Source organism: Kitasatospora sp. NPDC048715, from assembly GCF_043198905.1.
Lineage (GTDB): Bacteria > Actinomycetota > Actinomycetes > Streptomycetales > Streptomycetaceae > Kitasatospora > Kitasatospora lactacystinica.
In genome coordinates this window covers 1-54,358 of record NZ_JBICVH010000033.1, presented here as the reverse complement: position 1 = coordinate 54,358, position 54,358 = coordinate 1, and the positions used below count along the sequence as shown (strand labels likewise).

Genomic DNA, 54,358 nt, shown 5'->3' with positions numbered 1-54,358 from the left:
CTCTTCGCCGCCCGGAGGATGACGATGTCGAACTGGCGGGGGGTGAGCCTGCCGAGCTGCTCGAAGAGGCCGGTCTGGACGCGGCCCTCGTCGTCGACGGTGTAGAAGTCGGGCAGGGCGGCGCGCATCTGCGCGAGCATGACGCGCAGGCGTTCGAGACGGGCGAGGAGGTCGGGGTCGCTCTCGCGGCGGCGGACCTCGAAGCGCAGGGCGTGGCAGAGCAGACCCCAGGCGGTGACCACGACGTCGGGGCCGGCCAGGAGCTGGGGCCAGTGGGTCGCGATCTGGACGAGGACCTGGTGGACGACCTTCTCGGCGGCCGCCGGGTCGCCGAGGATCTCCTCGGCGACGCGCAGGTAGCGGCCGCGGTAGGTCAGGGCGAAGGCCTCGTAGTCGATGGGCAGGTTCACCGGCAGGTCCACGGCGGGCGTGGCCGACTGTCCGGCATCCGGGTCACGGGCGGGCTCCGGGCCTATGGCGCGCAGTTCCTCGCTCATCAGGCCCCCCACGGGCGGCCCGGGCCCGGGCGCCCGGAGCGGTGCCCGGTGGACGGAGGGGGGTGTTCCTCTCTGCGCTCGGGTGCGGGTCGAATGTAGGTGCGGTTCATAGGGAGTTGTCCTTGCTTGTCGCAATCTGGCGAGGTGTTGCTTCGCCGGCGCCACGTTGTGGCCTGCCGACAGTCAAGCGGCCGACGCCTCCCGTTCACGCACCCCGACCGAACTAATTTCACTCAAAGATCACTGGCAAACACGGAGAGCAACCGACGCGAGCGGCGCACCCCTCTCGGAAATACGTTCCGGCCGATCGCACCCCAGCGCCCCCTGCTGACAGTTGACTCACGGTCAACTACCCTCCGTCACGAAATGTGACGGAGGTCACTCCCCACTTCCGGTCAGGCGCTGCGTACCGGGACGACCCACGGGCGCGGAAGCGGTCAGACCCGATCCCCCACGCCCCACGCCCCGCGGCATGGCATCCCCGGCCGGCAACACCCCCCGGCCCGCCGTCGTCCCCGTCGGCGGGCCCCGTCCGTCGGCCCGCGGCCGGGCCGGGCTCCCTCCCGTCCTCTCCGTCAGTTGCTCCGCCGCCGCGAGGCCCTGACGCCGAGGTCGTAGGCCATGGAGCCGAGAGCGAGAACGACCAGCGGCCACACCAGCGGGGAGTCCGGCGGCACCGTGCCCGACAGCAGCGCGCCGGCGACCGAGCCGGTGCCGGCCATCGCGGTGCAGGTCGGCGCGGCGGGCACGCGCAGCAGCAGGCCGCGCTCTGCCTCCGGTGCGGGCGGGCGGCGGCTCATCGGGTCGCCGCCGCGGCGGCGAGGGCGCGCTCGGTGTGCCGGTCGCCGAGGTGGCCGAGCTTGCGGCGGACCCGGTCCCCGTAAGCGGCAGGCAGGCCGAGGTCGAGGGCGGCGTCGGCCCAGGTGGCCTTGCGGGAGGCCCAGAGGTTGGCGACGGCGGCCTCCGTCGCGTCCAGGCCGCGGAGCACGGCATCGACCCGGGGGTCCGTGAAGTCGTGGTCCAGGGCGAGAGCGCCGGGGGCGGGCTTGTCCGGGCACACGTCCCGGACCGTCACGCCGTCGCGGTTCGGCGTCTCCAGCAGCCACACCCGCTTGCCCCTGCTCGCGCGGACGGTGCCGTCGGGTGCTCGCCGGTGGAAGCCGCCGGACCGGTGCTCCCACAGCTCCGTCCATCGTCGGCGCTCGGCGGCGGTGTAGGCGCGCAGGATCCTCAGCAGCTCCGGGTCGGTCAGGCAGCCGCCCAGACGGTCGACCCAGTCGTCGAGCAGCCCGCTGATCACCGCATCCCGCCACTCCTCGGCCTTCCGGTGACCGAGCACGTTGCGGGTGAAGTCGTCGACGGCCGCGTGGTCGCCCACGATCGCGGCCCACCGGGCCGCGAGGGCCGCGAGGAGCATCTCCTTCGTCGGCGGCTCCACCTCGAACGCGGCGAATCTGAAGCCGGTGTACCTCAGCAGGTTCGGCTCGTTGAGGATGAACTCGACCTTCCGGTAGGTCCAGGTGATCTCGAAAGGGCCGGCCGGGATGAAGAACACGCCAGGGCCGCCCAACAGCAACACGGCGGCGATCTCGCCGAAAGCCCGGACCCTGGCCGCAGTTTCCGTCTCGGGCCACACGCACTTCACGGCTCGGCCGGTCCAGCCCGCGGGCTCGGCGAGCGCGGCAAGTCCGGCCGGAAGGGCACAGGACTGGCACGTCGTGGTCATCTATCCTCGTTCCTCCGTCTTCCGGGGAAGTTCCCCCACCCCCTGGGGACGGCGATGGGCGGATCCGGCAAAGATCTTGAAAATTCTTATGTGACCTGGATCACACATTGAGCTCGGTGTCGTCACCCCGTCCGCGGGTGCCCGCTGAACGTCCGGTGGGGTGCTGATGGTTCGTCCGGCACCCCCGCCCCGCGGCGACCGCCAACCCCCTTCTGCGCGACCCACGCGGCCACCATCCTGTTGTCCCGCCCGGCAGCCGTACGCCAACCGCCCAACAGCCTGCCTGTCCCGCCTCAGGAGCCGGTGGCGCCAGCCGTCGCTGGCAGCCATCCGACCGGACTGGAGGGCGCCGTGCTCGCCCCGCCGTCCCCGTCCGGCAACAGCAGGTGCGCCTCGCGCGGCCGCCCTGCTCGGCCGCGCCCCGTGCAACGGGCGGCAACCGCCCGGGACTCCAGGGCCCCGTGGCCGTCTCCGAGCCCGCTCCAGACCGATTCGCTCACCGTCAGGCGCAGCTGGGCGCTGCCGGGCCAGGGGAGGGGGGTGAGGAGGGTGGTGCCGGTGGTGCGCAGGCGTTGTTCGAGGCGGGCGAGCTGGCGCGGTGCGGGGGTGCTGATGGGCTTGAGGATGATCGTGTCGCAGGCGTCGGCGAGGACGGAGGCGATCTCGGCCCAGTGGTCGCCGGGTTCGTCGGCCAGCAGGGTGCGCTCCCATGGGAGGCCGTAGGCGCGGGCGGCGGCGAGTCCGAGGTCGGGCCAGCCGATGATCGCGGTCCAGAGGGTGTCGGACGCGGCGGCGGGGCCGGCCGCGGTCGCGAGGAGCAGGGCGGTGTCGAGGACCTCGACGACGGCGCCCTTGGGCAGGCGGCCGTCCGGCAGGAGCGGTTCCAGGGCGGGCAGGACCGGCCGGGTGGCGGCTTCGACGCGGGCGCGGCGGGCCTGCGGGCTGGTGTCCTCCAGCATGGCCGCCAGCCGCTCTCCGCGTTCCGGTGCGGCCGGTGCGGGCACCGCGGTGATCCGGGCGCTCACCGATGCCCTCGGGCGGCGGGGGCCTGTTCGGTGGGCTCGGGTGCGGCGGTCGCGGCCGGGGCGGCGTCCCGCGGTCGGCCCGTGATCGGGCGCACCGCGGCGGGGTCGGCGACCACCCAGCCGGCCTGGCGGTCCTCGCCCCAGCGCACGTGGGCGATCCACGGCAGGTCGGGCGCGGGTCGGCGCTGTTCGGTGAGTACCCCGGAGCGCCAGCGGCCGTCCGTGCGGATCCAGGCCAGGCGCCAGCAGCGGCCGGAGTCGTCCTCGGCGGGCGTGCCGGTCATCTCCTTCGGCACCATGACGGCGTCCGTCAGCGGGGCGGGGCCGGCGGGCTCGGGCAGCGGGCGGATCGTCGCCTCGTCGAACAGCAGCCAGGCCCATTCCTCCGCGCCCGGGCCCGGCCCGTCCGGGCCCCAGCGGACGTGGACGACCCAGCCGGTGCCGGCGGGCGGGCGCCGCCACACGCTCAGCAGCGCGGGCCGCCACCCGCCGCCGAGCCGGACCTCGACCAGGTGCCAGCGCCGTACGTCGCGGTGCAGGCCGGGCAGCGTCATCAGCTCCCGGGGCGCCCGTACGGCGTCGCCCGGCCGCGCCGTCGGGTACGGGCGGTGGGAGAACGGGACGGCTGCGGTCATACCCCCATTATTCGAGCACATGTTCGAGTGATCAAGCGTCAGCGAACCGGGCCGCTCCTGGCACCGGGTGTGCCGAAGCACGGTAGTTGTCACCAAGGCAGGCTTGCCGTCACCAAGATCGCCGGAGCATGGGACACACGCTCGCCAGCAGGACTCCGTTGCAGCTCAGACGACTGGCAGGGCGCCCCGGCCGGTGACAGGTGCAGTGCTTTCTGCGTCGCTGGTGACAAGCAGCGCGCCGACCTGGTGACAACTGCCGCGCCTCGCCGCACCGAGGTTGCAGGTGAGCGGTCGCCCCTGGTGACACCTATCGTGCTTCGGCACACCGGGGCCGGGTGGTGCCGCTACGGTGACGGGTACGGATCGAGGAGGCCTTCATGCGCAGTTCCGACACCGCCCGCCGCGTCCTGGCGGACCTGCCCACCGCGATGGGCCTGCTGTGCTGGAGCACGGCACCGGCCGCCTGGCGCGACGCCGTGGCGCGCGCGGCCCGGCTGCTCGGCCCGGGCTGGGAGCAGGCCCCCGACCGGGACCTCCTGGGCGCGCTCGCGCTCCTCTTCTACGTCGAGGCCGACGAGCGCGCGGTTGCGGTCGGGGACGTCCCGCTGGACGCGGTGCGGTCCGTGCTGGCCGTGGACGAGCGGGGGCTGGCGTGGCAGCTGGAGGCCCGCGTCCAGCGTGTTCTGCGCGGGCAGGGCCACAGCCCCTACCGGGACCTGCGCAGGGCGGAGCGGGACCGGCCGGAGAGTCCGCTGTGGCGCGTCCAGCACCGGCTGATCCACGTCCGGATGCCCGACGAGCCGACCACGATGGTCGAGCCGCGGCCCTCGGCGCTGGCGCGCCAGGTCGAACCGCTGCTCGCCCTGCTGGCCGGGACCACCGAGACCGCCGAGCGGCAGCTGCCCGAGGCGCCGCGCCCGGCCGGGCCGCTGACGGTCCGGATGGACGGCGGACGGGTGTACCGCTGGAGCGGCGGCATGGCCGTCGGCGCGGTCCCGGTCGCCTGCACGCCGTGCGGCACCCTGCCCGGCGGGACCGTCCTGGTCGACGGCCCGGACGCGACCTACATCTGCGTCAACGGGCACAGCGCCGACCGGGGACTGCTGAGCGCCCCGCACGTACGCGTCGCCGTCGCCCACGGCGTGGACGACGACGAACAGCCCGTACCCGTGGTGCTGCCGGACGGCACCGACATCGTCTGGCACGGCGACCTGAACGTCGCTGGCGCCGGCGAGGCGGAGGAGATCGACCCCACCGCCTACTTCATCGGCAGCAGCCGCGCCTGGCGCCACAGCTGACTGCCAGACTGGCGATCATGACGACTTCCGACCGGCGCCCACTGTGGCGCCCCTCCCCCGAAACCCCCGCCGAACCGCTCGCCGACCAGCCCACCCCGGAGGCCCGGCTCACGGCTGTCGAGCGGGCCGCCCCGCTTCCTGAGCCCCTCGCGGACCCGGCCCAGCAGTTCCCGCAGGCCGCCCGAACCCGCCGACCGCTTGGCCCCGGCGGCATCGCCGCCACCGACAGCTGACCGGCCCGCAGCACCGCGGTGACTCGGGTCCGGACACGAATCGGCGAACGCGCGCGCTGTGACGGCTGGGGGGTGCCCGGCGTTGGCTGGGCACCTCCTCGTTGATGTCGGTGGGCTCCGGTAGGGTGCCGCTTCGTACGCAAGAGGGCGCCCGGCCACCACATTTGGCCGGGTGCCCTCTCTGCTGTCCGCGCCCCTGGGGTCTGTGGCGGGGCGCCTGCTGTCAGCCGGCGTTGCTTCGCAGCCTCCGCAGTACCGCCTTGTAGACGGCCGGGTCGCTGCCGTCGATGAACGCCTCGGCGAGGACGCGCTGGACTTCTGCGGGTGTGAACCGGCCCCGGCCGAGGTCGTTGGCGAGGTCGATCGAGCGTCTGGCGACCGCCTGGCGCAGTTCGTGGGCGGTCATCGGTTCGATGACGATCTCGCCTTCGACGATTTCCTCGTCGTCGGCCTTCCCGGTGTCGCCGGTCGGCGCGATGCCGTCGCACGCGGGCCGCTCGCCATCGGCGGACGCGAGGGCCTTCTCCAGACGGGGCTGGGCCGGGATGAGGGAGAGCTCGTAGGCGTCGATGGCTTCCTTGAGCCGCTCGGCGGTGACCTTCCGGCTGGTCGCTTCGATCGAGCCGACGACCTGGAGGGCGGCGTCGCGGCCGCGGCTGCGCAGGAATCCGGCGACGGCCAGGGCCTGAGATTCGTTGGGCGCGGGCAGTACTTGCGCGTGCACGACCTCGGTGACGATCGGCGCGGCTTCGATCAGCTGCCGGGCCCGGCGGTAGCGGATACGGAAACGGTCCCACACGTACTGGGCGAAGGGGAGGCCGGTCGACGCGGCGAGGTCGGTGGCGTCGATGTACCCCAGGATGCTGCCGACCACGATGACGTAGCGGGTCTGGGCGGAGTGGATCGCGCCGTCCAAGCGCTCGCCGGCGGTGTGGACCATGTCCTCCAGCGTCTTGAGCTTCTCGGCGTCGGTACCGGTGAGCTTGCTGAAGTCGATTGCGGCGGGGGGCAGTCCGCCGATCCGGTTGGCCTCCAGCTCCTGCTTGAGCGCGGCCTGGTCGGCCGACATGCCGGTGGCGAGCTTGTCGACGCTCGCGCCCGCGCTGGTGTCGATGACGAACTTCTTGCGCTCTCGGGTCCGGCCGCTCACGCTGCGGCCTCCACGAATCCGAGGGAGACGATCATGTTGCGGAAGATCTTCGCGGCCTCGTCCCTGGGGGCGTACATGCACACGGGCTGCCCGCCGACCTCGCGCGCTTCGGCGATCTTCGAGCGCACCGGCACCTCGCCGCGCACCGGGATGGGCAGGGTGAACAGGGCGTCGTAGACGGACTGGTTGAAGTCGGAGAAGGGGCGGTCGATGCGGTTGATGACGATGCCGCGGTAGTCCATCGGCTTGCGGCCGAGGTCGTTCATCGTCTTGGCGGCCTGGGCCAGGAGCAGGTTGACGGCGCGGATGCTGAACGTGTCGACGTCGACCGGGACGACGGCGTCGGTCGCGGCGGCCAGGGCGGCGTCGGTGTCGTCGTCGATCGCGGGCCGGCAGTCGAGGAGGACGTGGTCGTACTCGCCCTCGATCTGGGCGAGGAGGCGCTTGAGGCGCAGCTCGCCCATCTTCTGCTCCCGCAGGCGGCCGGGCAGGAAGAACATGTCGAGAGAGGCCGGGATGAGGTCGATGCCCGGCAGGGGCCGGATGATGGCGTCGCGGATGTCGCCGCCGCCGATCATCAGCTTCGGGAGGCTGTTGGGCGCGTCCTCGTCCAGGTGCTCGACCTTGAGCGCGGTGGAGAGGTTGCCCTGCGGGTCAAAATCGATCAGCAGGACGCGGCGCCCGTACTCGGCGAGCGCGCCGCCCAGGTTGAGGGTGTCGGTCGTCTTCCCGACGCCGCCCTTCTGGTTGATCATCGCGGTTACTGTCATCGCCGCGGACGGTGTGATTGCCATAGTCCGTGACCCTAACCGGGCCCCCCTCCGGGATCGACAACCACGTCCCCGAGCCGCCCGGTGGGGTGCAAAATTTTTGCACCCCACCTTCTGGCCCGAAATCAGGCCTTCCATGGGACCCGGAAACGCAAAAAGGGCCCACCTCCCCTCGGCATCGAAGCCGGGAGAGAGGGGCCCTTTACTGTGCTGGGGATCAGGCCGGAACGGGGACACCCGCGCGGTCGAGGCCGATCGCGTGGCTGACGGTGGCGAGGGTGTCGTCCCAGTCGCCGGCGTGGTGGACCGCGCGGTCGTCGATGTAGCAGGCCGCACCGAGCTTGTTGTTGGTCACAAGTACCGGCCCGCGGGGAGTCCAGTAGGCCCTGCCTTCAAAGGGATCGACGAAGGCCTCCAGCCCGCTGTACCAGGTGACCCAGTCTGCGATCTCCAGCAGCCAGCGACGCGGTCGAGCGGTGAACACGAACACGGCACGCTGTCGAGCGATGGTGCGCAGTGCCTCGATGGCGCCGGGCTGGGGGAGGCCGATGCGGCCGCCCTGCCACCCCTGGTCGATCGCGAGGGTTCCGTCCAGGTCGAAGCCGACGGCCTGGCTGGCGGGGCTGTCGGGGCGGGGGGCGATGACGGGTCGGTGCATGTGGTCCTCCTTCGGGTGGGCCGGGGTCTACAGGAGGGGGAGCTGGTTTTCGTCCGGCTGCTCGGGGGTGTCCTCGGCGCGGGCGTGGGCGCGGGCGGTGTCGTGGGCGTCGTCGGTGCGGTCGCAGACCAGTCGGCCGTCGGGAAGCTGGGCCCACTCCCGGCTGCCGACGGCGTCGTCTGCGGCGTCCTCGGGGCTGGGGTGGTGGGGGATGAACTCGTCCTCGACCTCGTCGCCGCACACCGAACACACGGCGGTCCAGCACAACGACGGGACGGCGATGCCGGCACCCGATCCCGCCGCACCCCGGCGCCGCCAGGCGTAGCCGTGCTGGAGGACGACGGCGTGGCTGACGGGCTGGAGCGGGGAGCCGTCGTCCAGGTCGGCGGCTGCGGCGTTGTGTTCGGCGGCGGCCATCAGCGCGGTGGCGAGGTCGGGCATCTCCAGCAGGGTGTCGGGGCCGGTGAGCCAGAGCTCCCAGGGCCGGTCCGGGGTGCCGGGGCGCAGCCGGTCGGTGGGGTCGGTGGTGAAGAGGCCGCGGCGGGCGGCCGGGGTCGGGGTGGGGGTGGTCATCTGTGGTGTCTCCTTCGACGGGTCGGCCCCGGTCCGCTGGGGTGCGGGCCGGGGCCGGGTTGGTGGCGGGATGTCGGGTGCGGTGGGTGGCGGGCTGGTGCTCGGGGAGGGGCGGTCCGCCGTCGGGGGCGGTCGGCTACAGCAGGCCGGCGGCGTGGGCCTCGGCCTGCTGGTCGTCGTCGTCCTGGTCGGCCTGGTCCTCGTCGTCGTCGGCGGCCGCGGTGGGGTGGAGTTCGGCGATGGCGAGGTCCTTGCCGAGGACGGCCCACGGGTCGTCGTCCTCCTGCTCGCCGTCGGCGGGCTGTGCCGTGTCGGCGGGTCCGTCCAGGAGCGCGGTCAGGTCGGCGATGGTGTGGATCGGCACCGGCCGCTCGCCGTCCCGGGCGAGCAGGTAGGTGCGGCTGGCGTAGCCGTCGCGGTCGGTCGGGCGGGGGACGGCCAGCAGGCGCGCGGTGGAGGTGATCTCGCACGTCGCACTGCCGTCCGGGTTGCCGGCCCAGTTCTCCGCCTTGGTGAGGGCGCCGTGGCCGTGGTCGAGGCGGGCGGCGCCGGAGGCGGCCCGGCGCGCGGCGTCGGCGCGGACGTCGGCGGTCAGCTGCTCTCGGGTCGGCGTCGGGACCGCCTCGCGGACCGGGCCGTGGTGCTCGGCGCCGAGGCGACGGCGCAGCGGGGCGAGGGCCTTGTAGGCGTGGTGGTCGGTGAGGACGGCGGCGAGGGCGCCGGCGGCGAGGGCGAGGGTGATGCGGATTTCGGTCGGGCGGGCGGTGAGGGTGCGGTAGGTGGTGAGGCCGGTGGCGGCGCCGGCGGTGACGATGGCGAGGCTGTCGGCGGTGTCGATGGCGGTGCGGGCCAGGCGGGTGCGCAGGGTGTCGGTCACGGGTGCCTCCGAGGGGGCGTGGGTGGGTGTCGGCCGGGCGGCCGCGCCGCTCACCACGGCGCCCCGCCTGCCGGACCTGGGTGGCCGGGCGGGCGGGGCGCGGTGGTGGGCAGCGTCAGTGCCCGGTGCGGTGGTGGTGAATCTCGCGGAGCGGGCCGTGCGGGGGGCGTCGGTCAGGACCGCGACCGCGCGGCGCTCGTGGGCGAGGTCGACCGGCTGGCGGTCGGGCTCACGGCTCGGTGGGCGTCTCCAGGGGGATCACGTAGATCTCCACGACGTCCTGGACGTTGTTCCACGTTCCCGCGGCGTGGCGGATGTAGACGACGTGCTCCTTGGCGCCGCTGCGGTCGGTGGTGTCGTACTCGTGGACCGTGTGGTGCTTGCGGGCGCGGCCGGCGGCGGCGCGTACGGTGCCGGTGCGGGCCTGGTTGGGGAACGGCAGGAAGTGGCGGCCGTCCATGAGGGTGAACACCAGGGCGTGGTCGGGGCGCGGTCCGTTGGTGACGAGCCGGGCACCGTGGTCGCGCAGGTCCTGGATGTGGTTGGCGTAGTACTGCTCGGCGATCTGGGTGGTCATGGTGGCTGTCCTTCCTTCTCGGCCTCGGCGGCCGGGCGGTTGTGTCGGGGCGTCAGTGCTGGATGCGGATCGAGATTGCGGCGTCAGCGCCCGGAGCGGCTCACCGCCGGGTAGAGGCGGACCTCGTCGAAGCCCTCGGTGGTCAGGCCGGGGAGGGCGTCGACCGCGAGCCGGTGCTGCCGGCGCAGCACGTCCTCCGGAACCCGTCGGTTCGCCGGCCGTTGCGAGTTCCGCCGCAGGCACACGTCGAGCGGGGTGGTGAAGACGATCGCCAGCAGGGGGCGCCCGTGGTGGCGGGCCCGCTCGACGTGCCGGGCCCTGACTGCGGGCTCCACGTTCGTCGAGTCGAGGTAGAGCGTCCGGGATCGGCGCAGCCGGGCGTCGAGCAGCAGGTTCTGCAGCTGGACGGCCTCGGCGGTGGCCGACTGGTCTCCCGGGTCGCCGCCGTTCACCAGGGCGCGCAGCTCGTCGAGGGAGATGACCTCGCGGGAGGGCACGCCGTGGGTGAACTGGGTCTTGCCGCTGCCGGCGGGTCCGATCAGGGCCACGAGCGTGCCCGGTGCGATCGGCGCGCGGGCGGCGATCATCGTGTGGTCGTCGGGGGTCATTCGGTTTCGCCAGTCGGCCATGCGTTGTTCCTTCCGGTGCGGGGTGGTGGGTGGTCAGGCCGCGGCGGACAGGACGGCTGCGGCGGAGATGGTGAGGACGGCGACGACACTGAGCTGGGCCGCCCGGATCAGCAGGCGCATCTTGCGTTCGCACAGCAGGGACAGCTCGTGAAGGCGGCGGGGGCGGACGTCGTCGGCGAGGGCCTGGAGCAGGTGGTCCGGGTCGCAGGCGGCCCAGCGGGAGAAGCCGTTGGACTTGGTGGGGTCCAGGCGCGGCTTGACGACGAGGACGGCGAGGACGGCGGCCGCGACCATCGCGACGGCGCCGATGGCGACCAGGGCGAGCGCGTAGCCGGAGGCCTTGCCGAGTGAGGCGACGGCGGCGACGAGTACGCCGTCCAGGGCGAGCAGCAGGCTGGCCTTCGAATCGGTTCGGCCGATCTCGTTGACGACTGCGGCGAGTTCGCGGTCGAGGGCCTGGTCGGCCGTGGTGGTGGTGTCCATCTCGGGTGTTCCCCTCCCTGGTGGGTGTCGGCCGGGTGGCCGCGCCGCGCACCACCGGGCCCGCCGTCCCGGCCTGGGTGGCGGGGGCGGCGGGGGCGGTGGTGGGCAGCGTCAGCGCCCGGAGGCCAGCAGGTTCCAGAGGACGAGCGCGGTGATACCGACGACGATCAGCAGCATCTGCGGGGAGATGCTGCGGGAACTCTCCAGCCGCTGGATCTCTGCCCAGGTGGCGTCGGCCTTGGCCTGGAGGCCGATGCGGGACGGGCTGCCCGGGTCGAGGCCGGCGATGGTCGCGGACAGGGTGTGCAACTTCTCGTAGGCGGCGGCGAGCTGTGCTTCTCGGGATATCGCCCAGGACAAGGGGGCTCCTTCGGTCGGTCGTGCTCGGCGGGTACGGAGGGTGGTTGGGGCCGGGGCGGCGGCCGGGTGGGACCGTCGCCCCGGGGGAGGGTCAGTGCTGGTCGTCGGGGCGGCTGGTGCGGCGCCCGTCCCGGTCGACGACCAGGACCGTCTCGATGCGCGGCTCGGGCACGGTCACCTCGACGGTGACCGGCACCGGTTCGGGCGCGGCCACCGTGACGGTCGGCGCCTTGGGCGCCTCGTTGATGACGGTCGTGTGGGCGGTGATCCACGACCCGGTGAGGGCCAGGGCCGCCAGCGCGCCCCACAGCACCACGACCAGGCCCACCGCGACCGACCGCCCGGCACCCGGGGTGCCGTCCCAGACCATCGCCGCGGTCACCGCACCCCACGCCAGCGCGCCGAGCTGCGCCCCGGCGGACCCCTTGGTGCGCAGGGCCCGCCACAAAATGAGCAGGCCGGTGGCGGCCCAGGCGCCGTGGAGGGTGGCGGGCCCGGCGGGCAGGCCGGCGCCGCGTTCGGTGAGGGTGCGGTGGATCGGGTCGTTGACGGTGTGCCAGACCTGGGTGGCGGGGTGGGCGACGTTGGCCGGGTCGAGCAGCCAGTGTCCTGCGGCGAGGACGTAGGGGCCGACGGCGAGGGCCAGGACGACGAGGACGGCCAGGGCGCCGAAGCAGGCCAGGAGCACCTGGGTGTCGGCGTGGCGGCCGGGCAGGCGCGGCCGGCGGTGCGGCTGGGGGCGGTGCCAGATCACGTCCGGGTGCTCGTCCTCCTGCGGGCTGAGCGGGGGCAGCTGGCCGAGTGCGGGGAAGACCAGGTCGTCGTCCTGGTCGTCCTCGTCGTCGTGGTCGGGCCGGTCGGGGGTGCGGTGCTGGGGCACGGAGGCGGCTCCTGGGCTGTGGTGGCGCGCAGCAGGTCGGGAGTGCGGCTCGGGCCGCCGCCGGGGTGCGGCGGCGGCCCGGCGGTGGTTCAGGCGGGCAGGCGGACCGGCATGACGACGTAGCGGTAGGGCAGGTCGGCGATGTCCTGGTCGTCGTCGCCGGTGCGGGCGGTCAGGACGGCGGGCTTGTGCTTGTCGCCGACGTGCAGGACCACCTCGGAGGAGCCGCAGGCCTTGATGCCGTCGCCGAGGTAGGTGGGGTTGAAACAGATGGTGTAGTCGTCGGGCAGGTCGCCGGTGACGGTGACCTCGATGAGGTCGCGGCCGTGGGCGTCGTCGCCGACGCCGGCCTCGATGCGCAGCAGGCCCCGGTCGAGGGTGAGCCGTACGGGGGCGTTCTCCCGGGCGACCAGGGCGACGCGCTGGACGGCGGCGGTCAGCTCGGTGGCCGGGGCGCTGATGGTGCCGACGGCCTTGGGGATCATCGCGCCGAGCTTGGGGAACTCGGCGGAGATGAGGCGGGTCATGAACGACGAGCCGGTGGAGGACCAGCCCCACAGTTCGCCGTCGCTGTGGAGGGTGAGGGGCCGGTCGGTGTCGTAGGCGCGGGCGAGGTCGCCGAACGTCTTCGCCGGGATCAGCACCTGCAGCGGCCCGGACCCGGCGCCGCCGGTCTTCTTCCGGCTGCTCTTGGCCTCCGGGACGGAGGCGGCCGCGGGCTGGACGGCGGTGCGGCGGTGGCTGATCCGGTAGCGGTTGGTGGCCGTCATCGTCAGCTCGTCGCCGTCCAGGGTGACGTGGACGCCGGTCAGCGCCGCGAGGGCCTCCTCGGTGGAGGCGGCGAAGGCGACCTGGGCGACGGCCTCGGCCCAGCTCTCGCCGTGCACGGTGGCGACGGCGGGCGGCAGAGCGGGCAGCGACGGGTACTCGTCGGCCGGCAGCAGCGGCAGCTCGAACCGCGAGCGGCGGCAGCTGAGGGTCAGCCGGGTGTCGTCGGCGTCCAGGTCGACGTCGGCTCCCTTCGGCAGGCGGGCGCAGATGTCGTTCAGGAGCCGGCCGGGCACGAGGATGCGGCCGTCGTCGGCGATCTCGGCGTGGCAGGTGTCGGTCGCGTAGACCTCGTAGTCGCTCGCGGCCAGGTGCAGGCCTCGGGCGTCGGTGTGCAGGAGGATGCCGGCCATCACCGGGACGACCGGGCGGGTGGAGACGGCGCGCACGGTGTGGGCGACAGCGGCGGCGAACTGCTGGACGGACAGGCGCAGTTTCATCGTGGTGTTTCCCCTTCGGGACGTCAGGCGGCGGTGGTGAGGGCGGCGAGCAGGTCCCGCTCGGCGTCGGTCAGCTCCGAGCACGGCACGCAGCAGCCGAGGGTCTTGAGCGGCAGGCAGGCGTCGTAGCGGACCTGGCAGAGCGGGCAGGTCTGCCGCTTGGCCATGGCCCGGTCGAGGGCGGTGGCCCGGCCCGGCGTCATCGGCCGCACCGGCTTCGCGGCGGCGAGCCGGTAGAGGTAGGCGATCCGGCGGCCGCGGCGGCAGACGACCTGCGCGGCGGGCTCCTGGCCGCCGGGGCGCAGGCCCATCGCGCGCAGCTGGCGGCGGGTGTGCAGGCCGGGGTCGGCGTAGCGCCAGGGCCAGGTCGGGAGGCCGCCGTGGTGTTCTCCGGTCGGGTCGAGATCGGGTACGCGCACGGCGGCTTCTCCTTCTTTGCGGGCGGGCGGGGGTGGCGGGTTGTTCAGCTGCTCGGGGTCAGGCGGGTGCGGCCGCGGTTGTAGTGCGGCACCGGGTCCGGCCCGGGCAGCAGAACGGTGTCGTGCCGCTCCAGCTCCCGGCCCTCGCTGTCGCGGTAGCGGGCCTCACCGTCCGGGTCGTCGCCGGTCTCGGTGTGGATGCTGGCCGCGCGCAGCTGGGCCTCGGTCAGGTCGCCGACCTCGTGCGCGGTGCCGGGGGTCACGTCGTACGCCTCGGCCTGCGGCACGTGGGCGAAGGCGGTGTCGAGGTCGCGCAGGCAGGCGACCAGGCGCTGCTGCCACGCGGCGGGCATCGACTGCAGCAGGGTGCGCGGCAGCACGAGGTAGGCGGCGTAGGAGAGGCCGAACCACTCGTGCACCGGCTCGTCGGCCGGGATGCCCGGCAGCGTCTCCTGTTCCTGGATCCGCACGATCGGGGCGGTGCCGGACAGGCCGGTGCGGGCGGCGTGGTGGGCCCGGTCGTCCTCGTCGCACACCAGCCAGCCGCCGCCCGGCTCGCTCCAGCCGCCGTCGACGGCCTGCTCGACCGCCGCGTCGACCGTGCGGTGGTAGCCGTACTCCTCGTCGAACTCGGCCCCGCACACGGAGCAGCGGGCCGACCAGGACAGCGACGGCTGGACCGTGCCGGAGGCGGCGTAGGCGTCCGCGCTCCAGACGCGGCCGCGGTGGAGGACCACCGCGTGCCCGGCCGGGTGGTCGGTGGTGGTCTGGGCGGTGCGGGCGGTGTGCTGGGCAGCGGTGATCAGCGCGGTGATGTGGTCGGGCATCGGCCGCTGTTCACCGGTGCCGGTCGACCAGAGCGCCCATTCGATCGACTCGTCTCCGACCGGAGCCGGGTCGGGGGCCGGGCCGAACAGGCCGGTGCCGGTGGTGGTGGTCATCGGGTGCTCCCTGAGGGGGTGTCGAAGGTCGGCCGGTCGGCCGGCCCCGTCCCCGGAAGCGCCGCGCCCACCCGGCCGCAGTGTGCGGCTGGGTGGGCGGAGGCGGGCCGGGGGCGAGACCGGTCGGCCGGTCAGCGAACGTTGTTGTTGACCGTGCCCTTCCACCCGGCGGACTGGCGGCCGATGGTGACCTCGGTGTGCCGGTGGAACATCGCGAGGACGGGGCCGGTCGCGGTGGCACCGTCACTGCCGGTCGTCGCGGACAGGCCGGACGCCGCTCCGGCGACGGAGCGGAGCTTGCCGAGCAGCGCGGCGACGCCGATCACCACGGTGGCGACGGTGGCGGCCGCCCACATGAGGATCGTGCCGATCTGGTCGGCGTACGGGGCGACCTCGCCGACTCCGGCGCCGACCATCCACGTGACGCCGCCGACGGCGAGCAGGCCGGCGCAGCCGTAGAGGACGCCCTGGCGCAGCGCCAGCGGCAGGCCCGGGTCGGCGGCGGGCTGCGCCGCAGTGACAGGGGCGGCCGGTGCCAGGGCTGCGGGCCGGGCGGGGGCGGCGAGCGGGTCGTACACCGGGACGGCGGCGACCTGGCCGTCGATGATGGCGGGCACGTATGTGTCGTCGGTGGTGCCGGGGCGCAGCGGGACGGCGAGGATCTGGCCGTCGAGGACGGCCGGGCTGTAGCCGGTGGCGAGGAGGGTGATCTGCGGGTCGATCGTCTCCGGGGTGGCGGTGTGCGGGGTGTTGGCGGGGGTGGTCACCGGGGCTCCTTCGGGGGGGGTGTGGGGGCGGGCTGGGAAGCGGCGCGGCGCCGGGCGCCTTCTGGGGCCGCCGGACCCGCCCACCGGGGTGGTGGGCGGGTCCGGCGGCCCTCGGAGAGGCCGGGAGACGGGCGTTCAGGGTTGCCGGTCAGTCCTCGTCGGTCTGGCGGCGGTCGGGGAGGATCTCGGTGCGTTCGGGCTGGTCGAAGTGCTGGCGCACGCCGTCGGGCCAGGCGTCCAGGTGGGTGGTGGAGGCGGTGAGGACGGTGTCGACGGCGGCCTTGCGGCCGGTGACGGCCAGGCGGTGGAGCAGGTGGCCGAACTTGGCGTCGCCCAGCTGCTCGTGGACGAGTTCGACCCGGTCGACGATCAGGCGGATGTGCGGCTCGGCCTGGGTGGGGGTGTGCTCGTGGCCGCGGGCGTGGCGCCTGTCGACCTCGGCGAGCAGTTCGGTGAGCAGCTGCTCGGCGCCGTCGGGGTCGGTGTGCCGGTCGGCGCCGGCCAGCTCGGGGGTGGGGGTGATGGCCCAGACGGTGGTGGTCGGGTCGGCGGCGTGGGCGTCGATGAGCTCCTGGAGGCGGTGGGTCTTGCCGGAGCCGGTGCGGCCGATGATGAGGCGGTTGGTCATGGGGGGCTTCCTTTCGGAGAGGTGCGCCCGCACCCCGGAAGTGGGTGCGGGCGCGTTGTGGTGGGAATCGGCCCCGGTGGGGCCTGGTGGTGCGTCAGGCTGGTGCGGATCGAGGGAGGGTGCGGTGGGCTGGTTGTTCCGGGACGAGCCGGAGACGGTGGAGTTCGAGGCGGTGGTCGGGGACGACGGCACGATCTGGCCGGCGTGGACGGACGACGACGGCGTGCTGTGGATCGACTCCGAGGACGACGTCTACGCGGTCGTCGAGGGCGTGATCATCGACGGTCGGATCTACGCGGCGTGGGTGCTGGAGGACGGCACACTGTGGATCCCGGACTGACCGGTGCTCAGGGCTTCACGGAGCCGGTGACCTGGGCGGTGCCGTCGAGGGCGGACTGGATCGAGGTGGCCAGGCCGGTGGAGGCGAGCAGGAAGCCGAAGACCGCCGCCACGATCGCGGCGCCGACGGTGGAGCGGCGGGAACGGACCATGAGGAACGAGGCGATGCCGGCCAGGACGACGCCGGAGACGGACACGATCACGAGGGGTTCTCCTTCGGGGATACGGGAGCGGGCCCGGCCGGTCGGCCGGGCCCGCTGTGTGGGGTGACGGGTCAGGCGTCGGCGGGCTCGGTGACGAGCTGGTAGGCGCCGCGGCCGACCGACTCGAGCCAGCCGTCCCGCTTGAGTTCGCCGACCTCGGTGTTCACGGAGCCGGTCTTGTACTCCGGGCAGAGCACCTTGCGCATCTCCGGCAGGCTCATGGGCCCGTCGGCCAGGAGGTCGAGGATCCGCTCGCGCAGCGTCGGCCCGCTCTCGAACTCCTTCGTCAGGTCCACCGCGCTGTCGGCGGCGGGCGGGTCGAAGGACGGCACCGCGGGCAGCTCGGGCATGGCCGCCGGGTCCGTGTCCGGCACCGGGCCGTGGTCGGCGTCGGCCACCGGCACGCCGTCCGGTGCCGGAGCGGCGGGCGGCTCGTTGCGCAGCGCGTACGCCTTCCCGGCCGCGTCGGCCTCGCCGTCGGTGATGGTCGCCGGCGGCTCCTCGCCGTACAGCTCGATGAGGTCCGGGTAGATGCCGTTCTTCTTCTCGGCGTAGAAGGTGCGCATGAAGGAGGCCCGGCCGTCGAGGAACATGTACGCCATGCCGGCGGTCGACTGGCCTTCGTCGTCGTCGGTGCCGTGGAACAGGGCCTCGATCTGCCCGGTCTCGTAGATGCGGGCGGGGATGTTCTCCAGCTGGAATCCGGGCGGGGCGACGCCGTCCAGGCCCATGTCCCGGGTGGAGGAGCTCGCGGTGCGCATGAGGAAGAGGACGCCGACCTTGCCCTGCTGGCGGATCGCTTCCTCGTCGCCCAGGTCCTTGAGGTGCAGGGACTGGACGGCCAGGCGGATGCCGATGCCGACCTTGCGGCCGGTCTTCTGGATGTCGGCGATCAGGTAGGCGGCGAGCTTCTTCTTCTTCTCGTCCGGGTGGCTGAGCAGCCGGTTGATCTCGTCCAGGGTGATGTTGATCAGCGGCCAGGGGCAGCCGATCGCGAAGTCCCCACGGCCCATCTCGTTCGAGATCTTCTCGCGGTACTTCATCACCTTGTGGGCGGTGACGAGCATCGTCAGGGCTTCGTCCTCGCCCTTGGCGAACCAGTCGACGCGGCCGTCGGCCTCCGGCAGGCTCATGCCGCCCTGGATGTCGGCCACCCAGGAGACGACCCCCGAGCGTTTCTCGGCGGCGAGGATCAGGTTCAGCAGCACGGACTTGCCGGCGCCGGTGACGCCGGCGACGATGCCGCGCAGCGCGCCCTGCCCGGGGTCCCACAGCCGCATGACGGCAGGGCGCCCGTCGTGGCAGACGCCGACCGCGACGCGGCCGCGCTCGTCCATCGTCAGGTCGGCGACGGTGGCCTTGCGGACGTTCATCAGCGGGTTGGTCCGGTAGACGCTGACGACGGCCTGGCGCAGCCCGTCGGTCTCGATGACGAGGCGGGTGGGGTCGTCGACGCCGAGGGCGGAGCAGACCTCGCTGTGGGGCAGGCGGATCTTCTTGCCGCGCGGGGCGGCGGCGAGGATGACGATGCGGTCGTTCTCGATGCGGGCCCGCACGAACTTCACGCCGGGGGCGGCGCCGCCGGGGTCGGTGACCGCGCTCTCCCACAGCGCCTCCAGGCTGTTGAACGCCCGGGTGGTCTCGCCGACGGTGGGGGTGACGGACAGGACCATCCGGCCCGGGCCGGAGCCGAGCAGCGAGGTGAAGGTGACCGCTTCCTCCGGCACGTCGAACGCCGCCGCCAGGTTGCGCAGCGACAGCTGCGGGACGGCCTTGCCCGGTTGGGCGACGATGACCGCCCTGAAGTCGGGCAGGCCGGGCTGGAAGTGCTCGACCGCGGTGAGCTTGGTGCCGGGCGCGAGCTCGGCCTGGTCCCACAACCGCGCCAGGAACGACGGGTAGTCGTGCGGCGCGTCCTGGGCCGGGACGTCCTGCGGGGGGAGGGCGGCGACCAGGTCCGGCAGTGCCTCCTCGGTCAGGCCGGCGGAGCGGGTGAACGGTGCGGCGGCCGCGGCCGCCGCACCCCACAGCGCGGGGCCCGCGATCTCCCACCAGGCGGTGCCCGGGGCGGCGAGGGCCGCGGCGTAGAGGGCGGAGCCGGTCAGGGCGGGCAGGGCGCGCAGGGCGGAGCGCAGCAGGCCCATGCCCGGGGCGGCGCCGTCCTTGGGGGTGGCCTTGCAGTACAGCCACAGGCCGGTGCCCGCGGCGGTGCCGATCGCGCCGAGGTAGGACAGGGGGCCCTGGTCGCACTGCGGGCCGATCGCGATGCCGGCGGCGCAGGCGGCGTAGGCGAGCCGTTCGGCGTTCGCGCGGCGGCGGATCGTGCCGGCGGGCACGGTCGTGGTGGTGGCGCCGGTGGCCGGTGCCTGGGGCTGGTCGGCGGTGGTCACCGTCGCCGTCCTCTCTTCGGGGGTGCGGGACGGGGCCGCACCCGGTCGTTCGGGTGCGGCCCCGTCGGGGTCGGTGCTGGTGGGGTGTGCGGGGCGGTCAGCGGACCTTGTAGAAGCCGGGCTTGGCCATCGGCACGTCGGCGGCCTGGGCGGCCTCGTAGACGCCCCGGTACTCGCGGTCGTGCTCGGACTCGAAGGACCGTGCGGCCGTCTCCGTGTCGTCGGCGGCGTTCGCCATCTCCCCGGACGCGGTGGCCACCTTCGTGAGCGCGGCCGAGACCTCCAGGATCTGCGCGGTGAACTGCGCGGCGACCTCGGCCTGCCCGCACATCTCCGACAGGTCCCTTGCCTGGCCGGCGTTCTTCTCCATGTGCCGCTGCAGGGACCACATGCCCTCCTTGAGCTTGAGGGCGCTGGCGGTCAGCATCGCGGTGCGGGCCGCCAGCCCGAGGAACCCGAGCACCCCGCCGCCGCCGCGTTCGACCTCACCGCCGCCGTCGTACAACTCGATGTCGCTCATCAGCCGCTCCTTCCTTCTCAGTTCTCGTTGTGGACGCGGGCGGACGGGGTGTTCAGGCCCGCGTCGGCGGTGGCCCGCTGGATGGGCTTGTAGTGGTCGTTCATCGCCTGGTCGGCGCTCTCGGACTGCTCGGCCGCCTCCAACGAGCTGATCTTCATCTCGTCGGCCTTGCGGGCCAGCAGGTCCATCGACTCCGCCAGGCGGGACATCGCGGTCGAGGTGAGGCGGCCGATGACGTTGTGCCGGGTGCGCAGCTCGGCCGCCAGGTCCTCCAGGTCGTAGCGCAGCTTGCGGGCCCGCTCGGCCAGGGTCACGCAGGTGTCGTGCGCGGCGAAGCCCTCCTGGGTGAGCCGGGACAGCTCGTCCAGGACGTCGTCGATGGTGATCTCGGTGGCGTGCTCGGCGGACATGCCGGGCACGGCGCCGCCCGTGGCGGGCAGGGACACGCTGCTGCTCCTTCTGCTCGGCCCGCTCTGCGCGGGGACGGAGGCCGCCACGACCGCGGCGCCCTGCTGGTCGGACGGCCCGGCGGCCGGCACCACCTCGGCCTCGGCCGGAGCCGGGGAGGGGACGGGCGGCATCGGGCGCGGACGGCGGGTGCCGGGCCGCCGGGTGTGCTTCACCGGGGCGGGGCCGAGCGCGGCCGGCCCGGTGGCGGGCAGTCCCTGCTCGGCGCCGTGCTCGGGCGGCCGGTTGCGCGAGGCCCCGGCGTCACCGACCCGGTCCTCCCGGACCACCGTGATGGTCTCGCCGCCCGCGCTCGCCATCCCGGCCGCCCCGAACGGGGTGCTGCGCCCGGTCGTGGTGGTCCCGCCGGGTCCGGGCGGTGGGGCGGTCGCCTTCTTCGCGCGGCCCCAGGCGCGGTGGAAGGCGGCGCCCCAGCCGCCGCGGGCCTTCTTCCCCGCCTTCTTCGCGCCGGGCCCGGTGGACGAGCCGGTGCGCGTGCTTCCGGCCGTGGCGGCGCTGCCCGCCGCGGCGGAGGCCGGCCCGCCCTTCCCCTTCTTCCTCCTCTTCTTCGCGGGGGGCTTCCAGGCCGGGATGAAGTTCTTGCGGCGGGCCTTGAGCCGGGCGGCCGCCGTGCGGTGGATCGCCTCGCCCAGCGAGACCCGACCGTCCAGCCTGCGCTTGAGGAACCGCCGGCACCGACGGCACCCGCAGTTGTACCCCACCCCGTCCCACGTGCCGTGGTCCACACCGGGCACCCGCTTCTTCGACGGGCGGCGCTGCCCCGGACCGGGCCGCCCACCTGCGGGTGCCCCGTTCGGGCCGCCGGCCTTCTTTCCCTTCCCCTTGCCCTTGCCCTTGCGCAGGGTGCCCGAGGAGGAGCCGGTGCCGGACGCGCCGGTCGGCGCCTTCACCCGGCCGCCCTTCCCACGGCCCGGCGTGCCCGGCGAGGTCCCGTCGGCCGAACCGGCCCCGGACCTGCCGGGTCCGCTCTTCGAGGCCGGCTTGTCCGGGGTCCGAACGGTCCCGCCGTTCTTGCCGCTCCGGCCGCCACCGCTCTGCCCGCCGCCGCTCTGCCCGGCGGCGGTGTTCTTCCCGGACTTTCCGTTCGTCCCGCCGCCACCGGAGCCGGTGTTCTTGCCACCGCCCTTGCCCCGGGCGGCGGGGCCGCCGCCCTGCGAGGTGCGGTGCACCGGCCCGCCGGTCGACCCGGCCGGGCCCTTGTCGGAGCCGGACCGGCCCTTGCCCGAACCGGAGGGACCACCCTTGCCAGTGTCCTTGCCCTTCGGGGACATGCCGCTCGAAGCGCCCGCCCCCGGGCCGCCGTCCTTGCCGGTGCCGGACACCTTGCGGGCTCCCGACGTGCCGCCGCCGGGGGAGGCGGCCGGGCCGGGTGCCGGAGCGGATCCTGCGCCCCGGAGACCGCCAGGTCCACCCGGACCGCCGCCGCTCCTACCGCCGCCGGGCCCCCCGACGGGACCGCCGCCCCGGCCGCCCTGGTGGCGGTCGAGGGAACGGCGGCCCCACTCGTGGGAGGGGGTGAGCGTGTCCCGGCCGCCCTTCTTCCCACCCTCCTTGCTCTCCTGACCGGCCTTCTCCGCGACCTCGGCGACGGCCTTGCGCTGCTCCCGGCTCGCCCGGAACGCGGTCACCGCGGAGTGGATGCCGCGCATCGCCGCGACCGACACCGCGAGCATCGCCGCCAGCGACAGCGAGCCCAGCCCCGGCCCGGGGGCCGCCTCGCCAGCGGCCTCGGAACGGAACGCCGCGGGCACCTCGCCGGGCACCGGAGCGGGCACCGGATCCGCCGGCGCCGGCAGCGCCGGAGCCTCGGCGGGCACCATCTCGGCCGGGCCGGACAGGCTCGCCAGGGTCTCCAGCGGAGAGCGCCGACCGGCGGCCGGTGGCATCTCCAGGACGGGCGGAACGGCCGGTTCGGCGGGCCGTGGAGGCGGGGCCTCCGGCAGCGGCGGGGGTGCGAATCCGACCCCTCCACCGGCTCCTCCGGGGAACGGGATGACCGTGCCGGAGCCCTCGTCGTCGCTCATTCCTCCTCCTCTCTCAGTTGACAGACAGTCACGGATACGGCAACCTCGCGCGCGCGCGACGCGCGCGCACCTTAGGGGGCCGCCGCGGCGGCCCCCTGCCGGTTGTGGTTGTGGTTGTTGATTACGTGTTGTGACGCTGCATGAAGTCGTGCAGCCCGCTCGCCAGCTCGTTCCACAGCGGCGGCTTGCCCTCCCGATCGGCCTCCACCGCGATCGACCGGGCGACGTCCCACCAGTAGGCGGCGTACGCGGCCGACCCCTTCGCGCGGGCCTTCTCGCCGCCGTCGCGCCAGTGCTGCTGGCGGTTGCGGCGGCGCCTCGCGTCGGCCTCCGCCTTGCTCATCCGGGCCATCAGCCGACCCCCCGCTTCGGCGCCGGGAAGAAGTCCCCGATCCCGCCGATCGGCGCCGGGGCCGGGGCCTCGGCCGGCGCGGCGACGGGCGGCTGTGCGGGCAGGTACAGCGGCTCGTTCCCGGCCTCGTCGGCCGGCGCAGCGGGGGCGTTCACCCCGGACAGCTGCGCCGCGCTCTTGCCCAGCGAGGCGGCCACCGCGCCCCGCAGCTGGGTGCCGCGCCGGGCCCGGCGCGCGGCCTTGCGGGCCGCCGCCGTCTCCCGGCGCTGCGGCAGTTCCAGCACCTGGTGGACGTAGGCGGCGTACAGGGCCTCCGCCGACGCGGCGGCCCGGCGCGACGCCTTCTCCATCCGGCGCAGCTTGGCGGCGACCTTGCGGGCGCGGCCGTTCTCGGACCGCCAGCGGTCGCCCTCGATCGGCGTGTTCAGCAGGCGCTGCTCCACGATGTCGGCGAGCAGGCCGTACTGGCGGGCGTCCTCCTTGTGCTGGTCGCGCTGGGTCGCGCTGAACTTCCGCATTCCCTCGTCGGTGAACAGGGTGTTCAGGTCCATGGTTCGGCTCTCCCTTCGAGAGCGCGCGGTCAGGCGGCAGCATCCGCCTGACCTGGGGTGATGGGTTTCTCGGACCCGGGCTCCGGCCGGACGGCCGGGTCGATGGTGGTACTCGGCGCGTCGGCGCCTTCGGCGATCACCAGGACGCTGCGGGCGTCCTGGTGACCACCGGAGAGGCCGTGCACTGGTGCGGTTGGCCGGGCTGGTCAGGGCTGGTAGCCCTGGGCGAGCAGCTCCGCGGCCTCCGTGCGGTACTCGGAGGCGGTGGCGGGCGAGGAGACCTCCAGCGCGGCCTGGATGTCCGCGAGCGGCAGCTGCTCGGGCATCCGGTCGGGGGTGGCGAGGATCATCCGGGCGACCTTGCGAATCGCCCGCTCGCGGGGCTTCAGCTTGGCGGCGTCCTCGATTTCGACCGCGCGCCGCTCGATTTCGGCGGCGGCCCGGCGCGTTTCGGCGGCGGCCTTCTCCGTTTCGGCGGCGGCCAGCTTGGCCTTCTCGGCGTTCGCGATGGCGGTCTGCTCGCGCTCGCGTTCTTCAGCGGCCAGGCGGTCCTTTTCGGCGGCGGCCCGGCGCGTTTCGGCGGCGGCCTTCTCCGTTTCGGCGGCGGCCTCGTCGGCTTCGGCTGCGGCCTTGCGGGCGATCGCGATGGTCTGCGTGTCGATCGCCGCCGACTCGGCCGCGGCAACCTTGTCTGCCTCCTCGATCGCGCGCCGCGTAGCCGCTGCCCGCTGCTCCAGCTCGGCCGCCTCCAGGTCGACCTTCGCCGTCGCCTTGCGCTGCTCCGCCTCCTCGCACTCGGCGGCGGCGGTGCGGGCGCGGGCCTCGGCCGTCGCCGCGGTCTCCAGCGCCTCCTTCTCCCTCGCGGCCACCTGCTCGGCGGCCTCGACCTGGGCCCGGGCGTGGGCGCGGGCCTGCCCGGTGGCGCCCTCGACCTCGGCCTTCACCTGCTCCACCTCGCCGTCCGCGCGCAGCCGGTCGGCCTCGGCCTTGGCGGTGTCCTGCTTGCGGCGGGTCTCGGCCTCCAGGCGCCGGCGCTCGGCCTCTTCCTGGCGGGCCTCGGCGGCCTGATCCTGCTCGTCCGGCATCGCGAGGGCCCGGGCGACGGTGTAGCCGTGGGGGGCCATCGTCATCGGCAGGAGCTCGTCCTCGCTGGCCTGCGTCAGGTCGCCCTTGTGCTTGCGCTTGAGCCACAGCTGATAGGCGATGAGCTCCTGGTCGCGGCGGACCATCTCGGGGTAGGAGTGCACGTCGTACAGCCGCATCCGCCGGTAGATGCGGGGCGTGGCGACGGGGGCGAGGATCCAGCGGATCAGCGGGATGGAGTCGCGGTCGGGCCGGTCGGGGCGCACGACGCGGTCGATGGAGTCACGGCCGATGTCGACGACCGCGATGAACAGCACGGGGACGAGGCCGTGCGCAAACGCGGCGACATAGTCGAGCGGCTGCCAGGCCCGGCCCTGCGGGGCGGCCGAGGCGGCGTTGAGGACGACGGTGGCGGCCGTGAGCAGCCACACCGGGTAGCGGATCCAGCTGATGGGACGCTTGAGCCAGGCCATCAGCAGGTCGACCGCGATCAGGACCATGATCCCGGTGTCGACGCCGACCGCGAACAGCTTGCCCTGGTCCAGGGTGGGGAAGTGCAGGTGCAGGTGGGCGAAGGAGGCGACGTTCCCGAAGCTGAGGTAGAGGCCGATGCCGGCCAGGGCGAGCGCGGCCGTCACGATCCCGGCGGCCGCCAGTTTCTGCGGGGTGGTCAGCACCCCGGACGCGGGCGGGGGCGAAACGGGTTCGGTCGTCTCCGAAACCGCCCGGGGCGCGGGCGAAACGCTCCGGGGTGTTCCCGAAACGGGTACGGGCGGTGCCGAAACGGGGCCCGGCATGAGGGACGCCGGGCGGTGCGGGGCCGCCGTCGGCGGCATGTCGGTGATCGTCACAGGGGCCTCCGGAAGGCTCGGTTCAGGTGGGTCCGAAACGGCGGCCGGTGCTCCCGAAACGCGATCACGCGTATCCGAAACCGGCCGCCGCTGAGGCGAAGGAGGGGCGGCCGGGCCCGAAACGCGGACTCGGTCAGCTGCGGGCGCCGGCCTTCCCGGCGTCGGCGGTGTCGCCGGTGGCGGCCGGGAGCGCCCGGCACTCGCCGGCGTGCCGGTTGGCCAGGTGGCGCATGCGGTCCACCAGGTGGTCGGTGTCGAAGCCGCTGTCGTCGCCGCAGGCCAGGCAGCGCCAGGAGTACTCGGCGATCCTGCGGTCGGTTCCGGGCGTGCCGATCACCGCCCCGCGCCCGGTGGTCCGGGGCGGGGCGCGGCGGCGGCCGACGGCGGCTGGTCAGCCGCGGGTGGAGGCGGTCTGGACGACGGCGAGGGCGAACTCGACCTCCTCGGCCCAGGTACTCAGGACGGCGGGCTCGCCGGTGGCCTCCGCCGCCAGGCGGCAGTGAGTGAGCCGGGCGAGCGCGGCCTCCGCGCCGCGGTGGACCTCGTCGGGGTAGACGAAGTCGGCCGCCAACTCGGCGAGCAGCTCGCGGGTGCCGACGCTGATCCGCGTCGCCAGCAGGCGCAGCGTCTGCGCGTCGACGTCCTGCTGCTGGCCGGGGCGCAGGACCGTGGCGGTGACCCGCAACCGGCTCTGTTCGGCGAATTCCTCGACCAGGACGAGCAGGCCGGCGCGGCCCTGGGCCAGCTCCAGCTGCTCGTGGGCGTCGGCAATGCGGGCGGCGGGGATCCGCTGGCTGGGGCGCCGGGCCTCGTCGTAGGCGCGGACGGCGTCGGTGACGGCCGCCTGCCGCTCCTTACGGGCGGCGCGCAAGGCGAAGCGGCGGGCGGGGTCGTCCAGCCAGCGGCCCAGCTCCACGAGCTGCGCCAGCGGCTGGGGGGCGTGCTTGATGCCGAGGCGCGAGGCCATCCAGGTCGGCTTGCTCACGGGGTCCTCCTGTATAGGGGAGAAGGGGCGGGTGCGTCGGGCACCGTCGTTCGCCGCCGTGCCCCACACCCCGGGTGGGCCCGGGGGCGGGGCACGGCGGCGAACGACAGCAACCGGCGGTCAGGCCAGGGCGGCGAGGCGCCGCAGCGCCTCGACCTGCTCCGGGTGCGCGGCCTCGTACAGGGCGTGCCGCTGCTCCAGGAGCGCCCCGCCGGTGGCCGGCTGCTCCAGGAGCGGGTCGACCCAGCGCGCGACGTCGCGGGCGTCGAGCCCGTCCATGTAGGCGGCGTACTCGGCCTGGTCGGCCTCCTCGTACGCGGCGTTCATCGCGGCCAGCTCGGCCTGCCAGGCGTCGTACTCCTCGTCCGTCCTCACGGGCGGTCTCCTCTCGTGTCGTGTCGTGGGTGCTGGCTACTGCTGCTGTCCGCAGGCCTTCTCGGCCTGCGCCTTCGCGTGCATCTCGCGGGCCCGGCGCAGCAACTCGTCCATCTGCTGGCCGGTCCAGGCCTGGTCCTCGGGGCTGCTCACTTGCTCTTCTTCGAGGTGATCGGGGGGTGGGGGTCGGGAGCGGGCTTGCCCTTGCCGTCGCTGCCGCCGTAGGAGCGGTCGGTGCGGATCACTTGCTGCCTCCCTTGGTCTTCTTGAGCGCTGCGGCGGCGGCCTTGGCGGCCTGGGCGGCGGCCTTGTTGGCCGCCTTGGCGATGAGCAGCTGGATCAGCGCGTCGGAGGCCACGAGGTCACCCGGCCAGGGGGAGCGTGCGGAGGGCAGCGACGGAGGCGGAGAGGGTGGCCGGGAACGGCCGGGGGGTCGGGATCGTGGCGACCGGCGCGGTGTCCGCGAGGTCGTCCAGGTCGATGACGACCTCGCGGATCGCGAGGGAGGCGGCGGCCGCGCGGGCGCGGACCCGGCGGACCTTGGTGCGCAGCAGGACGAGCAGGCCGTCCAGGCCGCGGGCGTCCTCGGGGTAGAGGCCGGCGGCGACGTCGTCCCAAACGGCGTCGGCGAGGTCCTCGTCCAGGTCGGTGGCGGCCGGGCTGATCCCGGCGAGCTGCTCGGCGGCCGCCACCAGGAGTCGGCCGGCGTACCGGGTGTAGAGGTCGTCGAGGTCCGGGGTGGCCTGGTGGGCGGCGGGTGCCATGATGGTGTCCACGGTCGTTCCTCTTCTCTGCTTGGGGTTGATGGCGACCGACAACGGCCTCGGGGGTACCGCCCCGGGGCCGTTCTTGTGTTGGCTGCACGAGCAACCACTGCGTTGCCCACCCCGACCGGCGGGGTGGGCAACGCAGTGACGGTTCGTACGTTGTGGTGGGTCAGGCGGATCGACGCGCCGACCGGGTCCCGTCCGGCTCGGGCGCGGCGCCGAGGTACTGCCCGACGAGGTAGCCGGGGACGACGGCCGCGCACTCGTGCCACGAAGGCCGGCCCTGGTTCGACGGGACGCGGGCCACGCCGTGCTCCGCGCCGTCGCTGGTGCGGGCCAGGTAGGCGACCAGGTGGGTGCGCATCAGGCCGCTGCGCGCTGAGGGTGGCGGCGCTCGGTGGCATGCTGGCGGGGGCGGGGGAGCGGCTGGCGGCCGGCCCTGTCCGCAGCGGCGAGGGCGAGCTCGGCGGTGTCGGCCGGGTCGGCGGCGGTGTCGAGCCGGCCGCTGAGGGTCACTGCCGGACTGTTGTGGAGGCGGCTCACGAAGATCTCGGCGTTGACGTCCAGCGTGTCCAGGAGCTCGCCGAAGGAGCGTCCGGTGCGGGCGAGCTCCGCCGCGTGCAGCCACAGGTCACCGCACAGGTCGTCGACGGTGTCGCCGGCGGTGTCCAGGCCGGCCTCGTCCAGCAGTTCCCGCACCAGGTCGCGCAGGCCGGTCGAGTACCAGGTGTAGGCGTCGGCGAGCGGCGTGGCGGCGGCGGGGGTTTCGGGCATCGCGGTCTCCTCGGGGGCGGTCTCGGTGGGCGGGGTTCTGTGCGAGCAAGGCGACGGCCGCCGCCGACCCCGGCAGGGGGTCGGCGGCGGCCGTGGTCGTTCGTACGGACGGTGTGGCTCAGGCGGCGAGGCGGCCCTTCGGCTTGCGGTGCTTCCGGGGCGGCTCGGTGGCCACGCCGTCGGGCAGGCCGAGCGAGAAGAGCGGGCTCCGCGCGCCGTACAGCGGCTGCTGCCGCACCGCGTCGGTGACGAGCACGTCGATGCGGGCGGCTTCCCAGCCCTTGGTGCGCTTCCGCGCGGCCTGCCTGGCGGACTCGGTGGGCTCGGCCGGACGGCCCTGCGCGATGTGGAGCACCGCCGGGGCAACGGGCGTCTTGACCTTGCGCAGGACGGTGGTGGGCCGGCGGGCCGCGGTCTCGGTGGTGCCCTCCTCGATGTCCCGTGCCCAACGCGCCAGCAGGACGTCGATCTCGACGATCCGGCGGGCGGAGGGGCAGCGGGCGTCCCGCTGACCAGCCGCCAGTTCGGCGCCGGACAGGTCGGTGGAGTAGTGGTCGCGGATGGTGCGCGTCCCGCCCTCGATACCCATGATCCGCTGCCAGGTCCGGCAGTCGGGGCAGACCATGGTGGCGACCTCGTCCGGGCGCAGGTTGTAGAGGTGGGGGCGCAGGGTCGAAAGCTTCAGCGGGGGGAGAGCGGAGCGGCGCTTGGTGCGAGTCCTGGCGGGCATCGGGGCCTCCTGGCAGGGAGAAGGGGGAGTCCGGGGAGCGGAACTTGCTGCTCTCTCCGCCCGCCAGGCCCGACCCGAAGGTCGACGTCCTGGCGGACAGGCAGCGCAGCACGCTGCTCAAAAATCGGTTCTGGTGTTGCTATGTAGGCGTCCGACGCGGGGGAGCTAAGGGCTCAACCCCTTGTCACCGAGGTGACCGCCACCGCCCGAAGGCGGGTGACACCGCTGTTACTCAGTGCTGGTATCCGACGCCCACAAGGACGGCTACCACCTGCGGTTCCGTGCTGCTCGACGCTGCCGACAGCACATCGACACCCGGGTGGTGCTTACGGCCCAGCCCATCCATCGCGGACCGTAACCGGCCCGATGCAATCGAAGATAGGGGCCTATCTCCCAAGTGTCAAGATAGTTCAAATCTGTCTTGACGAATGTCAAGATGGTGACGTTCGCTGCTTGACGCGATAGCCTGTAGCCCGGCAGCCGCTCGATAGGAGACTGAACCTTGAACGCCAGCACCATCGCGGCCGAGATTCGGGAGGGGATTTCGGCCGGGCGCTACCGCCACGGGACGCGCCTCCCCGCCGTACGCAAGTTGGCTGATGAACGCGGCGTGAGTCAGCAGACCGTCGCGGCGGCCTACGCGCAGCTAGCGGCCCTAGGCCTGGTCCGCACCGAGGCTGGCAGCGGCACTGTCGTCACCGCTGGCCGAACCGCCGAGGCCCACCTCGGCACGTTCGGCCCCCCTGACTTGAACGTGCCGATCTGGAAGCCGGCATCCGGTGGTGAGGCCAACGAGGTCACCACCCTTGTCCGTCAACTGCCCGCACCTCCGTATATGGCTGCGTGGGGGATCGCTGACACCGATGTCGTGGAGCGCACGCGGGTCCGCTCGGTAGATGGTGTTCCGGTTCAACACAAACTGACCATCGTGCCCTACGAGCTGGCCTCTCGTCAGCCTGAGGGCCACGAAGGCGTCCCGCCCCTGCTGGCCCCGGTTGGTGCCACTCGCATGTCTCCCCCTGCCGGAGTTCGTTTCGCTGACTGGCTCGGCTGGAACGTGCTGCGCACCGACACCATGATCTCTGCCGAACCCATGGATCAGGCCGCGGCAGCAGCGCTCGGTGTGACAGAGGGAACCCCCGGCTTCCGAATCCTGAGCATTGCTCGCGATCCACAGGAGTCCACGGTCTTTGTGACAGTCAGCACCACGCCCCTGCACCATTTGCTGACACTGAGCATTGCTGGCTGACACAGGAAGACACGCTGCGGCAGAGCATGCTGGTCGAGGTTCCTCCCCACATCGTTGGCCTGGACCAATTCCTCCGCCGCGTTCCGCTCATCAGTACGCATCTGTTGTCCTCCCGGTTTGGCTGTCCATGGAGACCAATCACAGCTGAACCGGAGCTGACAAAGAATCACTTAGAGCTACAGCACTTTCTCAACCCGGTTCAACATCCAGCTACACATGGATTTCGACGGGCCGCCCATAGGCTCCGAAGCATGGCGATGACAGAGGTGGTGGGGGACATGGCGAAGAAGTCGGAGCACCCCGGCTGGAAGCCGTACAAGCTGCGTGACCAGCGGGAGGCACACGGTCTGACCCAGGAGCAGGCCGGTGAGGAACTGCGTAAGGTCGCGGAGCAGGCCAAGCTCAGGGGCGTGCCGGCGGGGAATCCGCAGACCATCAGCCAGCACGAGCTCGGTGAGGTGTATCCGGGGCCGCACTACCGGCGGGCCTACGCGCTGCTCTACCGCGCTACCGACGTGCAACTCGGCTTCCGTGACCCGCTGCCAGGCGAACAGGAGGCGGCGTTCTCGCTGACCCCGATGGAGCACAGGCACAACGGTGGCCATGTCCTCGCGGTGGAGCGGGCGCTGACGCACATGGCTCCCGGCACTGCCGGTGTCGACGCCGTCGGCTTCCAGCAGCGGGTGATGGACGCCTGGAAGCGCAGGCACACGGGCGGCGACTCGAACTCGCCGACGCTGGTGCTGGTCGGTGGGTACGCCGGGACGGGGAAGACCGAGCTCGCGAGGTTCCTGTCTGAGCTGACCGGATGGCCGCTGCTGGACAAAGACCCGATGTCGAGGGCACTGGTGGAGGCCCTGTTGGTGGAGCTGGGATCGGAGCCGAACGACCGCCAGTCAGAGTTGTACCGGTCTCGGGTCCGGCCGCTCGAGTACGAGTGCCTGCTGAAGGCCGCCTACGCCAATGTGGACTGCGGGATCAGCACGGTGCTGACCGCGCCGTTCATCGCCGAGATGGTCGATGAGGCGTGGATGCGGCGGCTGGAGAACCGGTGCGCGGCGCGCGGGGTGACCGTCGCTCCCGTCTGGGTGCAGTGCGATGCCGACTCGATGCGGGAGTACATCGGTCAGCGGTCGGCCGCGCGGGACACCTGGAAGCTCCAGAACTGGTCCGACTACATGGCCGGCGTCGACATGGAGCTGCGCCCGGTCGTGCCGCACCTGGTCGTGGACAACCGGTACGGCACCGCGGTCTCCCTCGCGGACCGGGCACGCCTGGCGCTGGGGATGGTGGGCTAGTGGGTAGCCAGGCCAGCCGTTCGGGCGTTCTTCTGTACGGGCCGCCCGCCTCCGGCAAGGACACCGTCACTGCGGCGCTGACGAAGTACAACCAGCGGCACCGGCAGTTCGAGCGGCTGAAGGTGGGCTCGGGTAAGTCCGCCGGCTACCGGATGGGCAGCGCGGAGCAGCTGGCCGAGCTGGAGGCAGCGGGCGATGTCGTCTACTCGAACTCGCGCTACGGCAACACCTACGTTGTCGACCGGCCCGGGTTGGACGCCGCCTTCGAGGTTGGGGTGCCGGTGGCACACCTCGGTCAGGTCGACGGGGTTCGCGCACTGTTGGACGACTACCAGGCCGACTGGCTGAGCGTCCTTCTGTGGTGTCCCCGGGAGGTGACCGCCGAGCGGTCGGCGGGGCGCGGCGACGAGGACACCCTGGCCCGCCTGTCCGCGTGGGATGCGACCCAGGCGGACCTGGACACCAACCAGGGGTTCCGGTTCGACCTGGTGATCCAGACCGACACCGTTTCCCCGGAACGGGCTGCCGAGCTGATCGCGAGGGCGCTCGCTTTTCGTGCTCAGCTGCTGATGGTCGACTTCGACGACACCTTGATCGATCGTCGCGCGGCGGTCTCCGCCTGGATCACCTCCTACTGCGCCGGGGCCAACCTGGTGCCCGCCGCCGAACGTCGGATGCTCGAGGCCATGGGGATCCGCGCCGACCTGGCCACGTTCGAGGCGTTGCAGTCCGAGCTCGGCCTGGCCGAGCCGGCCGCGGACCTCTGGGCCCGCTACAGCGCCGAACTCGCCGCTGCGGTCGCCCCCTTCCCGGGGGTCCTCGACGCACTGGATGCCGTTCGGGCCGAGGGCTGGCAGGTCGTCATCGTGACCAACGGTGGCGGCCAGATCCAGCGCGCCAAGCTCAAGTCGAGCGGTATCTCGGACCGGGTCGACGCAATCTGTATCTCCGAGGAAGTCGGCGCTCGGAAGCCCGACCCGGTCGTCTTCGAGGCCGCGGCCGCCAGCGTCGGCCGGGCCCTCGACCAGGGCGGCTGGATGATCGGCGACAACGCGGAGCTGGACATCATTGGCGGGCGCGGCGCCGGGCTGCACACGATCTGGATCTCGCACGGCCGCCCCTGGCCGGGCGGGGCCGAGCCGGACGTCATCGCCGAGACCGCCGTGGACGCCTTCGCACACGTCCGCGGTCGTGGAGATGCCCGATGACCGAAGGACAGCCGGTTCTCGGAGTGCTCCACCCCGGCAGCATGGGCGCGGCCGTCGCGGCCTGCGCGGTGTCAGCCGGTGCCCAGGTGCTGTGGTGCTCGGCCGAACGTAGCCCCGCGACTGTACGGCGCGCGGGGCACGCCGGGCTGGAGCCGGTGGCCGAGCTCGGCGAGTTGCTCGAGCGGGCCGAGGTCGTGCTGAGCCTGTGCCCGCCGGCCGCTGCCGAGAATGTCGCCCGCGATGTCGCTGAGCTTGGGTTCGCCGGGGTCTACGTCGAGGGCAACGCGATCAGCCCGGCCAGGGCGCGGCGGATCGCCGACCTGGTGGGTCGGAGCGCTCGGTCGGTGGTCGACGGCTCGGTGATTGGCTCCCCGCCGGTCGGTGGCAAGCGCACGAAGCTGTTCCTCTCCGGCCCGTCCGACGCCGCCGCGCTGGTGGCGGCGCTGTTCTCGGACACCGCGGTGTCGACGCCGGTCTTGGGCGAGGAGATCGGGCAGGCCTCCGCGCTGAAGGTCTCCTACACGGCCTATCAGAAGGCCAGCCGCGTGCTTGCCGCGCTCTCCTACGGACTGGCTCAGGACCACGGTGTCGACCAGGCACTGTTGGAGGTGGCCGGCAAGCGGGCCGGCAGCTACCTGACCGAGACTGACTACATCGCCAAGACGGCCGCACGGGCGTGGAGGTGGGCACCGGAGATGGAAGAGGCCGCCGACACGCTGCGCGAGGCGGGCCTGCCGGACGAGGTTCTGCGTGCTGTGGCCGAGACGCTCCGGCATTGGACGGACGCGAAGGACAACTGCGAGCTCTCGGCTGAGGGCGCCCTCAAGCTCCTGCGGGAGTCCAAGTGATCGGGGACTTGTCGGCCTGTCTGGCCGTTGGCTCGTCAGATCGACACGGTGCGCTCGCCGCTACTCCGAGTGTTGTCCACAGCGGTAGGCTTGCCCCGTCAGTGATCCAAAATGAACTTTGCCGCCCGGACCTTGAGCAAGTCCGGACGGCATCAGAGTGGATCGGCGCCCCTTGCCGGGGGCCCGTCCCGGTCAACCACACGGAAGGTGGTGACGCAGTGAAGGGTACCCGTACCCAAATCCAGGCACACATGCGGCACCCCGCCGTGGAGGCGACCGGTTCGAGGTCGCTCCGGCGGGGTGCCGTCGTCGTATGCGGATACACCTCTCCCCCGAAGGGGGTCAGTGTGACTTAGTTGTGTTGGGGGCGCCGGCCTTTGGCGAGGCCAGCAACCCCGGACCGCTTCCAGTGGGGCCAACCACTGGACTGCGGTCTTACGTGATTCGTCCGATTTGGCGATCGGACGAGGCCCGGAACGGGCTCCGACTTGGCGGCCGGGGTCCGGGAAGGGCGGTACTTCGGTTCTCGGCGAACCACACCCCCGAGGGGGCGCTTCTGCGTTCCCGCGTGTGAGAGCAGGAGGCTCTGCCATTTTGCAGCAGGTCAGGACCCCTTTCCAGTCCTCTCCGCCCATGTTTGTTGATCTTGGTGTTCCCGGCGCGGGCCTTGACGCCGATCCCGCAGGGCGGGATCCAGGCGCCTCACCCTCCGTTTCCAGGGGATTCGCTGGGGGACCGGTTGTCGGACCGGTTGTCGGACAGGCCACCCGCAATCCCGGTACTGTGACAGACATCACTCATTTGGGTGAGGGTGTTGGTGTCGCCGTAGACGCCTCGTCGGGTGTAATCCCGGCCGCTCCGCGCGTTCCCAGCCAGCGCCAGAAGTCGGCCGACGTCGCCGCGGTGGCCGACTCCGCAGTGTCGAAGGCGGCGCGGCGGTTCGTGCCGTGCGTGCCGGTGCTGCCCCGGGTGCTGGTGCCGGTGGCGGAGCAGTGGGTGGCCACGACGCGGGGCCGTGTCGCGTTGGACCCGTACGGCTGGATGCAGGCGGTGCACTGGGTCGTCGCTTCGGGATGCTACCGCCCGTCACGCTCCCACGGGCCGCGCGAAATGGGCCGTACGGCGATCCGGACCGCGCAGCTGCTCATGGAGCTGTCGCCGTGCCGTCCGGGCGTGGACTACCTGGCGCGGCGCCTGGGCGTGACCGAGCGGACCGCGCAGTACCAGCTGGACATGCTGCGCGAGGCCGGCCTTCTCGCCTACGTGGCGAAGGGCACCCGGGTCCGCGGTGAGAAGGCGAAGGCCAGCGAGTTCGTCCGGGTGATCCCGGCCGAGTTCGACGTCGCGCTGGGCGTGCGGACCGTGGGGGAGAGCACCGGACGGCGGGTGGTCGGGATCGCGGAGGCCGGGCGGGCGGCGATGGCGCTGCTCGGCAAGCGGGCCTCCCGCAAAGTCCGGGCGGCCCGGGCGAAGGCATCCGCGAAGACCTCGGTGACGACTGCTCAGACCCCGTCGTCCGACTCCTCGTCTCAGGTGTCACAGGCCGCTGACGACACCTCAGCGGCCAACAGCCGTTGCACCCCAATGGGGGGTGGTTGCTGTACTACTCCTGCCGACGGATGTACTCACCTGCCCTCTGAGACGGACGTCGCGAGCGGGAAGCCGAAGTCCACCGCCGCGAAGAAGTCCACGAAGGGCCGGGGCAAGCGCACCGTCAACCGCGTCGGCCGCCGCTACCAGCTGGCCGCCGAACTGGTCCGCCAGGTGCCGTGGCTGCGCCGCGCCCTGGTGCCCCGGATCGCCTGGGTCGTGCAGGAGGTCGCGGACGCGGGCTGGACCGCGGAGGAGGTCGTCGCCTGGCTGTCCACGCTGGAGGAGCCGCAGCGCGGCAGCTACCGGCCCTCCGGCCTGCTCGCCCACCGGCTGCGCGGCATGACCCAGATGCCCGGCTGGCGAACCCCGAAGGAGCGCGCCGCCCAGGTCGAGCACTGGCGCGAGTCCCGCTCCGCCGCGCAGGCCCGCCACAGCCGGAACTCGGACGAGTGGCGCCTCACCGACTGGCAGGACCCGGCCACCCGCGCCGTGGGCCGCCTGGTCGACCAGGCCTTCGCCCAGGTGCGGAAGGCCGACGGCCAGGGCGCCCAGGAACTGGCGCTCTTCGCCCAGGACCAGAACGGCCTGACCGACCTGCACCGGCTCACCCGCGAGGACGTCATCGAGCTGCGCACCCTCGGCCAGCGCGACCCGGAGATGGTCCTGATGGCCATCCGGGACTGCGGCGAGGCATACGCCCGCCAGCTCTACACCCACGGCCTGGTCGACCAGGTCCTGCGCCTGCGGCACACCCACCGCATGACCATCCACCAGCCCTGGAGGTCCGCGTGACCGACACGTCCGGCGTCGACCTCGCCCGCGTCGCCCTCAAGGCCGCCCGCGAGGCCGCCCGCACCCGCGGCGCCGACGCCCCCGGCGGCCGCAGCTCCACCACCCGCCCGACCCGCCGCACCATGGTCCGCACCGGCGGCCGCGACCCGATCGGGCTCGGCGACGCCCTGGCCGGCCTGGTCGCCGAACGGGCCTGGGACACACCGACCGCCGGCGGCGGCGTCATCGACCAGTGGACCGAGATCGCGCCCGAGCTCGTCGGCAAGGTCCAGCCCGTGCACTTCGACGCGCGCACCGGCCGCCTCGACCTCCAGCCCACCTCCCCGGCCTACGCCACCCAGCTGCGCCTGCTCGGCCGCCAGCTGGTCGCCCGAATCAACGGCAAGGTCGGTCAGGCGGTGGTGCGGGACCTGCGGGTCCTGGCGCCCCGCGCCATCGCCGCCACCGGATCCGATCAGCGGACCGAACACCACCAGACCGTCGAGCAGCCCGAGGCCCCGGTCCGCACCCGCAACGATGCGAGCGCCGGCTACCACCGCGCGCTCGCTGAGATCCGCCGCCGCACCACCACCGTCATCGACCCGGCCATCGTCGCCGCCATCGCCCGCCAGGAGCAGGCCATCCTCAACCGGCGCGAACCCGAGGACCACTTCGCCCAGGGCCTCGCCGAGAAAGCCGACCAGGAGGAGGAGACCGCCGCCCGCACTGCGGCCGCCACCAGCAGCCAGGTTCTCGCCGAGCGCCGTGCCCGTGCGGACAAGGCGGCGCGCGGAACAATCCCGCTGCGCCCGGCCCGCCCGCCGATGACCCTCAGCGGTGCCGCGTAGCGAAGACGCCTGCGAGAACGGTCTGATCGCCGCTACTGTCGTCTGCGAGCCGTCGTCAGATGTACGCTCACGAGATTGGATTCTTGAGGAAATGGAGACACCGCGACCGCCAAGGCGGATCGTCTACGCGATGGGTAGCGGCAACGCCTCACCGCTTGTGAAAATTGGCATCACGAAGAATCTTTCTCGACGACTGCTGCAGATTCGCACAATGTCCCCGCTTCCTCTCTCGATCATCTGGCAGCATGAGACGGAAGATTTACAGCTCGAAAGCAAACTGCACCGGCATTTCTCCGACCGCAGGCAACATGGTGAATGGTTCGACTTCAGTGGCCTCGTAGCAGATCAGGTGCTGGACAGTGCCGTCCTCCGCCTAGAGTCCAGCGTACCGACACAGTGCTCAAGCGAGCCGCCGGAGCCCCAGAAGGCATCGGGCCTTGATAGCAATTCGCCTGACTGCAACTGCGAACATTCCGTCTTGCGACATTCAGGGCCGAACGTCACAAGCGATCCGCCATATCCGTGCTCCGCAGATGGCGCTTACGGATTCGACTGCATCTGCCTAGGATACGACCCGGAACCGATGACAATCGAGAAGTGGTTCGGCCTCGGCTTGCCGCCGGACGCCATGAGCTTTCACCCAGCCTTCCAAGCCCAAAGCATCCGGTTCACCTCACCACTCCGCCCTGTCCTGGCTCGTGCCTTCCTGAGCGACCCGAGCGCCCACCCCGAGGGCCGCAGGCTCTCCCTCCGCGATGTCAGCCTCTACCTCACCGTCCTCGACCTGATCGAAAGGAACGGCTCGACGGACGCGGCCGAGATCGTCGAGGCGATCGAAGGTCGGCTGTCCATCAAGGCCGTTCAAGCAGAACTGGAGATCCTCCTGGAGCAGGACTTCCTGTGCCCAGTCCCAGAGCAGAAGACCATCTCGAAATGCCGTCCGATCTCATCGTGGAATCGCGACACGTCCGGCGATCACCAGGGTCCACGAATTGACGGTCACCGAGACCACCCGCCTGCGGTCCCAGATGACCAGACCTCCTAACAGGCCCGCAGGCAACGGCGAGCTGACGATGCCCGCCACCCACATCACCGTCCCGCTGCGCCACGTGGACCACTCCACTCGGCACTGGCCGGACCGCGGCGGCGGCCCGCCGCCACCGGCCTCACCATCAGCCCCGGGCAGGGACCTGGCCAGTGGACCGCTCGCCGGGCACTGGCCGTACGGCACCCGGCCAGCAGACTTCGCACCCGCGACCGCCGATCCGGGTACCACCAGGAGGAGAACCCCTCTATGCCGCAAACAGTCCGTCTGAACATGAAGATCGGCAGCCTCGACCTGCCCTCGGTCGGCTTCGCGTTCGGCGTCGTCCCGTCCGACCCCAGCCGCCGACGGATGGTCCGGGACGGCCAGCACTTCGCCGTGGAGATCCCCGCCGTCCTCGACATCCTCGCGGCCATCGAGGCCGGCACCGTCCCAGCCGCACGGGCCCGCACGGTGCTCCAGCGCGCCATCGCCGTCGCCTACGACGAGTGCGACGGCTTCGCCCACGAGTCCAGGGCCGACAAGGACACGCTGTGCCAGGACAACCAAGACGCCTGCCCAGGCTGCACCACGGCACGCGCGGACTTCGATGCCGCCCTCGCCGCATCGCTGCGCCACTGGCAGCTGGCGCAACGCTCCGACGAATACCCCTTCGCCGTCGGCCAGCGCGGACTCCACACCATCGACTGCCCCGTCACCCGCCGCTACATCCCCGAGCAGTACAACCAGCCCGTCCCCGGCACCGCCGAGTACGCACAGGAACTTCGCGCCGTCGCCCACAGCCGGCCCCACTGGGGCGAGGACCTGTACATCGACGTGGCCGACTGGGCAATCAACTTCCGCCCCCTCACACCCGAGGACGCCCGGGCCTGGATCGCCGAGCGCACCGGTCCCAAGGGCGGCCGCAACTACAACCGGTGCCGGCGTTGCGCCCCGACCCCGTGACAGCGCTCGTACTGCGGCCATCCACGCTGGCCTCCCCGATTCCGCGGCCCCGTACCGGTCTTCCGGCTGTGTTGCGACCAGGCGGTGTTCGAGCAAGTGCCGCACCGGTGTCCGGCCGGCCGGCAACGAGGGCCAGATCCGTGTCTCCCTGCTGGACGGTGTCCGAGTGGCCCCGCCGGACCGTTGACGAGAGTCCGGGCGAAGCCCGGATGCTGTTGGCGCTTGCCCTGTTCCCGTGCTGCGGGCGGCCTCCTCGGGAGGCGGCGGTCGGACGGGGAGCGGGCACGCGTGTAATTCAAACGGAATGTCGAATCCCGTAAATTGTGGGAAAGGGTCCATTCGAAAGTCCTGCCTGTCGATTCTAAACATTCGCACCGGTGTTTAAATTGTCAGTCCTTGTTTCTATTCTCCGGATATGGCGAATGGCGTTTTCCACACCGCGTACGGCATCGAGATCAACCTGACCATGCCCGACTTCGGCCATCCGGACCGGCCCGGCCTGCTGGAGGAGGTCACCACCCCGATCGACCAGCGCGAGCGCGAGCTCCTGGAGTGCCTGGAGCACCACCGTGACGGCGCCTGCCAGGCCGAGGAGGACGGCCGGTCCCCCTGGATGACGATCCGCCGCCGGACGGTCGGCGGTCGCACGGTCTGGGTGGCCGCCCACCTGCCAGTGCGCCACACCCCCACCGTCGAGGAGAGCGCGAAGCACCAGGCGATGAAGGAGCGGATCGCCCGGGCCGCCGAACGCCACGGCCTGCGCGCCGAGGTCGAGGCCCGCGCGACCGACGGGCGGATCCGCACCGATGTCCTCGTCACCGGCGACGACGGCCGGCGGATCGGCTGGGAGGCCCAGTACTCGCCGATCACCGCCGACACCGTCCGCCGCCGCTCCCGCGCGGCCGCCGAGCACGGGATCGTCCCGCTGTGGGTGACCGACACCGACCGCTCCGCAGTGGTCGAGCGAGCACCGTGGGCCCGGGTCGACGACTTCAGCTGGAAGGAGATCGCCTCCCCGCTCGCCATGGTGGTACGCGCCGGGGTGCGGCACCTGCAGCAGTGGAAGTGCCTGCCGAGCAGCGTGCGGCCCTGCCCGGTCAACGGCAGCTCCTGCGGCCGCTTCCACGCCGAGTGGTTCCTGCCCGCGCTGTGCCTGCCCGTGAAGGCGCCCACCGAGGTCGACCGGCTCGTCGTCGCCAGCGCCGACGGCGAGTTCGTGCCGATGCGCATCCCCGGCCAGCGCGACCCGCGCTCCGTCTCCCGGATGTGGGTGCCCGCGGCCGACCGGAACCGCTGGCACGACATGTTCGGCCCCGGCGAGGACGAGGACTCCCCGGCCGAACCCGGGGCCGCGGACGCCGGCATCACCTACACCCGCCAGGAACTCGATGCGACCTGCCGCTACGGCGAGGAGACCTTCACCTTCAACGACCCCCGGCCCCGGCGCGGCAACTCCGCCGGCACCGGCCTGCACACCTTCGACGAGGTCCCCAAGCGGCTGTTCACGGTGCCCCGGCAGGACCGCCGGCTCGACGCCACCGAGACCCAGCGCCGCCAGGCTGCCCTCGCCCACGGCTGCGAGCCCTGGCAGATCGGCCCGTGCGCCGGCTGCGGATCGCCGATCCGCCGCTACGGCGACGCCGGCTTCCACGCCTGCGAGGCCTGCCGAGCGAGGACTACCCGACGGTAAAGGCTCGACTGGGCACCGCTGGTGCCCGGTCAGGCTCGCCATGCCGGCGCGGCGTCGACCGGCCCACTCGCGGCAGTCCGTTGTCAGCCGTTCCTGCCTCGGAAGGCTCTGACGCCGAGGGCGAGAACGACGAGCGGCCACACCAGCGGGGAGTCGGGCGGCACCGTGCCGGGCAGCAGTGCGCCGCCGACCGAGCCGGCGCTGGCCATGGCGGTGCAGTTCGGCGCGGCTGGTCCATGCACCAGCTGGCCGCTCTCCGTCCTGGGGGCAGCCGGCCGCAGGCTCATCGGGTCACCGCCGCGGCGAGGGCGCGCTCGGTGTGCCTGTCGCCGCGGCGGGAGAGTTTGCGGCGAACTCGGTCGCCGACCTCGGCCGCCAGGCCGAAGTCGAGGGCGGCGTCGGCCCAGCTGCCCGCCGTCCACGTCGCCGCCCTGCTGCGCCACGTCGCCGAGACCGTGCGGATGTGGCGCGCGGGGCGAGGTGCCGCCGGACCTGATGACCACCACCCGGATCTACGACTCCGTAGTGCGCTACGCCGCCGACCTCGACACCGCGATCGCCGCGGCCGACACGGGCGGTCTACCCGGCCAGGGCGCGGACCGCCGCGGTGGACGAGCTCGCGCGGGACCTGGCCGACCTCGCCGCCGGCTACCTCGCCGACGGCGAGCCCGTCGCGCCGGGTCTGCCCGGTCCTCCCGCAGCGCACCGGGACCCGGAGCCGGTCGTGTGACGGCGCCCTACGTGGAGGTCGCGTCCCGCGCCCCGGGCGTGGACCCGGACGCTGCTGCTGTCGGCCGTCCCGGCCAACCGGATCCGTGCCACCCTCACCGCGCTGGCGCGGACCTGGCCGGTGACCGCACGCCGTTCCGGGCGCCCCGCCCGCCGCCGGCGGATCACCCCGCCCACCTGTGCCCCCAGCGCGATCAGACCGGCGGCCGCCAGGCCGCCGAGGCAGTCGGCACCGGCCGACAGCAGGAACTCGCTCACCGGACCTCACCATCACGGGCCGGAGTCCACAGCCGGGGGCCGTCGGCGCGTTGCTCGTCGCGCCGGCGCAGCTCACGGACCGCGCGGCGAACCTTGCGCCGCACCGCCTCCCCGTCCTTGTCCGGCCGGGTGCTGCCCGTCAGGGCGGCGGCCTCCGCCCAGGTGGCCACGCCAGGGTGGCCAAGGGCGAGGACGACGGCCCGCTCGCTCGGGGAGAGGAGGACCAGGACCGCGGCCAGGCGCCGGTCGCCGGGGACCTGGTCGAGCACGGGGTCGTCGGCGGCGGTGTCGGCCAGCAGGTCCCGAAGCGTCGCACCCTCGTAGATCGGGCTCTCCAGCAGGGCAACCCGCTTGTTGCCGTACGTCCGCCGCTCCCACAACGGAACCAGCTGCCGGTGGATCACCCGCGTCTCGTCGCGGAGCCGGTCGACAGCGGGCATCCCGAGACCGGTGCCGTCGTACAGCGGGGCGACCCAGTCGCCGAGCAGAGCGGTGGAGACCGCTTCCGTCCACCGCTTGCTGCGGCCGGCGCCCAGGACCACGCGGCCGAACCGTTCCAAACAAGTGGCGTCGGCCGTGCTCGCCGCGATCTCGCGGGCGGCACGCGCCGCGTGGATCCAAGCCAGCGAGGGCCCGGAACCGATGACCATCTGCAGCCCAGCCAGCTCGGAGGGCCCGGGGGGAACCAGAGGCTCAAAAGTCTGCAGGCCCTCGGATGTGCCAAAGGTGAGCAGCTCTTGGCCGTCCGCCAAGTGGTAGAGCCAGGTGTGCCAGATGCTGCCGTTCCGGCCGAGGCCGTGTGTCGCGCGTGTGGTGGTCATGGGGGTGTCCTCCGTGAAGCAGGGTCACCCTCTGGGCGGGGGAAGGCGGAGGAGCGGCAAAGAAACTCGGCCACCGACATGTGAGATGGGACACCCTCCCGGCCCCGTATCGGGAGCGGGTGGCCCCGTCGCTGCTGGTGCTAGCGCTTCCGTGAGGCGGGGACGATCGAACCGTCCTCGCCGCGCACCTTGAGGGGCGCGATCAGCTCGGGCTTCACCTTGTTCTTGCCGCGGTGCAGTTGGCCGGTCTCGTCGCGTTCCCAGTACCGGCCCCGGGCATCCGCGAAGGCCACGGTGACGGGCCGTTGCCTGATCTCCGGCTTCGAGACCTCCGGCAGCTCGATGACCCGGTCCTCCCCGGGCGGGACCAGGCCGACGAAGATGTTCTGCAGATCGGTCTCCCCGGAAAGCTCGCCTGGCTCGGTGGCCCGCCACACCAGTACCGTGTTGTAGATCGGCTGGTCCGACCCGTTGTGCACCACCAGCGAGTCGAAGCGGTACAGGTTTCCCGGGCCGAGCCCGGTGTCCTCACCGGTCCAGGCCGCCACCTTCACCGCGTACACCTCCTCGTCCGCCCGCTGGTTCCGGTAGCGGTTGTAGAAGAAGGTGGACAGCCCCACCAGCGCCACGACCACGCTGATGACGAAACCGGCGTAGGGGATCCACGGGGGAGGGGAACTGCTGGTGCTGCCCGCACCGGTGGCGAGCGCGGTCGACGCGTTGGAGATCATCACGACGCCACCGTAGAGGCCCCGCCCGCACCGGCCCCTCGCGCTGGAGCACGCCCGCAAGGAGGACGAGGCCCGCTGGCCCGCCGCCGTGGCGCAGGAGCAGAAGAACGCCGCGCGCACCTACGCCGCGCGGTACGCCGTGGCGCGGGCGCAGGACCTTCTGGAAGAGCCGCACCCGTCAGGCGTCGTGCCCCTGCCGACGGCGGAACAGGCCGCCGAGGCGGACCTCATCGGCGCCGGCGACGCGGTGGCAGCACGGTGGCGACACGATCCCGAGCACGCGGTCGCCCTGGCGCGCGAGCTCGCCGTGGACGAGATCCTCGACGCGGCAGTCGACTCCACCGTGCGGACCGCCATGGTGACGCTTCAGGACGCCGCCGCCGCGTCCGACCCGAGCACCGCGGCGCAGCGGTGCCTGGAGACCACCCCCCTACCTCGCCCTCGCAGTGGCCCTGGCGAGCGTCGACCTGGACTGACCGACCCTGCCCTGGCGCTCCCGGGCCAACCCTGCACGAGCTGCGTACCGCGCTGTCCCGCTACGGCCTACCCGGCGACCGGGACCGGTTCGAGCAGGACCGGGCCGCGCCTCGCCTGCCTCGCCGGACCACCGGGTACGGGCGGCAACCGGGCCACCATCGCGGCCCGCCGGATCCGGGCCTGGCTGGGCGCGGCGTGCTCCGCCCCCGCACCCGTGGCCAGCGCCAAGGGCTGCGCTGGACCAGCCCCTGCCGCCTGCCCTGCGCCGCCGGATCCGCCGTCAGGGCCGTGGCCGGCCCCGCCGTCGGCCCGTCAGCGCACCGGCCCGGGCCGTGACCGGCCCGGGCACTGGGCAGTTGCCATGGAAGAGGCGGGCCGGTACCCGTGCCGGGCGGAGTCGCCTGCCGATCCGGCCTGCACCCGGTACCGCGTACTGCCTGCTACCGAGCAGGTGCCGATGCCGCGACCCACCTGACGAAGACCTTGTTGCCCACCTTCACGACCCAGGAGCGCTGGCCAGGACCACCCGGTGCCCGCTCCCGCCGCCGGGCCGCAGTTCCGGTAGGGGCAGGCCCGGGCACCAGCTGTTGGACTTCGTAGGCATGGAAAGGGCCCCGGGGCCCGGTTCCGGCGGCGGCCGGAATTCCCTGACTGGCGCTGTGACCTCCATCGGCCTCGGCCGGTAGGTCGACCTGGGTGCCCGGCCCGGGTGGCGGCAGCGGCACGGGTACCTGGCCCACCGGAGGCCACCGTCGGCGGACCGGTACGGGGCCGGGACCTACGGCCCCAGCTGGGGTGCTTCCCGGAACCCGCGCCGCCATGCGTGGCTCGGGCCATCGGGTTGAAGGTCCGCGTGACCGCCTGCCTTTACTACCTAAGAAGGGACATATGCCCTGACCTGCGGTTTTCTCCTCGCTAGCGTCTGGTTTTCCAGACGTTGTGGCCGGAAAACCAGACGTTATGGCAGTGCTCGCCGAGGACACAGTGGCTCGACACGCTGCCAGGAGCCTGCGTTTCTCGGGCCATGTCCTGTAGGTTCTTGCCACTAAGGTCGGGTTTTCCGGAGCTAACGTCTGAAAAAATGGCCCTTAGCAACTTCAAGGCGCACCGGTCGTTGGACCGGGGTTGGACAGCGACTGCATGGTGAGGAGCAGGATGGCTCGCAGGGGCAACATCGCCCTGGTGAACCTGGACACGGGGGCGGTGCTGCCTGCGCCGAAGGCCCGGACGCCGCACACCATGGATGGCTCGTACACCCTTAATGCCTATACCGATGACGCGCCGCTGTATTCCCTGGCGCTGTCCGGTGCGGAGTGGGCGACGATCGACTGGGTGCGCTCGAATGGCGGGGCCGGTGCGGCGGTGAAGGTGACGGCGCTTGCCGTGGCGGAGGCGATCCTGGCGACTGAGACGACTGCGAAGACGGCGCTCGCCCGGTTGGTGAAGCTGAACATTCTGCTCAAGACCAGTCCCCGGAGCCAGACCTACCAGCTCAACCCGCGCCGCTTCTGGGAGGGCTCCGGTGACGCCCAGGTGCAGGCCTGCCGTCGGTTGGACCCGCCGCCGATTACGCCGGACGCCAAGGCGATCGCCGCTGCGAAGAAGGCCGCTGAGAAGGCAGCTGCCAAGACACCGGGTCCGCGCCGCGCTGGCGCGGCCCGGAGTACGACGAACGGAGGCACCCGATGAGCGCCGCCACCCATGGCCACCACGGTGGCTTCGATCCGGACAGCCTCGGCATGCCGCCCGTCTACACGTTGAACCTGTCGGCCAGCCAGCGCAGCGTCCTGGAATGGCTCACCAGCCACGGCGCCGTGTTCGCCCCGATCACGGCCGACGTCGAGGAGATCGCCCACGACTGCGGCACCTCAACGTCTACCGCATACGAGGCCCTGGCCCGGCTGGAAGCGCTCCAGTTGGTGGAGCACCCGGACCCGGGAAGTTACCGGGTTAACCCCCGTTTCTTCTTCGCCTCCAACCCGGAGATTCGTCGCCTGGTCGGAGAAGCGCTGGAAGCCCCCGAGATCACCCTCGATGCCCGCGCCGAAGGTCCCCGGAAGGTCGGCAACGTGGATGCCCGTCGCCGACGCACGATCAAGGCAGTCCCTGACCAGGAGTAAGGTCTGCAGTGCTCAAGCCACGAGCGCTACTGTCAGTGGTGCTTTGTAACGGGCTGTGCTGTGACGGATGCGTAGCCGTCCCGGTGGCCACCTCACCCGAGGGCGGGTGAGGTGGCGGCGGAGGCTTAGCCGCTTCGTTCTGCAGATCTGGAACAGCGGCCGACCCTGTTGGCCCTGCCAGCAGCGGTCTGGCCTACACGGCCCTGTCGGGGCTGCGAGACTGGTGATCATGACTGACCGTCGCAGCCTCTCGCTGCCCGCCTTCTCCGAGCCCGCCGCCGACGTGCTCCTGCCCGCCCAGTCCGGCGTGCGCCGGCTGCCGGTTGAGCAGGGCGCCGATTTCCGCCAGCCGCCCGGTGAGACCGCGGCCGTGCCAGCCCCGGTCCGTCGTCGGCTCTCGCCCGGCGGTCTGACCTTCTCCGACCCGGACCGACAGATCTGACTGGCACCCTCAGAACCCCGGGTACCAACCGAGGACGCCGAGGGAGGACACTGGTACCGGTCCCGCCCGCACGAGACGCCCGGAGGAACTGTGAGCGCAGCGCCCCTGCACGGCCACCACGACGGCCGGCAGCCCATCCCGCGTACCCAGGACGCTGTCGCCGCGGCCCTGCCGCCCGCGCAGAGGATGGAGTTCTACCGGGAGATGGGCGAGGCCGACGTCGAGACGATCGGCGGCGTCCTGAAGCGCTGGTGGCTGCGAGCGGAGCTCTACCGCGACCCGGAGGGCGACCGCATCCACGCCGCCGTCCAGGCCGGCACCGCCCCCGGCACCTCCGCCTCCGCCGTCCTGCGCCGACTCGGGGCCCAGTGAGCGACCACAACGGGTTCCCGGACGACGAGTACGACCCGATCACCGTCTCCCCGGCCGTCGAGGAGTTTCTCGGCGACCCGGGCACACCAGCGGACGTGTTCTCCGCCGTCGTGGCGTTCCTCGTCGACCTGCGCGAGAACCCCTTCCCCCACCTGAGCATGCCCGTCCCCGGCCGACCCGGCATGCACTCCGCGCCGCTGCGCCGGGACCTGGGCCTGGTGGAGTACGTGGTGGACGAAGGCCAGGATCCGCCGCGGATCTACGTCTCCAGGGTTCTGCGGGTCGACTGAGCAGACGGTCCTTGCTGTGCTGCGGGTCCGTGTCTCGGACGGCCGAGGAGATGGTGATGATCGGTCGTCGAAGGGGCGTGGACCCGCAGTCCGTTCAGGAGCCGTCGCCGCGCACCAGTCGCAGTGCCGGCCTCGCGTTCTGCCCCGCCTGCCCGTCCACCGGTCCCGTGAGGACCCGGCGTGCCCTGGCCCGCATCTGTTCCTTGCGTTCGTCGCTGGCTTCCTCGTCGCCCGCGTAGGCGACGACGTGGCGGGTGCCGGTGGTCTCGTCCTCCCAGCTGTAGGTGCGGTAGTTCGGTGTCGGCTGTTCTTCCGGCACGGGGACCTCCGGTCTTCGGGGGGACCCACCGTAGGCGACCTGGCAGTACCGGGGAAGGGCCGTGACAGCGGACAGCCGGCCAGGCAGCCAGCGCTGGCCGGCGGCTTCCTGTCCGGCCGTCGGGCACCGGAGCCGGCGACGTCCGCGGATCGGCAGCCAAGACGCGCCGCATGATTGCGGACCAAGACGGCGGTGCTGGCCCCGGGAGCGGCGATGGCCAAAGGGCGAGGCCCACTCGGAGCCGCCCGGCGCGGTGAAGGCCCTTCTCGGAGACGGGGCCGACGAGGTTCGGTCCCGCCGGTTACATGAACGGCCGAGCGAGGATCCGCAGCTGCTGTTCGGCGATGGCGCCCATAGGGCCGGCCGTTCCGAGGTGGGCCACGATGGTGTTCTCGAACAGGTCCAGCATCGACTGCGCCTCGTGCACCGACTGCAGCGTGAAACGGGCGTGCTTCTCGCGGTCGCCTCCCAACGCCGGTATCCGGCCGTCGACAACCGCATCGTGGATGCCTCTGCTCGTACTGATCTCGCGCCGATACCGCTCGCGCAGGAAGTCGACCATCGCCTGGGTGCCGTTCATCGCGTCATCGTGACGCACCGGCCGCCGGAGCGCATCCCCCAAATGAAAAAGCCCCCCGACCTGGTCAGGAGGCTTTAACGTTCAGCAACCCGGTAGCTTGCAAGCAGAGGCCAGGCGGGTCTTCGCGACAAGAATACGATGTCTGCCACCATGAATTAATCCACGACCCTGCCCCAGCTGCTGGAACAGCGCCTGTCGCCCCCGCGCTTCGGCCCCTACCTCGCCGCCGCAGGAACGCACGACGCCGCGCTGCGCCTGTACCAGTGGAACGTGGCCGCCTCCGGCGCGACCTACGAGGCCCTCCACCTGGTGGAGGTCGTCGTCCGCAACGCCCTGCACGGGGAACTGGAGGCCTGGCACGCAAAACGGAACCGCGGCGGTGACAGCTGGCTCACCACACCCCCGCCGGACCTGACGACCGAGGCGTGCCGGGACATCGCGACCGCGCGGGACCGGGCCCAGAAGGCGATAAGCGCGCGTTGCCGACGCACAGGCATCACCACCGTGCCGACCCCCACCGCCGACGACATCGTCGCCCAGCTCAACTTCGGCTTCTGGCGCTACCTCGTCGCCAAGCGCTACACGCACAACATCTGGGTCCACGCGCTGCGCCACGCCTTCCCCAACCAGCAGAACCTGCAAGCCGTGGAGAAGCCGCTGATGCGGCTTCACCTGCTGCACAACCGCATTGCTCACCTCGAACCGATCCACACCGAGGACCTTGCCGCCCGACGCCGGGACATGATCCAGGTGGTCGGATTCGTGGACCGGAGGGTTCAGTCGTGGTTCGCCTCGGTCGAGCGGGTCCAGGAGGCGGTGAAGAGCAGGCCTTAGCGGGGCCTGTCAGCGGCCGCCGGACCGAAATCGTGCTTGCCGGGCGGTGACGAGGGCGCGCCACCGTCCGCGGACGGCCTGGTCGCCGTCGTACCAGCGCGCACCGGAGGGGAACTGGAGGTCGCGGCCGGCCATGAAGTGGGCGATGTCGGTGTAGTAGGCGTAGTCGTGGTCGCGGGTGAGTTGGTCGAGGTCGCGGATCGCGGTGTCCAGGCCGGCGTCGTCGGCGAGGACGGCGTGGTGGAAGCACAGGGCGAGGGCGAGGGTGGTGCGGGCGGCGCGGACGCCGGAGGCGCGGACCTCGGCGTCGAGGAGGTTCGCGCGGTCGAGGAAGTCCTGGCCGCCGGTGCCGGCGTCGCGGATCAGGGCGGCGATGCGGGTGGTGAGGGTGGTGGCGCGCAGGTCGAGGCCGACGAGGAGCCGGGCGGCGAGGTCGAGGTCGTCGTCGGCCGTCTCGGGGTCGGTGAAGGCGCGGACGAAGGCGAGCTGGGCCTGGGAGGTGGCGGTCTCGCCAGCGACGGAGTGCTGTTCGGCGTCGGTGCGTGCGGCCTGGTAGGCGGCGGCGGCCTGGTCCATTTCGGCGTGGACCCACCACAGGTCGCCGAGGACGCGGTGCTGGCGTCCGGCCCAGCCGAGGTTCTGGGCGGCGGCGAGGGCGGTGGGGAAGTCGCCGTCGAGGCGGGCGAGGTGGGCAAGGCCGCGGCGGGCGGCGGGGGCGAGGCGGGTGGTGCCGGCGGCGACCTGTTGCATGCCCTGGCGGGAGGCGGTGCCGCGGCCGAGGTCGCGGTGGGCCTTGGCCCGGTAGTAGAGGGCCATGTCGGTCAGGTCCTCGGGCAGCAGGGCGCTGTCGATGATGCGGGTGAGGCGGTCGGCGGTGCGGGTGCGGTGTTCGCGCTGGCGGGCGGCGAGCGTGCTGAGGGTCTCCACCAGGGCGTCGGCCGGGGTGGTCAGGACGGTGGTACCGGTCGGCCCGGCCGCTGTGTCGCTGTCGGACAGGGCGGCGGGTGGGGCGAGGGGCTCCCACACCGAGTCGGAGACGTACGCCCAGGCCGCGGTGGCGAGCCAGCCGAGGTCGAGGCGGTGGTCGCGGGCGAGGACCAGGCCCTGGCGCAGGCAGGCGACCAGCAGCATCCGGCCGCGGCTGGCGCCGGCGGCCCACTGGTCGCCGATCGCGGCGAAGGCCCGGACGGCGGCGCCTGCCCAGTCCTGGTCGGACCAGCGGTCGTCGGTGCGGTCGTCGGCCCGGCGGATCGTCGAGCGCACCACGGCGTGCAGGTGGTAGGGCCACAGGGCGAGCGGGTTCTCGCGGACGAAGGGCCGTTCGGCCAGGCGCAGGGCGGCGGCCTGGTGTGCCATGCCGGCCGCGGCGGTGGCGAGCGGGATGTCGAAGGCATCCAGCAGGCTCACGGCGCGCAGTACGTGCCGTTCGTCCTGGGTGAGGTCCTGGAGGGTGCGGGCGACGAGGGCGGGGAAGTCGTGGTCGAAGTCGTCGGGCTCGGGTTCTCGGGTGCGGCGGATCTCCAGGTAGCGCATTACGGCGAGGTCCAGGTACAGGGGCAGGCCGTGGGAGCGGGCGGTGATGACGCGGCGCAGGTCTTCGCCGATGAGGGGCTGGCCGTCGGCGGTGGTGAGGCGGCGGGTGAGGTAGTCCTCGCAGTCCTCGGGGCTGAAGTCGCCGATCAGGATCTGTCGGTCGGCCGCCGTCCCGGTGTCGGCCGGGGCGAGCCCGGGCTCGGGCTCGGCGGTGGTGCGGGCGGCGGGGATGTGGCCGGCGAGCTGTGGCCAGGCGGCGGGCCCGGTGTAGTCGAGCTGCCCCTGCAGCGCGTCGTCGGCCCACTGCAGCCGGGAGCGGCCGGTGACGACGAACAGGGCGTTCGGCATCAGCCACACCACGCGCTGGATCAGGCGCTCCAGGTCGCGGTTGGTGCGGTCGCCGGTGTCCTCGAAGGTGTCCAGCAGCACCACCGGCACGACCGCCTGCTTCGCGGGCAGCCGGTCGATCTCGTAAGCGAGCAGATGCGGGTAGAAGGCCAGCGCGTCCAGGTCCGGGTCCGCCTCCAGCAGGTCCGCCAGCCGTGGACACCCGGCCAGAGCGCGGGCGGTGGTACGGCGCTCGCGCACCGCCCGCACGACGGCGGTGGCGACCTGCCCGACCGCGGAGCCGACCACGCCGGGCAGCGCGAGCTCCTCGGCGGCCTTCGACAACGCGGCCTGCACCTGGCCCGGCAGCGCCTTGGCGAAGCGGCTCACCAGCCCGGCACGGCGCAAGTACTCCTCCAGGCTCTCGCCGGGGTGGTTGTGCTCCCAGTACCGGCCGAGCGCGATGTCGAACGCCGGCAGAGCGCGGTCCAGACCGGCCAGCGCGAGGCGCAGGGTGAGGACCAGGCGCTCGAAGTCCGTCCCGGCGGAGCGCGCGAGGTCGATGCGCACCGGCAGCAGCCGCGGTGCCTGCGGCCAGACGGGCTCGCCCCACTGCGCCGGGCGCCGTCCGGACTCGCCGAGAGCCGCTTCCAGCTTCCGCGACAACGTCGTCTTGCCAACGCCGCCGATGCCGTGGAACACGAGGACGTTGCGTCGCGCCGCTTCCAGCTCCTGGACGTCGAAGCCGTCGGCGGCCACGTGGGCCAGGTGTTCGGTGATCGCGGCCGCGACCCGTGCCCACTGCCCTTCCCGGTTGGTGAACGCCTCCTCGGCGCCAAGGCTCCGGTCGTTCGACCCGAACAGCGCCCGCAGATCCCGCCCCGCCATCGACGACTCCCCCTCCGCACCGATCTGACCAGGCATCAACCTACGCCCAAACGGGCCGCACCGGCCGAGGGCGGGCGAGACCGGGCGGGGACCGTAGGCTCCGACCTGTCAGAACGCGCTGGCCTGCGCACTTTTCGAGAACGAGGCGGATTGCCGTGCACGACCCTGAACTCCCTGACCACCACTCTCCGGTCGGCGCCGGCTCCGGTACGCCCGGCAGTACCGGAGGTGACGATGCCCGCGGCCGGATCGCGGAGAAGATCGAGGAAGTTGCGGCCTGGTACGCCGAGCAGATCCGTGCCGAACGCCGGCGCCCGGCGCCCGCCCAGGCGCGCGTCGCGCGGCTGCTGGCCGAGCGTGCCGCCTGCGTCGATGCGTTGCGCGACCTGCCGGAGATGACCGGGGAGGAGCTGGGGCGGATCGAGGCCGACTACGACGCCAGGCTCAGCGAGATCACCGGGGCGTAGGAGCGTGGCGCCGAGAGCGCGGCGCCGGGAGCGCGGCGGGCGGGGCGAAGGCGAGGCGGCCGGGCTGGAGCGCGGGCGGCAGCAGCGGCCAAGCGAGGCGGGTGATCGCGTCGACGTCCCGCCGGTACTGCGGCAGCGCGGCGCGCAGCTCGCGCTGGTGGGCGAGGAACTGCCGGGCTTCCTGCTCGCTGTAGGGCCGCACCTGCCCGGCTCGGGCGGCGAGTGCGGCACCGGCCCGGCCGGTCCACCGGCCGTTGGGGCCGAGCGTGTTGCGGAAGACGGCGGCGCCGTCGCGCCGGACCACGCTGAGGTGGTCGACCAGGTGCTGCTCCTCGACGGCCTGGACGCACTCCAGCACCGCCGCCAGACACTGGTGGTGCCCGCTGGCGGTGGTGAACCGGCCCGGGCGGGTGCCGCCTCGGCTGACCTCGGCGTAGCGCAGGGCGGTGCCCTGGCAGCTGTCGGCCGCGCGCACGTCCAGCACCAGCAACTCGACGCGGTACCCGGCCCGCCGCCAGGCGGCAGCGTCGTCGAGGAAGGCGTGCGCGCTGCCGGGGGCGACCTCGATCACCGCGTCCGCGCGCCGCTCCCGCACGTACGCCTCAGCCCGGGCCTGCCACGCCTTGTAGTCCGCGCGGATCCGGGCGGACGCGGTGCGCGGGTGCTCGCGCAGCAGCCGGAAGTAGTCCGGGTGGGCCGCCTTGAACAGTTCGCCGGAGATCCACACCGGCCTCCGACTGCGCAGCGCCCGGCGTACCATCATCGTCGCCCGGGTCTTGCCCGCCCCGGGCGCCCCCATCACGTACACGACGACGGGCCGCTCCTGCGCCACGATCTCCCCGAGATCCGGGACGATCAGGTTTCGGAACGTCCACTCGTGCTCGTCGGCGGACAGCCGGTGGTAGTCGACACCGGGTGGCCCGGGAACCGGCTGGGCGGTGCGCCGCACCGGCTCGGCCAGCGCCGCGCACCGCTCGGTGTCCCGTGCGACAGCCAGTACCTGGTCGGTCGGAAGCCGGGTCTGCGCCCGCACCAGTGCGTGCTCTGCATCGGCGAGGGCCCGGCGGAAGGACGCGGTCTCTACCGCGTCCCACCACCTGGCCTGCTCGGTTTCCACTGCTCGGGCCGCTTCGGGCGGCCGTGTCCAGCTTCCGTCGACGAGTTCGTTGCCGTACAGGGGTTCCAGGCCGCGCCGTACGACGGTGACGCGGTCCACCAGGTGCTCGGACTCCAGCACGTCCAGGGTCCGGGCCAGCTGTTGGGCGCACTGGTCGTGGTTGGCCCAGGACACCCAGCGCCCGGCACTGTCCCCGTGGCCGATATAGCGCTCCAGCACCCCCAGCTGGCTGACCGCCGATGCGCAGGCCAGCGCGACCACCTCGATCCGGTGCCCGGCCGCCCGGTACGCCAGTGCCTGGGCCCGGGCTTCTTCGGGGTCGGAGAGCGCGGTCTCCACCACCGCGTCGAGCCGGTGGGCGCGCACGTGCTTCTCCACCTCGGCCTGCCAGCGGCGGGTGTCGGCGCGGACGTGGACACCCGCCGTCCGCACGTCCTTGGCGAGCAGATCCCGGTAGTGCCGGTGCGCGGCCTTGTACAGGTCGGCGCCGACGCGCACGGCGCCGCCGCGCTGGCCCAGGACCGGCAGCAGCAGATCGCCGAGGGTGGTCTTCCCACTGCCGGGCGGCCCGGCGACGAGCAGTACCACCGGCTCCTCCTGCGGTACTGCCCCGCTGGTCCAGGCGGGAAGGATCACCTGGTTCAGGATCCGGTTGCTCTCGGCGCCCGGCAGGACCAGCGGGAGGTTCTCCTGTTGCTCGCGCACCCCAGGGCTCCGATCGTCTCGTGCATAGTCGATAGATGAGGCGGTAAGTCGTGCCAACTATCGACTCTCGCGTGCAGCATAGACGTCAGATACCCTTGCCGCTAAGTCGATCCGGGTATTGGGAGGGTGGATGATCCACATCAAGCTGGGCCCCAGGGCCGCGGCCAAGACGGACGATCCCCTCGGCCGCAACCACATCGGCTGGGAACTCGGGATGACCGACGAGCAGACCTACGAGGCGGGCCGCGGCGCCTGGGTCCTCGGCGCCAAGGCCGACCGTCAGCGCTACATGCTCATCGCCGCCGAAGGCGTCGTACAACAGGCCATCGAGATCCACCGCCTGGTCCAAGCCACCAGCAGTCGCCGCGCAGCCGAGGGAGCCGTCTTGACTGTGGGCCACCCCGTCCACGACACCTACGTCGGCAAGCCCTCTCCGGTGCCGGCGTCCGCGCGCAATCCCGTCACCTACATCGACTCCGCATTCGACGCGAAGGCCTGCGCGTGCGGCTGCGGCGAGAGCACCACCACCGGCTGGTTCGTCCCTGGCCACGACCAGAAAGCCCTTCACGAACGCGTAGCCCGGATCGGCACGGTCTACGAGTTCATCCAGTGGTTCGACCGCACCCACCCGGGCAACCAGGCAGACTGACCGGCCGGACGAATCGCGGCCCTCGGGTATTCCGCGCCACAGGCCCGCGCCACCCGGGCCTTTCCCGCTGCGCCGGCTGCGGCGAGCGGCTGGCGCAGCGGGTCTCCGGGTTGTGCGGGCCCTGCCACCGTGCCCAGCAGCGCTCTGGCGACCCGGGATCAGACGCCCATGGATGACGTCTCCCCCGAGGAGGCGTGCATAGCGCTCGGCCTGATGTACCGCACCGGCGCGACCCGGATCGCGGCGTCGCCGGGCCCCGGCCCCGGCGACGCCGTGACAGGCCCTCAGGGCCCCCGTAGCGGTCCGCCCGCACCCCGGGTCGCACGTGCCCGCTGCGCCCCGTCACTCATTAGAGTGACCTCGTGCGTAATTCATGGAATATCTCCATCAATGATGGA

General features: G+C 72.7%; 62 protein-coding genes (1 of these 62 cut by a window edge). 21 read left to right on the top strand and 41 right to left on the bottom strand.

Annotation, left to right across the window (positions count from 1 at the left end; translation table 11 throughout):
• The 5 genes from ACGFSC_RS41740 to ACGFSC_RS41720 form a co-directional block, all read right to left on the bottom strand.
• Positions 1 to 497: the 5' portion of a hypothetical protein gene (locus tag ACGFSC_RS41740; protein WP_359913152.1), read on the bottom strand. 151 nt of this gene lie to the left of the window's left edge; only the first 497 of its 648 coding nucleotides appear in the window; its start codon is at positions 495 to 497; the stop codon falls past the left edge of the window.
• Positions 498 to 1,072: 575 nt separating this feature from the next.
• On the bottom strand, positions 1,073 to 1,297 hold the full coding sequence (locus ACGFSC_RS41735) for a hypothetical protein (RefSeq protein WP_359913150.1): 225 nt from the start codon (positions 1,295 to 1,297) through the stop codon (positions 1,073 to 1,075).
• Positions 1,294 to 2,223: a hypothetical protein gene (locus ACGFSC_RS41730; protein ID WP_359913147.1), complete on the bottom strand. Its 930-nt coding sequence runs from the start codon at positions 2,221 to 2,223 to the stop codon at positions 1,294 to 1,296. The genes ACGFSC_RS41735 and ACGFSC_RS41730 overlap by 4 nt, the downstream gene beginning before the upstream one ends.
• 293 nt (positions 2,224 to 2,516) lie before the next feature.
• The gene (locus tag ACGFSC_RS41725; protein ID WP_359913144.1) at positions 2,517 to 3,248 is read right to left on the bottom strand and encodes a hypothetical protein; all 732 of its coding nucleotides are present in this window, start codon (positions 3,246 to 3,248) and stop codon (positions 2,517 to 2,519) included.
• A complete protein-coding gene (locus ACGFSC_RS41720) occupies positions 3,245 to 3,883 on the bottom strand; it encodes a hypothetical protein (protein WP_359913141.1) in 639 nt (212 codons plus the stop codon). The genes ACGFSC_RS41725 and ACGFSC_RS41720 overlap by 4 nt, the downstream gene beginning before the upstream one ends.
• Positions 3,884 to 4,260: 377 nt before the next feature.
• Here ACGFSC_RS41720 and ACGFSC_RS41715 point away from each other — a divergent pair, with 377 nt between their 5' ends.
• Together ACGFSC_RS41715 and ACGFSC_RS41710 are read left to right on the top strand one after the other, a co-directional pair.
• Positions 4,261 to 5,181, top strand: coding sequence for a hypothetical protein (locus ACGFSC_RS41715; RefSeq protein WP_359913138.1), 921 nt, complete (start codon positions 4,261 to 4,263; stop codon positions 5,179 to 5,181).
• Positions 5,182 to 5,198: 17 nt separating this feature from the next.
• On the top strand, positions 5,199 to 5,414 hold the full coding sequence (locus ACGFSC_RS41710; protein WP_359913135.1) for a hypothetical protein: 216 nt from the start codon (positions 5,199 to 5,201) through the stop codon (positions 5,412 to 5,414).
• Positions 5,415 to 5,637: 223 nt separating this feature from the next.
• On the opposite strand, the gene ACGFSC_RS41705 is transcribed toward ACGFSC_RS41710, so the two are convergent.
• The 15 genes from ACGFSC_RS41705 to ACGFSC_RS41635 form a co-directional block, all read right to left on the bottom strand.
• Positions 5,638 to 6,564, bottom strand: coding sequence for a hypothetical protein (locus ACGFSC_RS41705; protein WP_359913132.1), 927 nt, complete (start codon positions 6,562 to 6,564; stop codon positions 5,638 to 5,640).
• A complete protein-coding gene (locus ACGFSC_RS41700) occupies positions 6,561 to 7,334 on the bottom strand; it encodes a ParA family protein (protein WP_359913129.1) in 774 nt (257 codons plus the stop codon). Before ACGFSC_RS41700 ends, ACGFSC_RS41705 begins: the two co-directional genes overlap by 4 nt.
• Positions 7,335 to 7,551: 217 nt before the next feature.
• Positions 7,552 to 7,992, bottom strand: a complete 441-nt coding sequence (locus ACGFSC_RS41695) for a hypothetical protein (protein WP_359913126.1) — start codon at positions 7,990 to 7,992, stop codon at positions 7,552 to 7,554.
• 27 nt (positions 7,993 to 8,019) lie between these two features.
• Positions 8,020 to 8,565, bottom strand: a complete 546-nt coding sequence (locus ACGFSC_RS41690; protein WP_359913123.1) for a hypothetical protein — start codon at positions 8,563 to 8,565, stop codon at positions 8,020 to 8,022.
• A gap of 136 nt (positions 8,566 to 8,701) precedes the next feature.
• Positions 8,702 to 9,442 (bottom strand): hypothetical protein, encoded by a 741-nt coding sequence (locus ACGFSC_RS41685; protein ID WP_359913121.1) that lies wholly within the window; start codon positions 9,440 to 9,442, stop codon positions 8,702 to 8,704.
• Positions 9,443 to 9,671: 229 nt separating this feature from the next.
• A complete protein-coding gene (locus tag ACGFSC_RS41680; protein ID WP_359913118.1) occupies positions 9,672 to 10,019 on the bottom strand; it encodes a hypothetical protein in 348 nt (115 codons plus the stop codon).
• A gap of 83 nt (positions 10,020 to 10,102) precedes the next feature.
• Positions 10,103 to 10,648: an AAA family ATPase gene (locus ACGFSC_RS41675; protein WP_359913115.1), complete on the bottom strand. Its 546-nt coding sequence runs from the start codon at positions 10,646 to 10,648 to the stop codon at positions 10,103 to 10,105.
• 33 nt (positions 10,649 to 10,681) lie between these two features.
• Positions 10,682 to 11,131, bottom strand: a complete 450-nt coding sequence (locus ACGFSC_RS41670) for a Pycsar system effector family protein (protein ID WP_359913112.1) — start codon at positions 11,129 to 11,131, stop codon at positions 10,682 to 10,684.
• Between the two features lie 111 nt (positions 11,132 to 11,242).
• A complete protein-coding gene (locus ACGFSC_RS41665) occupies positions 11,243 to 11,491 on the bottom strand; it encodes a hypothetical protein (RefSeq protein WP_359913109.1) in 249 nt (82 codons plus the stop codon).
• Positions 11,492 to 11,582: 91 nt separating this feature from the next.
• Positions 11,583 to 12,371, bottom strand: a complete 789-nt coding sequence (locus ACGFSC_RS41660; RefSeq protein WP_359913108.1) for a hypothetical protein — start codon at positions 12,369 to 12,371, stop codon at positions 11,583 to 11,585.
• An 89-nt stretch (positions 12,372 to 12,460) separates the two neighbouring features.
• Positions 12,461 to 13,639, bottom strand: coding sequence for a DNA polymerase III subunit beta (gene dnaN / locus ACGFSC_RS41655; protein WP_359913105.1), 1,179 nt, complete (start codon positions 13,637 to 13,639; stop codon positions 12,461 to 12,463).
• Positions 13,640 to 13,662: 23 nt separating this feature from the next.
• On the bottom strand, positions 13,663 to 14,058 hold the full coding sequence (locus ACGFSC_RS41650; RefSeq protein ID WP_359913102.1) for an RRQRL motif-containing zinc-binding protein: 396 nt from the start codon (positions 14,056 to 14,058) through the stop codon (positions 13,663 to 13,665).
• A 44-nt stretch (positions 14,059 to 14,102) separates the two neighbouring features.
• Positions 14,103 to 14,999 (bottom strand): hypothetical protein, encoded by an 897-nt coding sequence (locus ACGFSC_RS41645; RefSeq protein ID WP_359913100.1) that lies wholly within the window; start codon positions 14,997 to 14,999, stop codon positions 14,103 to 14,105.
• A 131-nt stretch (positions 15,000 to 15,130) separates the two neighbouring features.
• Positions 15,131 to 15,766: a hypothetical protein gene (locus ACGFSC_RS41640; protein ID WP_359913098.1), complete on the bottom strand. Its 636-nt coding sequence runs from the start codon at positions 15,764 to 15,766 to the stop codon at positions 15,131 to 15,133.
• A 148-nt stretch (positions 15,767 to 15,914) separates the two neighbouring features.
• Positions 15,915 to 16,394, bottom strand: coding sequence for a hypothetical protein (locus tag ACGFSC_RS41635; protein WP_359908718.1), 480 nt, complete (start codon positions 16,392 to 16,394; stop codon positions 15,915 to 15,917).
• A gap of 124 nt (positions 16,395 to 16,518) precedes the next feature.
• On the opposite strand from ACGFSC_RS41635, the gene ACGFSC_RS41630 reads away from it, so the two are divergent.
• Positions 16,519 to 16,734, top strand: a complete 216-nt coding sequence (locus ACGFSC_RS41630) for a hypothetical protein (protein ID WP_359908721.1) — start codon at positions 16,519 to 16,521, stop codon at positions 16,732 to 16,734.
• A gap of 7 nt (positions 16,735 to 16,741) precedes the next feature.
• Here ACGFSC_RS41630 and ACGFSC_RS41625 read toward each other — a convergent pair whose 3' ends face one another.
• The 14 genes from ACGFSC_RS41625 to ACGFSC_RS41560 form a co-directional block, all read right to left on the bottom strand.
• Positions 16,742 to 16,936: a hypothetical protein gene (locus ACGFSC_RS41625; RefSeq protein WP_359908596.1), complete on the bottom strand. Its 195-nt coding sequence runs from the start codon at positions 16,934 to 16,936 to the stop codon at positions 16,742 to 16,744.
• A gap of 71 nt (positions 16,937 to 17,007) precedes the next feature.
• Positions 17,008 to 19,326, bottom strand: a complete 2,319-nt coding sequence (locus ACGFSC_RS41620) for a hypothetical protein (protein ID WP_359908599.1) — start codon at positions 19,324 to 19,326, stop codon at positions 17,008 to 17,010.
• Positions 19,327 to 19,423: 97 nt separating this feature from the next.
• Positions 19,424 to 19,846: a conjugal transfer protein TraB gene (locus ACGFSC_RS41615; protein ID WP_359908602.1), complete on the bottom strand. Its 423-nt coding sequence runs from the start codon at positions 19,844 to 19,846 to the stop codon at positions 19,424 to 19,426.
• Between the two features lie 17 nt (positions 19,847 to 19,863).
• Positions 19,864 to 22,338, bottom strand: coding sequence for a hypothetical protein (locus ACGFSC_RS41610; RefSeq protein WP_359908605.1), 2,475 nt, complete (start codon positions 22,336 to 22,338; stop codon positions 19,864 to 19,866).
• A 121-nt stretch (positions 22,339 to 22,459) separates the two neighbouring features.
• Entirely contained in the window at positions 22,460 to 22,681 is a 222-nt protein-coding gene (locus ACGFSC_RS41605; protein WP_359908608.1) for a hypothetical protein, read from the bottom strand.
• An 8-nt stretch (positions 22,682 to 22,689) separates the two neighbouring features.
• On the bottom strand, positions 22,690 to 23,241 hold the full coding sequence (locus ACGFSC_RS41600) for a hypothetical protein (RefSeq protein WP_359908611.1): 552 nt from the start codon (positions 23,239 to 23,241) through the stop codon (positions 22,690 to 22,692).
• Between the two features lie 206 nt (positions 23,242 to 23,447).
• Complete coding sequence (locus ACGFSC_RS41595; protein WP_359908614.1) at positions 23,448 to 25,001, bottom strand: DUF2637 domain-containing protein; 1,554 nt, start codon at positions 24,999 to 25,001, stop codon at positions 23,448 to 23,450.
• Positions 25,002 to 25,308: 307 nt separating this feature from the next.
• Positions 25,309 to 25,512, bottom strand: coding sequence for a hypothetical protein (locus ACGFSC_RS41590; protein WP_359908617.1), 204 nt, complete (start codon positions 25,510 to 25,512; stop codon positions 25,309 to 25,311).
• 54 nt (positions 25,513 to 25,566) lie between these two features.
• A complete protein-coding gene (locus ACGFSC_RS41585; protein WP_359908620.1) occupies positions 25,567 to 26,160 on the bottom strand; it encodes a hypothetical protein in 594 nt (197 codons plus the stop codon).
• A gap of 120 nt (positions 26,161 to 26,280) precedes the next feature.
• Positions 26,281 to 26,535 carry a hypothetical protein gene (locus tag ACGFSC_RS41580; RefSeq protein ID WP_359908623.1) on the bottom strand — a complete coding sequence of 85 codons (255 nt, stop codon included), beginning with the start codon at positions 26,533 to 26,535 and terminating at the stop codon, positions 26,281 to 26,283.
• 362 nt (positions 26,536 to 26,897) lie between these two features.
• Positions 26,898 to 27,311 (bottom strand): hypothetical protein, encoded by a 414-nt coding sequence (locus ACGFSC_RS41575; RefSeq protein WP_359908626.1) that lies wholly within the window; start codon positions 27,309 to 27,311, stop codon positions 26,898 to 26,900.
• Between the two features lie 160 nt (positions 27,312 to 27,471).
• Positions 27,472 to 27,666, bottom strand: a complete 195-nt coding sequence (locus ACGFSC_RS41570; RefSeq protein ID WP_359908629.1) for a hypothetical protein — start codon at positions 27,664 to 27,666, stop codon at positions 27,472 to 27,474.
• Positions 27,666 to 28,076: a hypothetical protein gene (locus ACGFSC_RS41565; protein ID WP_359908632.1), complete on the bottom strand. Its 411-nt coding sequence runs from the start codon at positions 28,074 to 28,076 to the stop codon at positions 27,666 to 27,668. Before ACGFSC_RS41565 ends, ACGFSC_RS41570 begins: the two co-directional genes overlap by 1 nt.
• Before the next feature lie 118 nt (positions 28,077 to 28,194).
• Positions 28,195 to 28,806 carry a hypothetical protein gene (locus ACGFSC_RS41560; protein WP_359908635.1) on the bottom strand — a complete coding sequence of 204 codons (612 nt, stop codon included), beginning with the start codon at positions 28,804 to 28,806 and terminating at the stop codon, positions 28,195 to 28,197.
• Positions 28,807 to 29,308: 502 nt separating this feature from the next.
• On the opposite strand from ACGFSC_RS41560, the gene ACGFSC_RS41555 reads away from it, so the two are divergent.
• The 9 genes from ACGFSC_RS41555 to ACGFSC_RS41515 all read left to right on the top strand — a co-directional run bounded on the left by ACGFSC_RS41555 (position 29,309) and on the right by ACGFSC_RS41515 (position 40,301).
• Positions 29,309 to 30,055, top strand: a complete 747-nt coding sequence (locus ACGFSC_RS41555) for a GntR family transcriptional regulator (RefSeq protein WP_359908638.1) — start codon at positions 29,309 to 29,311, stop codon at positions 30,053 to 30,055.
• A 251-nt stretch (positions 30,056 to 30,306) separates the two neighbouring features.
• Positions 30,307 to 31,353 carry an AAA family ATPase gene (locus ACGFSC_RS41550; protein WP_359908640.1) on the top strand — a complete coding sequence of 349 codons (1,047 nt, stop codon included), beginning with the start codon at positions 30,307 to 30,309 and terminating at the stop codon, positions 31,351 to 31,353.
• Positions 31,353 to 32,561 (top strand): HAD family hydrolase, encoded by a 1,209-nt coding sequence (locus ACGFSC_RS41545; protein ID WP_359908643.1) that lies wholly within the window; start codon positions 31,353 to 31,355, stop codon positions 32,559 to 32,561. The genes ACGFSC_RS41550 and ACGFSC_RS41545 overlap by 1 nt, the downstream gene beginning before the upstream one ends.
• Positions 32,558 to 33,409, top strand: coding sequence for a DUF1932 domain-containing protein (locus ACGFSC_RS41540; protein WP_359908646.1), 852 nt, complete (start codon positions 32,558 to 32,560; stop codon positions 33,407 to 33,409). Before ACGFSC_RS41545 ends, ACGFSC_RS41540 begins: the two co-directional genes overlap by 4 nt.
• A gap of 903 nt (positions 33,410 to 34,312) precedes the next feature.
• Complete coding sequence (locus ACGFSC_RS41535; RefSeq protein ID WP_359908648.1) at positions 34,313 to 35,794, top strand: helix-turn-helix domain-containing protein; 1,482 nt, start codon at positions 34,313 to 34,315, stop codon at positions 35,792 to 35,794.
• Positions 35,791 to 36,621: a DciA family protein gene (locus ACGFSC_RS41530; protein ID WP_359908651.1), complete on the top strand. Its 831-nt coding sequence runs from the start codon at positions 35,791 to 35,793 to the stop codon at positions 36,619 to 36,621. The genes ACGFSC_RS41535 and ACGFSC_RS41530 overlap by 4 nt, the downstream gene beginning before the upstream one ends.
• A 130-nt stretch (positions 36,622 to 36,751) precedes the next feature.
• Positions 36,752 to 37,666, top strand: coding sequence for a GIY-YIG nuclease family protein (locus ACGFSC_RS41525; RefSeq protein WP_359908654.1), 915 nt, complete (start codon positions 36,752 to 36,754; stop codon positions 37,664 to 37,666).
• 249 nt (positions 37,667 to 37,915) lie between these two features.
• Entirely contained in the window at positions 37,916 to 38,611 is a 696-nt protein-coding gene (locus ACGFSC_RS41520) for a hypothetical protein (protein WP_359908657.1), read from the top strand.
• 415 nt (positions 38,612 to 39,026) lie between these two features.
• Positions 39,027 to 40,301, top strand: coding sequence for a hypothetical protein (locus ACGFSC_RS41515; protein ID WP_359908660.1), 1,275 nt, complete (start codon positions 39,027 to 39,029; stop codon positions 40,299 to 40,301).
• 83 nt (positions 40,302 to 40,384) lie between these two features.
• On the opposite strand, the gene ACGFSC_RS41510 is transcribed toward ACGFSC_RS41515, so the two are convergent.
• Positions 40,385 to 40,543 (bottom strand): hypothetical protein, encoded by a 159-nt coding sequence (locus tag ACGFSC_RS41510; RefSeq protein WP_359908663.1) that lies wholly within the window; start codon positions 40,541 to 40,543, stop codon positions 40,385 to 40,387.
• Positions 40,544 to 40,908: 365 nt separating this feature from the next.
• Here ACGFSC_RS41510 and ACGFSC_RS41505 point away from each other — a divergent pair, with 365 nt between their 5' ends.
• Complete coding sequence (locus ACGFSC_RS41505) at positions 40,909 to 41,031, top strand: hypothetical protein (RefSeq protein WP_359908665.1); 123 nt, start codon at positions 40,909 to 40,911, stop codon at positions 41,029 to 41,031.
• A 253-nt stretch (positions 41,032 to 41,284) separates the two neighbouring features.
• Here the strand turns inward: ACGFSC_RS41505 and ACGFSC_RS41500 are convergent, their stop codons facing one another.
• On the bottom strand, positions 41,285 to 42,109 hold the full coding sequence (locus ACGFSC_RS41500) for a hypothetical protein (RefSeq protein ID WP_359908668.1): 825 nt from the start codon (positions 42,107 to 42,109) through the stop codon (positions 41,285 to 41,287).
• Positions 42,110 to 42,249: 140 nt separating this feature from the next.
• Positions 42,250 to 42,843, bottom strand: coding sequence for a hypothetical protein (locus ACGFSC_RS41495; protein WP_359908671.1), 594 nt, complete (start codon positions 42,841 to 42,843; stop codon positions 42,250 to 42,252).
• 1,656 nt (positions 42,844 to 44,499) lie between these two features.
• On the opposite strand from ACGFSC_RS41495, the gene ACGFSC_RS41490 reads away from it, so the two are divergent.
• The 5 genes from ACGFSC_RS41490 to ACGFSC_RS41470 all read left to right on the top strand — a co-directional run bounded on the left by ACGFSC_RS41490 (position 44,500) and on the right by ACGFSC_RS41470 (position 46,541).
• The gene (locus tag ACGFSC_RS41490) at positions 44,500 to 45,006 is read left to right on the top strand and encodes a MarR family transcriptional regulator (protein ID WP_359908674.1); all 507 of its coding nucleotides are present in this window, start codon (positions 44,500 to 44,502) and stop codon (positions 45,004 to 45,006) included.
• Positions 45,003 to 45,437 carry a MarR family transcriptional regulator gene (locus ACGFSC_RS41485; RefSeq protein WP_359908677.1) on the top strand — a complete coding sequence of 145 codons (435 nt, stop codon included), beginning with the start codon at positions 45,003 to 45,005 and terminating at the stop codon, positions 45,435 to 45,437. Before ACGFSC_RS41490 ends, ACGFSC_RS41485 begins: the two co-directional genes overlap by 4 nt.
• Positions 45,438 to 45,666: 229 nt before the next feature.
• On the top strand, positions 45,667 to 45,879 hold the full coding sequence (locus ACGFSC_RS41480) for a hypothetical protein (RefSeq protein ID WP_359908680.1): 213 nt from the start codon (positions 45,667 to 45,669) through the stop codon (positions 45,877 to 45,879).
• A 90-nt stretch (positions 45,880 to 45,969) separates the two neighbouring features.
• Entirely contained in the window at positions 45,970 to 46,251 is a 282-nt protein-coding gene (locus ACGFSC_RS41475; protein WP_359908683.1) for a hypothetical protein, read from the top strand.
• Positions 46,248 to 46,541 (top strand): hypothetical protein, encoded by a 294-nt coding sequence (locus ACGFSC_RS41470; RefSeq protein WP_359908686.1) that lies wholly within the window; start codon positions 46,248 to 46,250, stop codon positions 46,539 to 46,541. The genes ACGFSC_RS41475 and ACGFSC_RS41470 overlap by 4 nt, the downstream gene beginning before the upstream one ends.
• A 94-nt stretch (positions 46,542 to 46,635) precedes the next feature.
• Here the strand turns inward: ACGFSC_RS41470 and ACGFSC_RS41465 are convergent, their stop codons facing one another.
• Together ACGFSC_RS41465 and ACGFSC_RS41460 are read right to left on the bottom strand one after the other, a co-directional pair.
• Positions 46,636 to 46,860, bottom strand: a complete 225-nt coding sequence (locus ACGFSC_RS41465; RefSeq protein WP_359908688.1) for a hypothetical protein — start codon at positions 46,858 to 46,860, stop codon at positions 46,636 to 46,638.
• Positions 46,861 to 47,161: 301 nt separating this feature from the next.
• Positions 47,162 to 47,440: a hypothetical protein gene (locus ACGFSC_RS41460; RefSeq protein WP_359908691.1), complete on the bottom strand. Its 279-nt coding sequence runs from the start codon at positions 47,438 to 47,440 to the stop codon at positions 47,162 to 47,164.
• 270 nt (positions 47,441 to 47,710) lie between these two features.
• Between ACGFSC_RS41460 and ACGFSC_RS41455 the strand changes: the two genes are divergently transcribed.
• A complete protein-coding gene (locus tag ACGFSC_RS41455; protein WP_359908694.1) occupies positions 47,711 to 48,274 on the top strand; it encodes a hypothetical protein in 564 nt (187 codons plus the stop codon).
• Positions 48,275 to 48,283: 9 nt separating this feature from the next.
• On the opposite strand, the gene ACGFSC_RS41450 is transcribed toward ACGFSC_RS41455, so the two are convergent.
• Entirely contained in the window at positions 48,284 to 51,022 is a 2,739-nt protein-coding gene (locus ACGFSC_RS41450) for an ATP/GTP-binding protein (RefSeq protein WP_359908696.1), read from the bottom strand.
• Positions 51,023 to 51,177: 155 nt separating this feature from the next.
• Between ACGFSC_RS41450 and ACGFSC_RS41445 the strand changes: the two genes are divergently transcribed.
• Positions 51,178 to 51,489, top strand: coding sequence for a hypothetical protein (locus tag ACGFSC_RS41445; protein WP_359908699.1), 312 nt, complete (start codon positions 51,178 to 51,180; stop codon positions 51,487 to 51,489).
• Here ACGFSC_RS41445 and ACGFSC_RS41440 read toward each other — a convergent pair.
• Positions 51,476 to 53,311: a zeta toxin family protein gene (locus ACGFSC_RS41440; RefSeq protein ID WP_359908701.1), complete on the bottom strand. Its 1,836-nt coding sequence runs from the start codon at positions 53,309 to 53,311 to the stop codon at positions 51,476 to 51,478. The two genes, ACGFSC_RS41445 and ACGFSC_RS41440, sit on opposite strands and share 14 nt — an antisense overlap.
• Positions 53,312 to 53,441: 130 nt before the next feature.
• Between ACGFSC_RS41440 and ACGFSC_RS41435 the strand changes: the two genes are divergently transcribed.
• On the top strand, positions 53,442 to 53,960 hold the full coding sequence (locus ACGFSC_RS41435) for a hypothetical protein (protein ID WP_359908704.1): 519 nt from the start codon (positions 53,442 to 53,444) through the stop codon (positions 53,958 to 53,960).
• Positions 53,961 to 54,358 lie beyond the last annotated feature (398 nt).

What these genes read in the sequence shown, in the direction of transcription:
- ACGFSC_RS41565 (WP_359908632.1), bottom strand. Translation starts at nt 28,076, where the DNA reads ATGCCCGAAACCCCCGCCGCCGCCACGCCGCTCGCCGACGCCTACACC.
- ACGFSC_RS41720 (WP_359913141.1), bottom strand. Translation starts at nt 3,883, where the DNA reads ATGACCGCAGCCGTCCCGTTCTCCCACCGCCCGTACCCGACGGCGCGG.
- ACGFSC_RS41570 (WP_359908629.1), bottom strand. Translation starts at nt 27,666, where the DNA reads ATGCGCACCCACCTGGTCGCCTACCTGGCCCGCACCAGCGACGGCGCG.
- ACGFSC_RS41525 (WP_359908654.1), top strand. Translation starts at nt 36,752, where the DNA reads ATGGGTAGCGGCAACGCCTCACCGCTTGTGAAAATTGGCATCACGAAG.
- ACGFSC_RS41515 (WP_359908660.1), top strand. Translation starts at nt 39,027, where the DNA reads ATGGCGAATGGCGTTTTCCACACCGCGTACGGCATCGAGATCAACCTG.
- ACGFSC_RS41500 (WP_359908668.1), bottom strand. Translation starts at nt 42,109, where the DNA reads ATGACCACCACACGCGCGACACACGGCCTCGGCCGGAACGGCAGCATC.
- ACGFSC_RS41600 (WP_359908611.1), bottom strand. Translation starts at nt 23,241, where the DNA reads ATGGACCTGAACACCCTGTTCACCGACGAGGGAATGCGGAAGTTCAGC.
- ACGFSC_RS41435 (WP_359908704.1), top strand. Translation starts at nt 53,442, where the DNA reads ATGATCCACATCAAGCTGGGCCCCAGGGCCGCGGCCAAGACGGACGAT.
- ACGFSC_RS41700 (WP_359913129.1), bottom strand. Translation starts at nt 7,334, where the DNA reads ATGACAGTAACCGCGATGATCAACCAGAAGGGCGGCGTCGGGAAGACG.
- ACGFSC_RS41605 (WP_359908608.1), bottom strand. Translation starts at nt 22,681, where the DNA reads ATGAGCAAGGCGGAGGCCGACGCGAGGCGCCGCCGCAACCGCCAGCAG.
- ACGFSC_RS41730 (WP_359913147.1), bottom strand. Translation starts at nt 2,223, where the DNA reads ATGACCACGACGTGCCAGTCCTGTGCCCTTCCGGCCGGACTTGCCGCG.
- ACGFSC_RS41715 (WP_359913138.1), top strand. Translation starts at nt 4,261, where the DNA reads ATGCGCAGTTCCGACACCGCCCGCCGCGTCCTGGCGGACCTGCCCACC.
- ACGFSC_RS41560 (WP_359908635.1), bottom strand. Translation starts at nt 28,806, where the DNA reads ATGCCCGCCAGGACTCGCACCAAGCGCCGCTCCGCTCTCCCCCCGCTG.
- ACGFSC_RS41670 (WP_359913112.1), bottom strand. Translation starts at nt 11,131, where the DNA reads ATGGACACCACCACCACGGCCGACCAGGCCCTCGACCGCGAACTCGCC.
- ACGFSC_RS41520 (WP_359908657.1), top strand. Translation starts at nt 37,916, where the DNA reads ATGCCGCAAACAGTCCGTCTGAACATGAAGATCGGCAGCCTCGACCTG.
- ACGFSC_RS41540 (WP_359908646.1), top strand. Translation starts at nt 32,558, where the DNA reads ATGACCGAAGGACAGCCGGTTCTCGGAGTGCTCCACCCCGGCAGCATG.
- ACGFSC_RS41710 (WP_359913135.1), top strand. Translation starts at nt 5,199, where the DNA reads ATGACGACTTCCGACCGGCGCCCACTGTGGCGCCCCTCCCCCGAAACC.
- ACGFSC_RS41610 (WP_359908605.1), bottom strand. Translation starts at nt 22,338, where the DNA reads ATGAGCGACGACGAGGGCTCCGGCACGGTCATCCCGTTCCCCGGAGGA.
- ACGFSC_RS41450 (WP_359908696.1), bottom strand. Translation starts at nt 51,022, where the DNA reads ATGGCGGGGCGGGATCTGCGGGCGCTGTTCGGGTCGAACGACCGGAGC.
- dnaN (WP_359913105.1), bottom strand. Translation starts at nt 13,639, where the DNA reads ATGAAACTGCGCCTGTCCGTCCAGCAGTTCGCCGCCGCTGTCGCCCAC.
- ACGFSC_RS41480 (WP_359908680.1), top strand. Translation starts at nt 45,667, where the DNA reads ATGACTGACCGTCGCAGCCTCTCGCTGCCCGCCTTCTCCGAGCCCGCC.
- ACGFSC_RS41690 (WP_359913123.1), bottom strand. Translation starts at nt 8,565, where the DNA reads ATGACCACCCCCACCCCGACCCCGGCCGCCCGCCGCGGCCTCTTCACC.
- ACGFSC_RS41675 (WP_359913115.1), bottom strand. Translation starts at nt 10,648, where the DNA reads ATGGCCGACTGGCGAAACCGAATGACCCCCGACGACCACACGATGATC.
- ACGFSC_RS41645 (WP_359913100.1), bottom strand. Translation starts at nt 14,999, where the DNA reads ATGACCACCACCACCGGCACCGGCCTGTTCGGCCCGGCCCCCGACCCG.
- ACGFSC_RS41680 (WP_359913118.1), bottom strand. Translation starts at nt 10,019, where the DNA reads ATGACCACCCAGATCGCCGAGCAGTACTACGCCAACCACATCCAGGAC.
- ACGFSC_RS41695 (WP_359913126.1), bottom strand. Translation starts at nt 7,992, where the DNA reads ATGCACCGACCCGTCATCGCCCCCCGCCCCGACAGCCCCGCCAGCCAG.
- ACGFSC_RS41485 (WP_359908677.1), top strand. Translation starts at nt 45,003, where the DNA reads ATGAGCGCCGCCACCCATGGCCACCACGGTGGCTTCGATCCGGACAGC.
- ACGFSC_RS41550 (WP_359908640.1), top strand. Translation starts at nt 30,307, where the DNA reads ATGGCGATGACAGAGGTGGTGGGGGACATGGCGAAGAAGTCGGAGCAC.
- ACGFSC_RS41460 (WP_359908691.1), bottom strand. Translation starts at nt 47,440, where the DNA reads ATGAACGGCACCCAGGCGATGGTCGACTTCCTGCGCGAGCGGTATCGG.
- ACGFSC_RS41615 (WP_359908602.1), bottom strand. Translation starts at nt 19,846, where the DNA reads ATGAGCGACATCGAGTTGTACGACGGCGGCGGTGAGGTCGAACGCGGC.
- ACGFSC_RS41735 (WP_359913150.1), bottom strand. Translation starts at nt 1,297, where the DNA reads ATGAGCCGCCGCCCGCCCGCACCGGAGGCAGAGCGCGGCCTGCTGCTG.
- ACGFSC_RS41635 (WP_359908718.1), bottom strand. Translation starts at nt 16,394, where the DNA reads ATGACCAACCGCCTCATCATCGGCCGCACCGGCTCCGGCAAGACCCAC.